This window comes from Pseudanabaena sp. UWO311, from assembly GCF_006937785.1.
Classification (GTDB): domain Bacteria; phylum Cyanobacteriota; class Cyanobacteriia; order Pseudanabaenales; family Pseudanabaenaceae; genus Pseudanabaena.
This window is the reverse complement of sequence record NZ_SJEE01000014.1, coordinates 57,672-114,735: the sequence shown is the minus strand read 5'-3', so window position 1 is coordinate 114,735 and position 57,064 is coordinate 57,672. Positions and strand designations below refer to the sequence as shown.

Sequence of the window (57,064 nt, the reverse complement as noted above, 5' to 3'; positions counted from 1 at the left end):
TGTTGTAGATATCGCGAGAGATGGTGAAGAAGGCTGGGAGAAATCTCAAGCTGACGATTACAACCTGATCTTGTTAGATGTAATGCTGCCAAAACTCGATGGCATTAACCTATGCCGCCGTTTGAGGGCTCATGGTAACAATATCCCGATTCTGATGGTGACTGCACTCGATATGAGTTCCGACAAGGTTCAGGGGTTAGATGCTGGGGCTGATGATTACCTCGTCAAGCCAATTGATCCCCCTGAATTAATGGCTCGTATTCGTGCTTTATCCCGCCGCGCTCAAATTGCTGAACCCACGGTTTTACGTTGGGGGGAACTGCAACTTGACCCAGGAATGCATGAGGTTTCCTATGCAGGACAATCTGTGCACTTGACTCCTAAGGAATACAACATTCTAGAGTTGTTACTCCATCATGGTCGTCAAGTTCTGAAGCGAATCACGATTGTGGAGCATGTTTGGTCTTTGACAGATCCACCTAGAGAGGACACGATCAATGCCACGATCAAGAGTCTGCGGAACAAGTTGAAGGGTGCTGCTGCTCCTCACAATTTGATCGAGACGATTCACGGTGTTGGCTATCGTTTAAGTCAACTTTCATAAAGAAAAAGGAGTGCAAAGCACTCCTTTTTCTTTATGGTATTAGCCCAAATTCTTGTAGAGCTGGCAAAAAATTATTGTTTTCGTGATTAGAGTTGCTTAGCTTAATTAGGGCAAAACGTTGCAATGGAGTGAGGCTTTGCCATTGGGTGATGGCGATCGCAAAATTTAATTCCTGTGCGTGCTGCACCACACTGATGGGGATCACTTCAATTTGCATCCATGCAGGTTCATTATCAATTGGCAAATCGCTAGGATAGGTATTGAAATATTCAAAAACCTGCGATCGCAAGTTTTCTCGATAGTCTTGAATCTCTTTGTTAGTCTCACAAGGCAAATCAATTAGTTTTTGACGTTGAATAGTGGAAAAACTATGCCAATGTTGCAGTTTGAGCTTTATCCCGCATGTGTCTAGTTTGTAACGTACTTGCATGGGGATACAACGCAAGGCAGCGACAAAATCGGCTTCAAACTCAAAAAATTGCAGCATATTTTTAAAATCCAAATATTAAAGGCGGCGCTTCGCGCCGCCTTTAATTTAAATCGTTTCAATTTTACTTTAAACCTTTTCAGTGTCCGTAATATTGACAGTTAGTTTCATCGTTCCCAAACGTACTGAAAACTCGCCAGAACTATTGGGAACCGTCAATACTTGCGCGATTTTGCCAAATTTGGGAATCCGCACCCGATCACCTACCTTAAGCTGTACCTCAATTTTTTCTTCAGGGACAATAGGTAGATGACGCTTGGTTAGTTCTCCGATTCTCTGCTCGGTACGTTGCACATCAGCAGCCACTTGTTCGCCTAGTTGTTCACCTTTTTGGAGTTTGCGGATTACACGACCAACTTCTTTTTGGGCTTGAGCGATCGCTGCATTGACTTCTTTTTCTTGACGCTCACGCAACTCTTTAGCTTGCGATCGCATTTTTTCCGCCCGATCTAAAATCTCATTATGCAAACGTTCAGTCTCAGCAAGTAAATTTGCAGCGGCTTCAGTTTTTTGAGTTTGTTCACGCCTTTGGGCTTCCAATTCGGCAATCACATCATTCATTTCCGTAGAACCGATGCCCACTCGCACTTGCGCTGCTTCGATAATTTCCTGCGACAAGCCTAAACGTCCTGCGATCGCTAGAGCATTGGAACGTCCAGGGATACCCCACAAAAGTCTATAGGTAGGAGCAAGGGAAGCATCGTCAAATTCCACGGAAGCATTCTCGAATTTGGGGTTTTGGTATTTAAGGGCTTTGAGTTCGCCAAAGTGAGTTGTAGCGATCGCAAGTCGCGTATGTTCACCCAGATATTCCAGTAAAGCCGTTGCGATCGCACTGCCTTCGGATGGATCAGTGCCAGCGCCAACTTCATCGAGCAAAACTAGAGACTGGGGCGAAAGTGAGTCTAAAATTCGACCAATACGGCGAATATGTCCCGAAAAAGTCGATAGATTTTGCTGCAATGACTGCTCATCGCCAATATCAGCAAGCACAAGATCAAACCAAGGCATTTCCACAGGCTCTTTGGCAGGAATAAACATTCCCGCTTTTGCCATTAAAGCCGCCAAGCCAAAAGTTTTCAATGTCGCAGTTTTACCGCCCGTATTGGGTCCTGTAATCACGACTACGGAAATCTGGGGCGAGATTAACACATCCACAGGTATGACTTCGCGACCTTCTTCGTTTTTTTGTTGCCATACCAGTAAAGGGTGACGCAATTGGCGCAAAACGATCGCTTCACTCTCCAGAAAATGCGGTGGATTCGCGCCTAGCCAATAGCCATAACGTGCCCTTGCCACAGCTAGATCAATCTTTGTAACAATAATCAGCAATCTTTGTAAATCTTCAGCGATCGCAGTGATCTTGGCACTAAGTTCAGTCAAAATAATCTCAATCTGGGCTTGCTCCATTTTTAACAGTTGGCGCAAGCGGTTATTAGATTGCACTACCGAGTTTGGTTCTACAAATAAAGTCATCCCCGTACTGGAAGTATCGTGAATCACTCCAGGGACGCGATCGCGCTGTGGTGACTTTACTGACAGTACATAGCGATCGCTACGTTGCGTAATGATCTGCTCCTGTAGAGAGCTAGCGTTGCGCTGCATGATGTTTTGCAGCTTGGTAATGATTTGGTCGCGCACCGAGGTCAGCTCATGGCGAATTTCCCCTAATCGTATTGAGGCTCGATCTAAAACATTTCCGCCTTCATCAACACAGCGATAGATCTCCTGCTCAACATCAGGATAAGTCCGCAACTCACTGGCTAGTATCTGCAAACTTGGGCAGTAATCAGCGTTATCTAGCTGACGGCGCAGGTTTCGTGCCCCAGCCAAAGTCGTTGCGATCGCCCATAGCTCTAAAGCTGACACAATCCCCTGTTTCTCAGCCCGAAATACCGCCTCTGTAATATTTTGAATCCCATCTAGAGATACGCCTGCATTTCGCTCTTCCAATGCATAGGCTTCTTTAGTTTGAGTGAGTAACTCTAATGTATCTTCATAGCGATCGGGTATTGGCAAATGTGCCGAGGCGATCGCACCCAGCTTTGTCGTTGTAAATGTTGATAAATGCTGACATAAACGATTCCATTCCAACAGATCTAACGTCTCAGCTTGCATGACACCTCAAAATAGCTTTTTATTCGTCAACATCCAGTGCTCAAACCAGAACCATAACAAATTTTTTAAAGGTGTTGCTTCGCAACACCTTTAAAAAATTTGTTATGGTTCTGGTTTAAATAACCCAGAGGAATTTTTAAAAGCGTTGCTCCGCTACGCTTTTAAAAATTCCTCTGGATTTTAATTAAGCGCAAAGCGCTGTACTTGTGTTGATAATACTTTTCTATTGTGCCAAAAAATCAAAAAACAAGGGGCTTAAGCCCCTTGTTTCGATAAAAAAATGAGGTGCGACTCACCTCATTTTTTTAATTGCAATTTTTAAATTACAAGCGAGAAGCTAATCTTTCAAAATCAGCTTGAGTACTTGATAGCATTCTGCTTCGGCTATCAGGATTGCGATCGCCACTTAAATTCGGGACGAGGTTACGGGCTTGCAACGCCATATGTAACTGTAAATGTGCGACGTAGTCGCTCAGATCGCCTTGAACATCAATTTGTTTGAGCGCTACAGATTTATTACTAGTCACCGCGTTACCTCTCATTTAATTATGTGAATGTAAACTAAATATGATTTTTTAAAGACTAATCTCTCGTCTGATTGAGATTAGATAAGTTATTTCTATAACTTTTGATATAGAACTTATCATACAGCCGTTCTTGGCAGATATGTCTAGATACGAAGCGTAATCTTTTGATGCAATACTTAACAATCATTGGAGCCTGATCTGAAATCCCCAGAGGTTGCGGCTGTGCTGTATTGTAGTATTGGTAAGTCTTATACAGTGGTTATTTAAGTTTGCTCTGGCTACTTTTTGATAAGATATTCCAATATTTTTGTTAAGATTTTCGCTATTTTCTTTATTTAATTTCATTTAATTCCTTTAATCATGCTTAAACGCGCCGTTTCTATCCTGCTTGTAGTATTTGCCTTATTTCTTACCAGTTGCGCTAATACGCCTACGAGTGGTCTCGTACCGTTTTCAGATAGTAAAGATGGCTATCGATTTTTATATCCAAATGGCTGGACAGAGACAAAAGGTAATTCGGCGATCGATATTTTGTTTCACGACATTATTGAACCTTCAGAAAATGTATCTGTTGCCATTAGCAAGCTAGAAACAGTAAAAACTCTTGAAGAAATTGGCGAACCCGAAGCGATCGGTTTGCGTGTACAGGAACGTGTTGTTGCGCCAGAAGGTTCTGGTCGTCAAGCAAAGTTACTTAGTGCGACTCAGAGAGAATCAGGCGATCGCAACTATTACATCTTTGAATACGCAGTTCAGCGTCTGCAAGGCGAACCTCGCCATGACCTAGTAACGGTATCTACCAATCGTGGAAACCTTTACACCCTAAGCATTTCTAGCTCTGAGAAACGTTGGAATAAAGTCAAAGATTTGTTTGCTCGAGTTGCAAAGTCTTTCAGTATTGGCGAATAACAAGTAAATATCTTTATAAGCCTGCAATATCAATATGCTTCAAATCCTCGTCATTGATGATGATCCTACGATCAGAATGACTCTTCAGAGATTTCTGAAGAGTCAAGGCTATGATGCGATTGTAGCTAACGATGGAGAAGAAGGATTGGCTAAGGCTAAAGAAATCCATCCATCTTTAATTATTTGCGACTGGATGATGCCCATCATTGATGGATTGGAGGTATGTCGCCAGATTAAGAGCAACCCAGATCTAGCCAATATCTACCTCATTTTACTAACTGCGCGTGACCAAGAGGGTGACTTAGTGCGCGGTCTAGAAATGGGAGCAGATGACTTTTTGGGTAAGCCACCACGGATTAATGAGTTACGAGCAAGAGTAAGAGCGGGATTAAGACTATATCAGGCAACTGAGGAAATTCAAAGGCAAAAACGATTAATTGAGCAAGAGTTAGCTCAGGCTTCGCAATATGTGCGATCGCTTTTACCCGAACCTCTTGAAGGAGAAGTTTCTATCCAATCTAGCTTTTTGCCATCAACGCAGCTTGGGGGAGATAGTTTTGACTATTTTTGGCTTGATGATGACAACTTAGCTCTTTACTTACTAGATGTTTCTGGGCATGGTGTTGGCTCAGCATTGTTATCTGTATCTGTTTTAAATCTGATGCGTACTCGCAGTTTAAAACATAGTAGAACATCTCAAGACACGACCAATTTTTATAAACCCAGCGAAGTATTAAGCGATCTCAACAATACTTTTCAGATGTCGGTGCACAATGAAATGTACTTCACGATCTGGTACGGCGTTTATAACAAGCAAACCCATAAGCTAGTTTATTCAAGTGGCGGACATCCTCCTGCTGTTCTCATTTCTAATGAAGATATCCCTAAGATTAAGTTACTCAAAACTGCTGGTCTGCCGATTGGGATGATGCCTGATATTAATTATCAAGAGCAAGTTTGTGATATTGATACTAGTAGCAGGCTATATCTGTTTAGTGATGGGGTTTACGAGATTACCCAAGAAAATGACAATATTTGGGGTTTTAACGCTCTGATTGATACATTCATTAGAACTTCTAGCGATCGCAATTCACGAATTGAGCATATATTAACTTGTGTCAAAGCCGCAGCAAATAACCGTCCCTTTGAAGATGATTTATCTCTGTTAGAAATCGAATTTCACATATAAAAAAATAGAGAGGGACGCTTTGCGTCCCTCTCTATTTTTAAAATTAATTCAAGGTTGCATTAAATTCGTCAACTGTTGGGTAGATTTTAAAAATCTTGGTCATACTAGTAAGTTCAAATAGCATTTGAACTTGATCGTTAGCCCCACAAATCACCATATCTCCACTACTATTACGGATTGCCTTGAGAGCTGAGACTAGTGCACCTAAACCAGAACTATCCATAAAAGTAATCTCTTGAAGATCAACTAATAAATATTTGGGAGGGTTTGGGACTGAGGCGATGTCATTAACTTGGCGACGAAAATCAGCCGCAGTTGTAACATCTAACCTTCCTGAAGGCTGGATAATTTTTACTTGATTACTCATGAATTTTTTCTTGGCTTAACGATTTAGTTTAATAATTACAGGAATGCTGATTAGTTATCAAGTTTTAAGTGAACGCTCTAACATAAGCATAAATCTTTATCGATTATTTTTGCTCTTATTTGGGCTTTAATGAAATCTTGTCACTATTAAGTAAGTAAGTGCAATTAAATATAAAATCTCAAAACCTTTTGCGCCCGCTGCGCGGGCACAAAAGGTTTTGAATCTAAATTTTAATTGTGTTGAGATACTTAAACAATTGTTTTAATTAATAAATTCTCTAAATATATGGCTGGTTTACCTGATTTACAAGCGATTGAGGATGCACTAGCACCGATTATCGATCCCGATCGCCAAAAAAGTATTATCGAGCTGGATATGGTGCGTGATATCGCCATCAAGTCCAATGGGGTGATCAGTTTCACATTATTACTAAATGATCCAAATAGTCCTAACCGCGATCCTTTAATCCAAGAATGTAAAACCGCTATTAAGGCGATCGCTTCCGTCAGTGATGTTTGGGTAAAGGTAATCGCCAATAGTCCTTCGATCGCTACTCCAGAGGCTCCCACAAGTTTATTAAAAGGTATTGAAGGCGTTAAATACGTCCTTGCAATTTCCAGTGGTAAGGGAGGTGTAGGCAAAACTTCGGTCGCAGTAAATGTCGCTGTTGCCCTTGCGGATATGGGTGCAAAGGTTGGCATTCTTGATGCAGATATCTATGGACCAAATGTACCTGTGATGTTGGGTATGGAGTTGGCGCAAGTAAAGGTGGTCAAGGCTGAAAATGGTGCTGATGTGGTCGAGCCAGCCTTTAACTATGGCGTAAAAATGATCTCTATGGCATTTTTAATTGCCAAAGATCAGCCTGTGGTGTGGCGTGGTCCAATGCTGAATGGTGTAATTCGTCAGTTTTTATACCAAGCAAACTGGGGCGAACTTGATTATTTGATTGTGGATATGCCTCCAGGCACAGGTGATGCTCAGTTGACGCTCACGCAGTCTGTGCCATTGGCAGGGGCTGTAATTGTGACTACACCACAAACAGTTTCGCTTTTGGATTCACGCAAGGGTTTGAAGATGTTCCAGAATATGGGTATCCCTGTTTTGGGCATTGTCGAAAATATGAGCTATTTCATTCCACCTGATATGCCTGATAAGCAATACGACATTTTTGGCTCTGGCGGCGGGAAGAAAACGTCTGACGAGCTTGGTGTGGATTTGCTTGGTTGTGTGCCTTTGGAAATTAGTCTGCGCGAAGGTGGCGATCGAGGTGTGCCAATCGTATTAGGTCATCCTGAGTCTGCTTCGGCTAAGGCTTTACGAGATATTGCTAAGGCGATCGCGGCTAAAGTCCAAGAATAAAATAATTTTTCTAGCGCAGTCTCGTCTACGATTTAAAAGTTTGCGAGACTGCTGTTCAACTTTGTTTTTTGATGGATGATTTGCGATCGCTTAAGCAATTTGGCGAAAATGCTGGATTAATGTTTTAATTCAATAAATATGAGGCATTACAAACTTTTTTGATCAAATGAATTTAATTTTCTTTGCCGCATGAAAACACATTTTTAGCAGTATTAGCCCTCCTTGAATATGACTAATATTGGATTTGCCATAGGTGCGGGGGAAATAGCGAACAGGAATATCCATAATCTTTAAGCCTAACTTAGCAGCCCCAAAGAGTAGATCAAAGTCTCCAAAAGGATCAAAATCTCCAAAAAAATCTCGATTTGCTGTCAACTTTTGGTAGTTTTGCCGCGAGATTGCTTTTGTACCGCATAGCGAGTCTTTTATTTGAATATTGAGTAAATAGGATAGTAAAAAAGCAAAGATGCGATTAGCAATGCGATTGAGCCAAGGCATAGAGGCTTTGCTAAGTGGATAAATCAGACGACAGCCATTGGCAAATTCGCAAGCTCCTGAAGCGATCGCCTCAAAGAAATAGACCAAATCTCTAGGTTGCACAGTTAAATCTGCGTCCAAAATCATCAACACATCACCTGTAGCAATCTCAAATCCCTGCCATACCGCATCCTTCTTGCCCTGCCCTGATTGACGGTACGCCTTAATATTAAAGCGATCGCTATATTTTTGCTGAACGCGCAAAATTTCCTCCCAAGTTCCATCTGTTGACCCTCCTTCGACAAAAATAATCTCTGTATTGTCTCCGAGCCAAGGCATATCGGCAATACACGATTCAATGTTTCCAGCTTCATTACGTGCAGGAATGATTACAGAGCAATGGAGAGTAGTGGGAATATGGAAGATCGGACGCGCAATAATATATTCATTCAAACAGAATTGATTCAATAGAGGTAATGGAGCCAGTACATGATTAAAAAACCAAGCTAATAATGGAACCTGTTTTGGGAATAATAAACGTTTACTATGATAGACAACCTCAAATTGGCAAAGATATAAGAGATTCTCAACATCACCATAGCTAAGCCAGTTGAGTTGCGGTAGAGGCATCCTTTGCCCAATTAAAGAAGCCAATTTGAGAATGATTTCCCAACTAGGGTTGTGAAAGGTTAAGATTAGGCGTGTTGATGGTTGGCATAATTGGTATAGGTTGTTTAAAGCTTGAGGGATATCTGTAATATAGCTAATAGTATTAGCAAGCAAAATATAGTCGAATATCTCTGACGAACAAAAAGATTCTACATCCGAGACTATAAAATCTAATTGGGGAAAGCGAATTTGAGCTTGCTCTACTGCATCTGGATTTTGCTCAATTCCCAATCCATAGCTTGGTTGCAAAGAATTAAGTAAATATCCAAGATTAGAGCCAACTTCTAAAACTTTAGTATCTTTCTGAATAAAAGTTTTATAAAATCTTTCAATATCTTGATAATAATAAATATTAAGATCGCGCCATTTCTGTAAATTATTTCGAGAAGAAGCATTCATGAATCAACAGTCTCCCACAATCTCAACGATTTCTGATATTGATACTTCCAAAATATTTATATTCAAAGATATTGGGCTCATCTTAGTTGCAGTAATAGCACAATGTTGGTGGACAAGTATTTTTGTTTCTACAAAAGTAGGACTATTAAATCTTTTGCCAACCTTAGTTTTTCTAGGATTGTGGTACTGGTTTACCAAATCATCACTTAGTATTCAATATTCTAGATGGTATTTCCTATTGGGTTTCTTAATAACCTTAAGATTGCCTGTTACGATCGCACCTCAGTTAGAGATTTTGAATTGGACTCTCTATCTTAGTATGGTTGGCTTAATAGGATATAGGATTTTTGAATATTTTCGACAGCGGAAGCAATTAATAGTTGTAGGTTTAGCAATTACAATTATTCTTTTTAATTCTTTTACACATTTATTCCTAGATTCTCCCTTCACATATTCTTTTCGACTTCTAAGCCAATTACCTTCTAACTACATAGCGGGGAAAGATAACAACCTTACTTGGGAATGTTCTTACGAAGATACTAGCTTGCCAGTGCATTGCGATATGCGTCATTTTATTCCATCTGAAAAGATATTTACCGAGACAAGTTATGATGCTAGCTTTTCTGTCTTCTTAAATCGTTTCTTTTATGGCTACTTCAATTCATTGGTGGGTATGTCGGGGCATCGTTGGTTTATGAGTATTAGCGTCAATATTTTTCTTTGGATAAGTGCATGTGTGGCGATATATCGGATTGGAGAAATTGCTAATCTAAATGAAAGAATGAGGAATATCGCGATGCTGTGCTGTGCATCAAGTTGGGGATTTGTGCATTTTGTTGCCCAGCCTTCACCACATATGACAGCTTTTGCTTTCGCCTCAATTATATTGTGGGCAACTCTCGAATTGACTCGCGATGAATTTCTTAATGATCCATTGCTAATACTTCTAATTATATCTGGTTCTTTAGTTTATGATATTTACCCACTAATTCTCATCAGTTCGATTTTATTGTTTATCTATAAACGTCCATTGCTTGGTGTTTTAATTCCGTTATTATCGATCGCATTAAACGTATGTTGGAAATATATTTCGCTTCAACAAATATTAGGCACATTAGGAAATATTCAAAGTCTTAGTAGTCCCTCTAGTAATCTTACCTATAGTTTTCAAAATTGGACTAAAGCAATTTTAAGTTTAGATTTTGGTCGAATTTGGCAGTTTTTATCCAATGGATTTATGTCTTATCTATATGGTGGCATGATCTTTGGTGCGATCGCATCCACAGGGTTATTAATTTATCTAGCAATCCAGAAAAAAAATGCCGCAAATCCTGACGAGAATCAACTGCTTTTTCCACTTTTATTTACAATTACGGCTTGCTTTTGTACTGTGATGTTAATTGCTATGTTTTTTGTGGCAGCTCAGTCAGAAATTTGGAGTCCGACCAAGTTTTTGCCCCGATTTGCTTTTTATATTTATCCTGCTAATACTCTGGCGATCGCATTTTTGGCTGACAAGTTTCTCAATCGTGGAAGCTATTTTGCACCAATTTTAACTTTTATAATCGCAAACTCAACTATTATCAAAATTGCTTCAATGTCTGCATTTTTTGAATATGGTTTAGTTGGACTGTATTGGCAGTAATGCCAATTCACGAAAGTGAGGCTACACTTCTGTTAATTAAAAACCGTTTTAAAAGCACAAAATGGCGTAGCCATTTTGTGCTTTGTTATAAGAAGAAAGGCAACACTTTGCGTTGCCTTTCTTCTTATAACAATTGGATTGGTCTAGTGGTTGCATATATGATCGCTCTGATCGCAAAGCCGATCGCTAGACTGCTAATAGTCACGCCACCAAATAATTGCCAAATCAATTTTTGAGGTAGATCGATATAGACGAATTGCCGACCAATGAGAGTAATTGCGGCAGCGATCGCACCAATAGCAGTGCTAGTTAACCAACTTGATGGAGTCTGTAAAATTAGTAATGACATCTGCACCATAAATCCAATAGTGATCACTGTGGCGATAATTTCAAGGATAGATAGCTTTTTTTCTGGTGCTGGATCGTAACGGACATCTTGAAAGCCGAGCAAATACAGTCCTAGGCAGACACCCGCAGTAATCAAACTGTAGTTAATATCAGAGGTTTGCCAATAGACTGTAATCACCGCCGCGATCGCCGCCAACAAACCTCCCACACTCAGAGGGATGGCAAATGTGCCCGCTACCGCAAGCACAAATAAAAGAACTAAGCCTAGATAGTCGCCAAAATGAAATAAGATGCTTAACTGAGAGCCTACCCATCCATAGGCGATCGCGATCGCGGTTAGAGAAATTAGCAATCGATACCCAAGCTCTAGTCTGCCGATTTTGAGTGCCATAAGATGCCACCAGTTTTTTAGTCGCTGCGAATGTAAAAATTGCGAAGTTAACGCGATATCAAGAAGTATAGCAATCGTTAGGCAGTCTTATCGCAATTCACAAAAGTGTGACCACACTTTTGTGAATTAAAAACCAAACCCAGCAAGTCTCTAATACCAAAGCACAAAATAGCTACGCCATGTTGTGCTTTGGTATTAGAGACTTGCTTGGAGGGAGAATACCCAAAATTGTTCTGACGGATAAAGCCTGTCGCAATGATTTTGGGGTTGGGAAAGCTAAAGCGTTAGATATTCTTGAAGCTGCGATCGCAAAGATTTATGACTTACATCTTCAACATCTAAGATTGTTTCAATCGTTAGACCTAGCGATCGCTGATTGGGAACAGATATCTTTTGTCCTGATGATTGCCAAAGTAACCAGCGGCTCCCAAGGGGCAAGTAGGCAATGCTATCGTTGCGATGAGATATCCATACCACAGGAATATCTGGCAAATCCTTGAGGATATCTGCGGCACTCTCGGAAATATTCACCGCCGCTAGGGTTTCTAATACGGCGCGATCGCTTTGGACAATACCTGTATCATTTGTCCAAAGTCTGACACTTAGCTTGGATTTTTGTGCGTAAAAATAGAGAGAAGCCGCTGCCACTACAGCTTCCTCAAAGGCTTCTGGCTCCCATCCTATGGAATTATCAAGGGCGATCACTACTTCTTGACCGCCAATGGTAACTTCCAATTCCCGTACACGTAATTCACCAAACTTAGCACTCGTCCGCCAATGAATTAATCTGGTCGGATCACCCCAGCGGTAAGGACGCAATGTTTTCGTTAAACCTTCCGTTGCATTGCTGTAGTTGTGCTCATCACTATATTGGCGCGGACTTGTATCACTTCCCAATTGATCAACTAAGGGACAACGATCAAGTGGAAGTACTGTTGGATACACGATCGCCTTCTGCCCTGCTGGACAAGCACGGCGACTGCGGAATAATCCTAAGGGACTAGAGGTGGCAATTTCGGTGGATCGGAATAAAAATACACCACGCTTTGTGGTTTTAGCTTCATATTTCCAGTGATATTCTTGAAGTGGTGCAATCAACTCAATCACCAAGTCTTGTTGCAAAATATTCGAGAGATTTTCTGGCAAAATATCTCGAATTTCCAGTAACCTTTTTTCAGTTCGCCCAGCATTTTGAATCGTCAAATCTACCCATAGATCGTCGCCTACACTAACTGGATCAATTTGCGATCGCGTCACTACCATTTCTGCTAGTAAGCGCTTTGGCATCACCGCCCCCACAATCAATAGAGCCAAACTCACGCCACTAATTACATATAGCCAACCTGCAAGGGTATTGGTGGCTGCCATAAAGAAGAATAGCGTTAAAGAGGTATACATTCCCCCAATAAATTCTGGTGTTGCAAATCGCGATTCCAACCATTTAAAAAAACGTTTAGTCTTAGAAATCTTTTTTGGTTTAGAGCTTCGTTGTTTGCGATCGCTTGAACTATTTGACATATAGTTTTTTTACATATTTTAATGTATTACAAACTTGATATAGCAGTTTTCAAATGAGTGTAAACTCATTTGAAAACCAAAAAACAATCCCAGTAGGGTTATAGTGGTTTTCATTTTGCTGTAGGCAAAATGAAAACCACTATAACTATGACTTAATCAGTGCCCAAGCTCCATTGAATAGGAGTACCATTAGTGCCAAACTGATTATTGCCAAGGCAGTCCCGATTAAGTTTGTCTTGAGTGATACTGGTCGATAGGCAGGTTGCAACCAAAATCTTAAACGTTTTGAGACAAAAGGCATTACATATAGGCTCAGGATTGTGGAAGTAATTAGATTATTCACAATCATTGAGCTGGCTAGTGACCAAGATTGCATAAGCCCTAAGATAGAAAATACGATCGTCTGTATCATCACGACTGGATAAAGTCCTAAAACTACTGCGAGGATTTGTTTCCATCGCGGGGGGCCAAGCCCTTTATATTCTGAGTTACCTGACAGCGCAGAGAACCATCCCTCTAGACCTGTAGTAAAAGACTTAAATCGATAGGCGGAAAATATTTCTTGACCAGATTCTAATAGTTGCTTGCGATCGCTTGACTCCATCCATTGATTGAGATGTTCTGGCGAATCGAAATGGAATATGTAATACCATTTTACAACTGGATCTTTACACCTAAGCGGCGGGCATAGATCGCAACGTAAGAAGCCGTCATATTGCTTTGAGGTTTCTACTAAGTTATGGTGCCATCGTTTAAATGCGAAGTCTCGACCTTTAGGGACTATGTGTTCTGTAACTAGACTGGAGTAAAAAAGTTGTTCTAAAGGTGGATTTGGCATATTTTCTAAGTTCAAATTCTCAATATCGAAGGGCTTAGAAACTATTTAAGAATTACATGACACATAAAATTTCGTTTAAAAGTCTACCAATAGCCCCCTAAATCCCCCAATTCTGGGTGACTTGAATCTGGTTCCCCCCAGAATTGGGGGGCTAGGGGGGGCTAAGATTACAATTCTTAAATGGTTTCTTAATACCAATCCACTGAAGTGAGCCAACACTTCAATGAATTAAAAACCTTACTGGGTTTGGGTTTCCATTCACGAAAGTGTTGTCATACTTTCGAGAATGGGTATAAGGTTTTGAGATTCAAGAAATGGCAACGCCATTTTTTGAATTGGTATTATGCAAAATTACGCAATGCAGGAGCAATTCATGAATTGCTCCTGCATTGCGATAAGGGTTTCAATATAGTTTTGCGTAAGTTCTAACTTTGACGATTGATTTCTTGCAATAGCCACTCATCAACGGGTTGACCATCTTTGCGGATGAGTTCTATTTCTACCATTACGGAGGAATTGGAACCAACTGGAGCCATTTTTTGATGGAAGCGAATTACATAATCTTTAGGATTATGATTACGTTCCTTTAGCCAGTCTTGGACTTTGAGTTCCGCAAAGAGTGATTGACCTTGCTCAAACATTCTTGCAACTTGCATTCTGATCGTAAAAGGATTGACTTGTGGCATAAACTTCTCCAACTATAATAAGCGGCACTAAAAGTTACTTGTTGCTATTTTTTTAAAACAAGATAATACAACTCACCTTCGCCTTTGATTAATCCAGCCCGTTGCTTAGCCCGATCGCCTGTTCCCATAAAGATATCTACTCGTCCCGCACCACGAATCGCACCGCCTGTATCTTGATCGAGCGCAAAACGCTGTACTTGACGTAATTCAAGCTTACCTATGGTGGGATTCTCAAACGGAATTTCAGTACGGATCAGTGCAATGCCGCCAGAGGGAAAGATTTTTTTGTCAGTGGCAATTGAACGCTCTGCGATAACTGGCGCACCAAGACTGCCAGTCGCAGGCTTGCCATTAGTTTCGCGAAAAAAGACAAAGCTAGGGTTGCGATTGAGATACTTAATTAAATCTTGAGGATTTTTTTTGAAATACTCAATCAGCGTCTGCAATGTCACGTCTTCAAGACGCATTTTGCCATCTCTAACTAGCTCTGCGCCAACTGACCGATAGGGTTGATCAGTTTTACCTGCATAACCAACAGTTAATAAATTGCCATCTGGCAACTCAAATCTTGCTGAGCCTTGGACATGCACTAAGAAAGCCTGAAAGCGATCGCTTAACCATGCAATTTCTAGCCCTGCCATTTGTTTGCTGCCTTCAAGCATGGCGCGAGTAGGATGGGGCGATTGCCATTGAGCAAAGTCTGGTGGCAAACTATAAAGCGGGTATTTAAATTCATCAGTACGAGTACGGCTGGCTTTGTACAATGCCTCGTAATAGCCTGTAAACTGAACGCTGCCTGTGCCATCACGCCCAACTGACTTATAAAGATCAAATTCACGATTTACGGCTTGCTGGAGATCTTTAGCAGTGCGAGACACTTGGACAAGCCGACGAAATCTCACCAAACTACGCTCCATCAGATCTTGACTAATTCCTGCGATCGGGTAACGCTTAGCAGCAGATGGGGTGCGGATGTATTGAATACTATGATCGATCGCTTGCAAGAGATTTTGGCGATCGCTCTCTAATAGATCATCGGTGAGATCAAGGGTGAGAGGGTTAACCGCACGCGGAGATATTGGGGCAATGGCTTGAGCAAGTTTAAGTTCCGCAGCTTCGGCTGGTCTTTGAAAATCGGTTTGCATATAGCAAGGTGGCACAGCACAAATTAACCCTACCCAAGTTGCAAATAAGATATCCCCAGCACGATATAAGGTCGATGTCCAAGATTTTTGTTCTGAACATTTCTTTTTATTACCTAATAGAGCGTATTTACTTTTACCAAACTTCTGGGAACCAATCACCCTTAAAAACTCCTCACTAAATAATCTAGTCAGAATATGAGATTACGGACTAAGCCCACAATCTGATATTTAATCACCATACTTGACGTTAATACTAGCTTTTTGTTCGTACAAACGATTCAGTGATTTCGGGTCAATGTTCAAGTGATAGCACATTTTTAACCACTGGTTGAGCATAGCATGACGGTATATGCCTCTTTGGCGAAAACGCCTTGCAGAGGTAATAACCTTGCCTTGAGCCAATACTGGCTTTGAGAATTGACATAGGCGATCGCTTAACACCGTATCTTCAAAAATATCGAGATCGGGGATATTCCCAATTTCAGATAATAATTGACGCTCAATAAACGGACAATGATCGAGATAAACAAGCCCTTTTTGCTTTACACGAATATTGTCTGAGTACCAAGACGTAAAATGCAATAACCAATGCGAAAAGTCAAAGCTATGGCAAAATGCGCCCCATTTACATCCTGATTCAAAAGCTTTCTCAATTAGCTGTAGGGCAATTTGCTCTGGTAAGAGCGTTGCAGGATGATGTAACAAAATTATGTCGCCTGTGCTGATGGCAATACCTTCATTTAGTCTCTGGGCGCGATTTTTGGCAAGCGATCGCACAACTTGAATTTCAGGCGATCGTGCCGCATACTCATCCAAAATTAGATCTGTCCCATCCTCACTAGTACTGACTACAGCAATAATTTCTTTTTCAAAATTTGGGGGAATTAATTGGGCTATTAGATTCGTGAGAATTCGGTCTAAATACCCATGCCGAATTTCATTGAGACAGGGCAGAATTATAGATAAGCGCATATAGTCATTCCCCAATGAATAATTAGTGATGTGCGGCAAAGCCGCATGTCACTAATTATTCATTGGAAAAGGCGATCTTACACAAACCATTTAGGAGTTCTACAGCGATCGCGATGTTATGATAAAAATATTAAAAGTATGTTTTCTATGAATAGTCAAATCTCAAATCAATCTGAGCAAACTGAAATATTTGATGATTATCAAAATCCTCAAAATGCTTCTGTACTTATAGTTGATGACACAATTTATAATATTCAACTTTTATCCTTGATGTTAATCAGACAAGGCTATAAGGTGCAAGAAGCTACTAGTGGATTAGAAGCCTTAGATAAAGTTAATCAACAATTGCCCGACATAATTTTGCTGGATATTCGGATGCCTGATATTAATGGCTATGAAGTTTGTACAAGATTAAAGGCAAATCCAGCAACTAAAGATGTGCCAATTATATTTATTAGTTCTATAGAAGAGCCATCTGAGAAAGTGGAAGCATTTTCTGTGGGCGGAGTAGATTATATTAGCAAGCCATTTCAATTGATTGAAGTATTAGCTAGAATCGAAACTCACTTGCGATTATGTTCATTACAAAAAAGACTTCAAAAGCAAAATGAACAATTACAACTATCGGCTGAAGTTTTATCGCGATCGCTTAAGCAAGAACGTGAACTTAGCCAAATGAAAACTGACTTTATATCAGTCGTATCCCATGAGTTTCGCACACCGCTAACAACTATCCAAAGTGCATCAGAATTGCTCGAATATTACGAATGGTCAAAGGAAGAGCAGGTTGAACAATTGCATCAAATTCAGTCGGAAGTTAAGCATATGACTGCTCTGATGGAAGATGTATTATTTCTGAGTCGAAGTAATACTAATAAAGTGAAACTAAATCTTACTAAATTTAATCTTTTAAGCTTTTGTAGTCAACTTTTACGTCAGATGCAAAGAACTTTTGCATCTGATTATGCACTAAATTCATCTCTGTATATATCTTCAACTAATACATCTATAGAAAGTTTTCATCTTCAAGATGATCTTCCCAACTTATTAGTGAAAATGGATGATAAATTACTACGCCAAATCTTGACTAATCTGCTGACAAATGCAATTAAGTATTCTCCACACAATAAAAAGGTTGAGTTTCAAATTACTGTGGAACAAGAACAGGTGAAGTTTGTGGTTAGTGATCATGGAATTGGTATTCCAAAAGAAGATTTAGAAAATCTATTCAGTGCATTCCATCGGGGTAAAAATGTAGGGATACTACCTGGGACAGGATTGGGCTTGTCAATTGTTAAGAACTGTATTGATATTCACAATGGTTCAATATCGGTAGAGAGCCAGTTAGATATTGGTACTAAATTTATAGTGATTTTGCCAATTTCTGATGGAGTATTTCCAGTTTAATGATTTTTAAATTCATAATCGGTATAATGTTGCATAAAGATACAAGCCAGCTAGTATGAAAAAAATCCTCCTCATCGAAGATAATCCGAACGTCTTGCTAAATACCACCAGAATGCTGCAAGCTGAAGGATATATGATCATCAGTGCTGACAATGGGCGTGTTGGATTAGAGATGGCCCAGCAACATATTCCCAGTTTGATCATATGTGATATTATGATGCCTGAAATAGACGGTTATGGAGTTATTGAGGCGCTGCGAAAAAATCCCTCAACAACGACAATTCCTTTTATATTTTTGAGTGCTAAGTCTGACAAAAATGACCTTCGACAAGGGATGGAATTGGGATCAGATGATTATTTAACCAAACCTTTTACCAGAGATGAACTATTAGGAGCAATCAATGCTCAGTTTAGAAAACAAGAAATCATTAATAGTTATTACAAACAAGAGTTAGCTAACTTACGAGGCAACATATCTAAGTCTCTACCTCACCAGTTGTTGTTTCCAGCGATCGAGGTTATGGGTTTGGCGGATATTTTAGTTAAAAATTATCATGCTATGCAAGCCCATGAAGTCCCAGATATTGGTAAGCGTATTCGCAAAGCAGGGCGGGATATGCATGAAATGGTGAAAAAATTTCTGCTGTATGCTGAGTTAGAGTCCACGGAGAATAATGCTGAATGGATTAATCAAACACGTAATAGTAAAGCAACTTTTGTTGATATTGAGATTTCAAGTTGTGCCAAAAAAATAGCTGAAAACTATAATCGCGTCTCTGACTTACAAGTTGATATTAATGATGGCGGCAGTATTCAAATCTCAGACTCTTATTTAAATGTAATCGTTAAGGAACTTGTGGATAATGCGTTCAAATTCTCTTCGGAAGGAACTACTGTAGATGTTGTCGGCAATTGTGATGATAAGGACTATTGCCTGATTATTACTGATCATGGTCAGGGAATTGAACCAGAGCAGATTGCTAATTTTGGGGCATATATGAAGTTTGAGAAAAAGCTTTATATTCAGCAGGGGACTGGGTTGGGGTTAGCGATCGCTAAGCGATTGCTTGAGCTACATGGTGGGAGGTTGGAAATTGAGAGCATTCCTTATGAGATAACTGTTGTCAGAGCTTTTTTGCCATTAAGTAGTCGCAAGTAAAAGAACCAACTTTTTGTGGTGCGGCTTTGCCGCGCCACAAAAAGTTGGTTATGGGTTGAGCGCAAAGCGCTATAAATTTGTGATTTCAATCACTCCCATAAAGTGCTGTGGTCACGCTGAAGTATCTGACCTGTCACACTAAGCCCAACTAGTCATCACAGACTTCTTAAGCTAATTAGTTAAACATAGGAGATGTGAAGAGCGTTCTATGTTAGCTAGTTATGATTATTTTATCTTTATCTGAAATTCAATCGACTCATTTCCCAACGCCTTGGGGACATGAGAAAGGGATTAGTTATCTAGGAAAGACATTTTTGCCAATCAATATTCATGCAAATCAACAAGAAGCGATCGCAGCCTGTCGGCAGGACTTAGATTTGGGAATGCTCTCAATCATTGTTGATGAGGGCGATTACCTTTCTCAGTGGTGGTATTTTTCAGAATCTTTTATATAGCTTTACTCAGCCAAATTAGGACTTAAAATCTATAAAATAAGTGACGGCGCGAAGCGTCGCCACTTATTTTATGGATTTTAAATTGATATTGCCGCGCAAGAAGGTCATAGCTTCACCTTTTAGTAAAACCCTAACTCCGTGATCGCTAACTATGAGTTCGCCAGTCCGCGATGACAACTGTTTTGCTCTGAGATCGGTTTTACCGAGCCGCTTTGCCCAATAGGGAGTCAAACTACAATGAGCAGAGCCAGTCACAGGATCTTCTTGTATTCCTGCTTTTGGCGCAAAAAAACGCGATACAAAATCATAGGGCTGTTCAGGATCGGCGATCGCAGTGATGATAAACCCAAAACCATCTAGACCAGCAATGCGTTCGTATTGTGGCTGAAAATTCTGGACTGCGGACTCAGACTCTAATAAAACTGATAAATAATCTTCGGCTTGCCCCAGAGTTTCATAAGGCTGATCTCTCAACATCTCTGCTAATAATTGTTGCGATCGCTCCGAGCAAGTTTGATAAAAAGTAGCAGGAAAATCCATAACGATTAGCTGTTCTTCAAAGCTAATGGTTAAATCACCACTTAGCGTAGAGAAAATGAGTGGTGATTTGGGATCGATTACTTCTAGTTCGCGCAAATAATGGGCGATCGCCAGGGTAGCATGACCGCAAAGAGGTACTTCCTGCTTCGGCGTAAACCATCGCAACTGGAAATAGTTCTGAGAGGAATTTTTATCTAACGGTTTAACAAAAGCAGTTTCTGAGAGATTCATCTCAGAGGCTATTTGCTGCATTTTAGCTTCTTCGGGAAATTGGTCAACTAATATCGTTGCCGCAGGATTACCGCGAAAAGTTTGATTGGTGAATGCATCAATAATTGCGATCTCAAATTGCATATAGTTTTAAAAAATCGAATTTTGTGGTGGCGCGGCAAAGCCGCGCCACTGTTTTAATGCTGGTTGGTGCGGCGAAGCCATGCCAACACATTACATATTAAGGAATTTCCATATCAGCATTTACAACTTGGTTGTTAGCTATTTTAAAAAAGTAATCTTTTAGTTCGGCAAACTTTGGCTCGATCGCTCCATAGGTTAAAATTACTAGCTTGTTATTACGGCGCTGTAATTTGCTATTAGCTTGAAATTTAATTTTCTTGTCACCCACTGCCACAGTAGATGACCATTCAATCACAATATTTCCTGTTGTCTCAGTTACGGGCCCTTTCATCTCAAAATCTGTTTGGTTGCCATACATTTCTTTAATAATTGCTGCAAAAACACCGCCTAGACGATTCTCAGGGATTTCGCTTGGAGGTACAAAAATATTTACGGAAATCGTCGCTCTTCCCGCCTGTTCATTCCAAGTCAACAGTAATTCGCCCGTTTGACTCTTATCGATTAATTTCCAACCCTTCGGTACATCCATTTCCAGAATTTTCGAACGGTGTTTGTAAGGTTCGAGTGCTTTTATTTCTAGTTCGGGTAAATTAATGGGCGAGATCGTGGGTTTAGGTCTAGGAGAAACAGTTGGTGATGGGCTTGTAGTTGCAGTTGCAGTAGTTGTAGGCGTAGGGGAAACTTTCGTAGTATCGTTTGCTGGCATAGAAAAATTATTGTTGCTATTACTAGTACCAGAATTACCACAGGCTGTAAAAAAGCCTGTCGCGATCGCTGTTAGTAATAAAATCGATAGCTTTCGAGAGTGGAACATAATGTTGCGTGATGTTGCGTTCTAATCAAACCCAGACAATTTAAAAGCCCTGCAAAGCAAGGCTTTTAAATTTACTCATTAATGACTATCCATTGTGTCGCTAATCTAGCCAAACTGCAATGCTTGACCACGCACTTCAGAATTGACTTTCCCATTTGCATATACTACTTGCCCCCCCACAATCGTAGTCACTGCCCAGCCTGTGAGTTCCCATCCAGCAAAGGAACTCCAGCCACATTTAGTCAACAAATCTTCATTTTTGACAGGCTTATAGTTATTCAAATCGACTAGTACTAGGTCAGCATCCCAACCGAACCGAATTTCACCCTTGTTAGCAATTTTGTAACCCTTTGCAACGTTTTTGCTCATCCATTCACTGACTTGATGGACTGTGCAACGTCCCTTTGCCGCTTGGGTTAACATCAATGGCAGTGAAGTTTCTACTCCCGGCATTCCAGATGGGACGTTGGCTGGTTCTAATAGAACGGTATCCTTTGAGGATTTTTCGGATTGAGGAGATTGTAGATCTTCGCTAGCTGCAAATCCTTTCTCTGCCAAAGTATGCGGTGCATGGTCAGTAGCAATAAAGTCAATCACACCATCAAGCAAAGCTTGCCAAAGGACTTCTTGATCGCGGGGCGATCGCAAGGGGGGATTCATTTGTGCTAGAGAACCAATATTCTCGTAAGCTCCAATATTCATCAGTAAATGTTGCGGTGTTACCTCAGCAGTTACCAACTCTGGTTTTTCTTGACGCAAAAATTCTGCTTCTTCGCCTGTGGACATATGTAAGATATGCAACCGTCGCTGATATTTTTTAGAAAGCTTTACGGCTAGTTTCGTCGCATTGAGCGCTGCTTGATTGTCTTGAATTAGTGAATGCTTAGCTGGATCTTTGCTATCGGCAAATTCGATGCGGCGTTGAGCAATTCTGGCTTGATCCTCAGCATGAACCGCAATTAAGCGATCGCCCTGTGAAAAAATCTTATCTAATAAATCCTCTTGATCGACCAACAAATCTCCATGCATCGATCCCATAAATATTTTGATGCCACAGGTGGGATTGGCGCTGAGCAAATCTGGCAAAACTTCACCAGTTGCACCAATAAAAAAGCCGTAGTTAACTACGCATTTACTACCTGCCCGACTAAGTTTGTCATCCAGCGCTGCTTGCGTAATTGTGAGTGGTCGCGTATTTGGCATTTCTAAAAAGCTAGTCACACCACCCTTCGCACAAGCATGGCTTGCGGTTCTCAAATCCTCTTTATGTTCTAGCCCCGGTTCCCGAAAATGCACCTGCGGATCAATCACGCCAGCCATCAAAGTCAGACCATTAGCCTCAATAATTTCTAAAGGTTGGTCATCAGCGCTTAGATCATTAGGATCAAGAGTTTCTGCGATCGCGGCAATTTTTCCGTCCCGCAGATAAACATCACCTAGCAATGTTTGGCGATCGGGCAAAATAATCGTGCCTTGTCGAATTAATATGCTCATAAAAAGATCTCTTTAAATGTAGGAAGCGTTAGTTCAGCGTAACGCATCAATTATTTTGCAATGATAGGTTACGCGATCGCTAACCCATCCTACGTTTAATTCCAACAACTTACTTGATTGGAACTGCAATTAAAAATTAAGATATTCCTTGATAATCTCAATCTGCTTTTCTTCTATCAGCTTTTGATTTGGATATTTAGGTAGTTTTGTATTTTTCATAGCTAATTCAAGCTCGGCTTCAAGATTGCTTACCGCTCCGATTAGGTGGTCATAGGGGACTTCTCCGTTGCGGATTTGGCGGATGAATTGGGCATCGCCAGTTATTTCCCGATTAGGAATAACACCATCACCATTCAAAATCTCAATACCAGATTTGAGTAAGCGATAGCAATGCCCAGAATGCTTGCTGTCATATCCCACCTTCTCCTCTATTTCGGCGCGTTTTGAATTACGATTTTTGCGCCATGACTGAAAAGCTTCGTATTCTTGCAGTGCTTGCCGATAGGTTTGAGTATTGTGCAGCAAGGTAATAAATTCATTGGTTGACCTCGTGTAGTACTGCACTGCGGGAAGCAATTCTTCAGCTAATGGATATTGCTTGAGTAACCCCTTGTAATCAACATGGGTTAGCAATTCGGTAGCCACTTCGCTATATTGGCTAGCATCCTTAATTAAAATATAGAGAAACTCAAGAAAAGCATTTAACTGTTCTTTGCGTAAGGGATTTTCCTCTAGTCCATAGTCTTTGGGATTTGGTGGCAACGAGAAAAAATCTGGGTCTTCTTTGTACCGCAGTAACCATTTTCTGTGGGTCTGCACCTTTTTAATTTGGGCGTGAGCATAGCCAGAATAGCTATAGAAAACTTTTTGGCTTAAAAAAGCATCACGGATTTCAATTAAAGATTCACCGAATCTAGTTAGAATCAGATAGTCACTTCTATCTATCCATAACAATTCAAGAATATTGGGATTGTTGAGTGTTGCCAAATGACAAAACTTTTTGATGTTGTAGATATTACTATCGGTATCGGTCAAAGCTGAATACAGACAATTTGGGTCAGAGAAACTATCTAATTGCTCAAAGTTCTGTGTGCCAATAAAATAAGGCAGCGTTGGAATGCAGATTCCTTTGTAGTCATAGTCGCTATTCTCATTGTGGACTCTATATAGTCTAGATCCCGTCAAAGCTAGCAAAATTGTTCTCGTTTCAACTTCTAGTCTTTTCATAATTTACTCGATAAAGAAGTACGATCAAACTTTATAAGAATTGTCTCTCTCATTGGCTCTTTGCAACGGCTTATTCTTAGCATTGCCTTCAATTACTTCCCAATCAGCATTTTCTAGCACAGCATCTAAAACATCCGATAGATTGCAACGCTGCTCATAAGCAATGCGTCTTAAAATATCGTGATGTTCTGGCAAAATATATACAGGCTTCCTCTGTGTTTGCGCCATCTTTAACTTAGTAATTAATTAATATCCCTAATATACCATAGCTAAGTATATAATTTGACAAGGAGCTAATTAGCTGCTTTAATATGAGTATGAAAAAGACATTTATAGATTTGTTCTCTGGCGCAGGCGGAATGTCTTGCGGATTGGAAATGTCAGGTTGGTCTTGCTTGTTAGGAATTGACCACGATCGCGCCGCTATTGAAACTTTTCAATATAATCATCCACAGTCTCATGCGATCTCTGGTGATATTCGGGAGATATCTAACCAGCAAATTCAAGCAATAATCGAACATCAAAAAGTTGACTTGATCTGTGGCGGGCCACCTTGCCAAGGCTTTTCGACAATTGGACAAAACGATCATCTAGATGAGCGAAACTTTCTATTTCTTGAATTTCTAAGAATTGTGGAAGCATTAAAACCTGATTACATCATTGTCGAAAATGTAACAGGATTGTTATCAAAAAGAAATGAAAATGTTTTAAAAGCAATAATTAAAAGTTTTACCGACTTGGGTTACACAATAGATGTCAAAGTTCTATCAGCACATCACTATGGAGTTCCAGAGAAGAGAAGACGGACAATATTTTTAGGTAATCGCTTTGGCGTAAAAAATATTTATCCAGATAAAATGTTCAAGGATTCAGCGCAGGATTATCAAGATTTGCCTTTACCTCGAACTGTTGGATGGGCTTTTGATAATTTACTAGAATTAAATGCTGAAATCCTTAATCATGATATTAAGCGATCGCAAATAGCCAATGATTTAGAAAGAGAAAGAATTAGCCATATTCCTGAAGGTAAAAGTATTAGATACGAAAAAGATCAGTTAGCATATTTACCTGAGAATCTACGGTTTGATGTCGATTGGCAAAATATTCATGAAGAGAGATTTAGAGAAGCCAAATTAAATCGACTTGATCGCTACGATTGTGCAAATACAATTAACACCAGTCGCACCACATACTATCATCCAGTTGAAAATCGCTATTTAACGCCTAGGGAAGCAGCCGCGATCCAATCTTTTCCATCTGATTATTTTTTCTGCGGCACTATAACTCAACAATGGCGGCAAATTGGCAATGCCGTCCCACCGCTTCTGGCAAAAGCTCTAGGTGAGGCAATACTTGTGTTGGATTCCATGAAAAATAATATGGAAATAACTAACTCAATTGAAGATATTCAATCGATTAGAGCAAAAGCATTTTCTTATAAAGAAAATGCCTTTAATAAATCTAAACAGCCTGATAAATCGAAATCTACTCAGCTTGTACTATTTTGAATTGCAGAACACGTCAAAACTAAATGATTGGAGGAAATTCACGCCCATCTTTTTGTTCAAGATCATAACAAGACTTTTTTGGCTTTTCCTTTTTATCTACTTTCAGAACTGCATAGAATCCATACTTATAGATTGGACTACTATGGATGGTTTTAGCTCTCAATCTCAACTTCATTCTACAATCAAATTGCGGTGTCCCTAATGAGAGAATATCTTGTTTGAGATGATAAAACCCGTACCCTCCAATCTGGATATAGTAGCAATCTTTACCACTATAAAAATTGTATAAACTATTAATATCGATTTCCACTTTATCTTCAAAAGCTTTTTGATCTTGCTTTTTCTGTTGCACAGTAATTTCATTTCTGGGGATGGAATATTGATTAGGAAGGAAGTTTTTAGCATTGACAATATCCAAAACTCCAACAGATGTATAAAAAGAAGTCACAGCATCATCAACACACCAACTCCAAATTCCATCATTCCAGCGCAACATTTTCTGTCCGTAATCTGCATCGAGATCGAGTTTAACCTCTAGATTGTATTCCTGAAGATTGTGTAGAAATTTTATATCTGTTGAATTTCCTGCCCCACCTCTAGCTGATCCAGTGGCAATTAACCCTTTTGATGTCAATAAGTCGAAAATATTTTGCTCATAATTATCCCCTTTGTTATATCCCACGGTTTTTCTCGCAATAAATTACAGCAAGATTACACGAGAGTATCGCTAAAATATTCTCAAATGAATAATTCTGATCTCTTATTTAAAGTTTATCCCATCCTAAACGACTCAAAAAACAAAAAGCATGAAGATGGCACCCTGCGCCGCCTCATGCTTTTGAAAAATCTATTCAATTTATTGAAATAATTTTTATAGATATGTGACCTCGATCGCAATTTTTTACCTTTAAGATCACATAGACATAGATTTGCGATCGCAACCTAAATAATGGGTGAGCGCGATACTAGTATCTATAGAGTTAAGGCAAAAACAATGCTTTTCAGTTCACTAAATCAAGTTCGCTTAATCGCCATCAACACCATTTTTGGAACCGAAAAAGCAATTACGGTTCTAGGCAAAACTTTTGTAGATCATAAAGTTTGCAACTCTCTTAACGAAGCGATCGCAGAATGTAGAAGTGATTTGGAATTGGGTATAGCTATATTAATTACATGTGATGCCGATAAGTTTAGTGTTTGGGTTTCAATTCCCGAAGAAGTAATTTTGCAACCTATCTAATTTGATTCTATTAGAAGCTTCTTGACCCAATGTGTCATACATCAATATGATCAAACAATTACTGTGAATCCTCTAATCTTGGCGAATCCCTTCGCAGTAAAAATTAATAGCCTAAATTCCATTTAGCTTGCTCTATCCGCATCAATACATGCTTAGCGCATTCTGATATCTCAATATAGAAGGTAATATTTACAACTTTCAGATATTGAAAGTAGTCGTAGATATAGCAATTAACAACTATCCGTCCTTCTTTCTATTTTCCCTGTGGGATTACTTTGTACTTACGAGAAACTTTAGTGGTAAGCAAAAGTACAATAAATTTTAAAATCATTTTATTTTTACCTTTGGGCTTCTTTATATTAAGTAATGTAACAGGATATTTTGAAATATCAATCCTGCTAAAGATAGGCATCTATAGCTTTTTCATTTTTTACAGCAATTTACCCTCCAATCCTAACCAACAAATGCTTTAAAAGTACTGTAAAGCAATACTTTTAAAGCATTTGTTGGGGTTTACTTGCTCACAAGCTGTTGTGAGTTTTGCGAAATAGCGATCGCTATTGTGGTCATTCTGGAGCGCCAAAAGGAATAGTCGTCACGTTGTTTCTTTTGTGAAATCCTGACGATACAGCCTTGTGGAACGACTGAAACCGACGGGTGCTCTTTAATATAAAAATATGTGCCAAAAATCAACCCAAGCAAAATAAAAATGCTGGAGAAAATCAAACGTATCCATTGAATAGTCTTCATAAGAAATGTTCCTTTTCCCTTTCTATTTTTCCGTTCTCATTACGAGGTGAAGGGGGGATGGGCAGATTGATCTTCACGGGGTAACAGTCTACTTACGAATTGATTTAGCAATAAGATTAAGCATTTCCCATACTACATTTAATTCCAATTCGCAAAAGTCTGACAACTCTTAGTAATACCAATTCTCAAAAGTTTGGCAATACTTATGTGAATAAAAAAAACAAACCCCGTAAGGGTTTTTAAAACACAGATTGGCATAGCCTTTTTGTGTTTTGGTATAAGTTCTGATCGATACTGATTGCGCTTACCGAGATTGGCAAGAGATGCTAGGCTTTATTCTGCCCAAATGCACAAAATACGCTTAGTGAGATTTGAATTTATCTTGTTGGCTACAGTGAAATCTTTGCGCCTCAGAGGTCTTTGCGTGTTTCGTTTTGCGACCACTTACCCTTTCTCGCCACATCAAAAAAGATGAACGTTTCATTGACTTACGAATGATTTTAATCACTTCCGATTCAGAAATGCCGAATTGGTCGTAAATCGTATCAAAGGTGGTGCGATCTTCCCATGCCATTTCGACAATGCGATCGATATCTACATCCGTGAGTGCTTTTACAGCCTGTTTATCCATAACAAGTTAGTCCTTCCGATCAATATTGCCAAAGTGGTCTAATGGCCAATATCGCAGGGTCGCTTTGCCGATGATGTTTTCTTTTGGCACAAAGCCCCAAATATGACCATCACAACTATTATTGCGATTATCACCTAGAGCAAAGTAGGAATTAGCAGGCACTATCGTTAGAGGCAAATCGTACTCAGGGGCTTTAACTAAATAAGGTTCTGATAGCGCCTTACCATTGATATATGTTACGCCTTCTTTGATCTCCACACGATCACCTGGCAGACCAATCACCCGCTTAATCAGCGAACTTTTTTGCTTTTCGGCAGATAGTCCACAACCTTTTATTACTGCTTCATTTGGCTCAAACACCACAATGTCAAAGCGTTGTGGTGTTTGGAATCGATAGCTCAGTTTATCAACGATAACGCGATCGTAGTTTTGCAAAGTTGGCTCCATTGAGCCCGAAGGCGGTAAATAGTAAGCCTGAGCAACAGCAACACGAACGCCAAATGCTAGAGCAATAGTTAATCCTACAGTTTGAGCAGTTTCTTGCCAAAAACTAGATCTTTTGGATTTTTTAGGTGGCTGCGATGAATTACGAGATGTTTGGGGCATAGCTGATTGGGCTTAATTGATAACGTGATGTAATAATCAACACACAAAATTGCATAGCCATTTTGTGTGTTGATTATTACTGGGTTTGGTTCTTAGTTTATAAAAGCGTCGTCACACTTTTGTGTATTGGTACTGCACCATATCTAAAAAAGACGATGCATTGCATCGCCCTTTTGAATGTTTTCTAGCGATCTTGATATTTTGCCCACCAAGCTAAGCCATAGCGCTGACTGACTAAATTTGCTTGGGGAGACTTAAATACAACTCTCAGTTTGTATTTGCCAGTGATCGGTATTTTTATAAAAATATGCTGTAAGTTGTCAATCTGACTGACGGATGACCAGATGTTTTGAGCAATATCGGTATCTTGCGATCGCATTAAATACAACTCAAGTTTATTAAAACCTTCATCACTAAACTCTTCGCCAATATCAAATAATCCATTTCCATTTTTGTCGTTGAGCTTGACTTGACGATCCCAAGTTAGGGTAGCCGAAATAAAACTATCAGCAACTAGGGGCTCACTAAAAACATACTCTTGATATTTATCAACTTCGACAATATTGGTATCCCAGCCGATCGCTGAGATATTAGCTGATCCATTATTAGGAGATTGTTGCCCTGCTTGATATTGCTGAAAAGCTCGATTGGCATTGAGTTGACCTGCACCAAGACTTCGACTGAGGGGGATCTCACGGCTAGAATAGGCTTCGGTGTCGATCCATGTTTTACCAAAAGCATCCAGAATGGTCTTCGACATGCCGAGAATTTTGCCATTGCCAATATCTTTGAGCTTATCGGCAGAGTTAATTAGCACAGCTTTAATTAATTCATGACGACGTGCATCAATACTCCAGTAGCCACTTGCAATTTGACGATTAGCATATTCATGTAAGAGCGCGATCGTCCCAACAACATGGGGAGTAGCAAAACTGGAACCATTAGCATTTTTAAATTTACCCTGCAATGTCGGCAGTTTAAGGTTATTTCCTGGTGCAAGTATTGCCATTGAGCGTCTACCATCGATGGGGCTTTCGACTCCTGATGTCCATTTGCCATCTTTATTGAGATCGGTAAAGACTTCACCTTGATCATATTTGCCATTACTATTGCGATCGAGATATGGCTCGTCTATTAGATTGCCGCGATCAAGTTGACGGTATATTCCATCAACCTCTCGGGTAAATCCGACTGTAAAACCGTTATATAGATCCGTGGGGATGGGAATACCACCTTTGCCTTGGTTTCCAGCAACGATCGGTAAAGTGTTATAGGTTGCAGCGATCCAATCAACGCATAGAGTTAATAAAGCATCGCCATCGAGTTTGGCGTTAGGGCGAGGGTCTTCACTGAGGAGTTCCCCAAAGCTGAAATTAATAGCGCGAACAGTGCCGTTGTATTGACGGGCAACGTGCTGAGCCGCGATGCAGGCTTCAGGTTGTCCATCTTGGCGGCGTTGCGAATAAGCTGAAGATAGCAGCTTGGCACCTGGTGCGACCCCGCGACGGATTTTATGTTGACTGATGATCACAGCGGCAACTTGTGCGGAATGATCATCGACATTGCGATTTGGGATAGCTTTACCGTCACGAAAAAAGACTTCGTAGGGTTGAACAATGATGCGATCGAGTTGCAAAAGTTTATTGGAGACTTTATCTACAGCAAAACGGCTAGGACGACTTAGCTCAACTTGCCCAATAAATACGTCTTTGCCAGTGAGGTTATAGGGTGTTTTTTGTAAAATGCGGGCATCTATGCCTTGGCGATCAACTGATTTGTCTAATGCCCAAGTTGCAGGGCTAGTAGACAGACTTAACAGAATCCCACCGACAAACCAACCTGACCTACGCATTTTTATTTCCATTTACTGCCTAAAGGACTTTACACCGCATATTTACTAGCATAATCAAAAACTTCTCAGCTTTACAGCGACTATAGTCGTAGACCTACAGCGCTTTACGCTCACACCTAAACCAATAAAACTTTTGAAAGCCTTCAAAAGTTTTATTGTGGTTCGCTATAAAAGTATTTTGGCGGTTGAATCTAGAGACTCAATACGTAAAGATCTGTGCATAATTAATTTATAGGCGCGTCCACTTTACTTAAACTACGCTAGTTAACTCAAAATTTATGACAAAACCTTGGGCGATCGCGATAGCTGCAATTTCTTACTTTAGTATTAGTACCGCAGTCTATGGCGATGCCAAAATGTCACGGCGTGCCAATGATTTAGAGATTGATCGCCAAGTGATCGAAAGTAGCCCTGTACTGCAAAGATGGCTGGAGAAACCACCAGATCTTTTAGAAGATATATACAATACGCCTAGTTTTAATAAAAAGATCAGGATTGGTATTACCTCGCGCAATAATTCTTTGGGGTTTGAAGCTGGGGTTGAGGATTTGTTTGTGGGACAGTCACCTTTGACGATAAGTGGCAGCTATCAGACAGAATTTAGTGGTCGAGAAAGTGAGTTGCAGGCAAATATTCGTTACTATGTTTTACCGTTGGGCTCATATTGGAATGTTTCGCCAATAGTCGGATATCGTCAATTCAATCAGCTAGATCGTCCACAAATCTCAGGTCTAGATGTGGGACTGCTGGGGATTTTGGTTTTGTCCCCCAATAATTCGGATTTACGGCTGAGTCACACTTTTACTTCTCCCAGTAACAATCTGGAAATGAGTACAACTGCGCTCTCGACTAGCTATGCAATTACCAAGAATCTCCGATTGGGTACAAAAATAGAATGGAGGAGATCGCCTTTAATCTATGACAGTCGTGTAGGCTTTTTGTTTGAGCTAGCGCTCTAACGATCATTTTTGGCGGCGCTTCGCGCCACCAAAAACAATTATCGGAGCTTTGCGACAGGATAATCGGTTAACAATTGGTGTTGAGTGAGTAGATCTATCGCAGTAACTAGTAATTCCCGCTTATCGCTAATGCTAAATAAAACTTTGAGCCGATCGCAATCTGGCTGACCTAAAGGATCGAGTAAAGCGATCGCCTGTGGCATTCCTAAGCCATTAGCATCATCTTGTAATGGTTGAAAAATGTCTTTAGCTTTTTGCCCGAATTGCATGACTATGCGATCGCCATCGAAACTTATCTCTGCTGCACCGATGGGACGGCTTTCCAGCTCGCCAATAGTGAGTGCAATTTCAGGTTGATTTGGTTGAGTTGCTCTGAGTAATAACTCTACGGGACGGCGAGTGGGATAGACCTGCCCACGTCGAAATAGTTGCTGATATTTCCATTGCTTTGCACTGCGATCCCAATAGCGAATCGCATAGGAATGAAATAGATAATCTTGAAGAGCTAAACCTTGACTGAGCATCAAAGCGCCATGAGCGATCGCTTCAAATGGTCTATGACTATATACTTTTCCCATTTTGAAATAGTTTTCAACAAATGAAACCACCGAGGGGATCAGCGTACAACCACCAACTAAAAGAATATGTTTAATATCCCCTTTGAGAATTCCTTTATTAAAAGAACGATTGATTAATTCATCGATCGCTAATTGGAGAACCCGATAAAATCCTTTTGCCTCTAATAAATTTTCTAATTGTTGACGAGTATAGGTAATCTCGATCGCTGATTGCGTAGTCAGATCAAAAAAGATTTCAGAAGCTATTTCTGTTTCTGAAAGTGTAATTTTAATCCGTTCCATCAAGAACTTCAGAATGCTTAAATTATTATCTGCATTTGTATCAGTAATTTCTTCACGACTTTCTAAATAATCTTGGACCAACCATTGATCGATATCTTCACCGCCGATTGTATAACCTGTCTTCGTGATTACCTCGGCTTTATGCTCTGACCATTCATTACGATTGACACCGATTTGATCTCCCCATTTGGCAATGTTTTCACTCTTCGGTAATCGCACTAGTGATAAATCTAATGTGCCACCACCAAAATCGATTACTAATACTAGTGCACTAGGAGCGATCGCCTCATATCCAAGAGCTGCCGCAGTCGGTTCATCAAGAATCCGAATCCTAGGCATTTGTACTGTTGGCAGATTGGGTGCAAATATCTCAGTACTAGATTCCTCTAGCCATCGCAAATATTTCTCATAGGATTGGACAGGAGCGGTCAAGATTATTTCCGATGCAAAAATTTGTTGCGATCGCAGTTCCTTTGACAGTTCTCGCAAAAACTGATTGCCTAACCATTCAGGCGTGACTCTAACACCATCAAGTTGAGGGACATAACTTGCATTTGCTACTAATCGCCGTTTGATTTGATTAAACAATCTGGGCTGAGGGCGATCTTTACCTTGATCGATAACCCGCTGTCCGATTTCGACTATTTCTGCTTGGGCATTTTGCACATATACCAACGATGGCACAAGACCATTCAATGGTGCAGGACGATTAAGATTTGCAAAGATCAAGGTCTCAGGCTGATTTGTAGCAATATTCCATCGCGCAATCAGAGTGTTACTACTACCAAAATCAATGGCGATCGCATTCATCATATTTTGTCCATCACAAGCAATATTGACCATAGTCTAAGTAGCTAATCATAATCAAATCCCAAAATCAGAATCCTGTTGCGTCCGCGCAGCGGAAGCGACAGGATTCTGGTTTTTAAGATTACTTATGGCTAGCTACTTAATCATTACAGCATTAACTTTTGTGCGTTGCTATACCAATCATGTGCAATCAATTCGGTATCTTTTTTAGCCATTTGATAAATATATCTTGAGTATGATTGGAGAAATCTGACAATAATTAATCCTTAAAATAATCATGAGCGGAAACGAGTCGCGCATTCAAGCCATTTATCAGATCACCAATCGCGAGCCAATGCCCAAGAAATCACCAAAGCGCTTGGAAGAAATGTGGGCGACCGATGTGTTTACTCTGAGCAAGATGCAAGAATGTCTTCCTAAGACAGTCTTCAAATCGATCAAGAAAACGATTCTCACTGGTGAAACTCTTGATAGCTCAGTAGCTGACGCGATCGCCTTAGCGATGAAAGATTGGGCAATTTCCAAAGGTGCATTGTACTACGCCCACGTCTTTTATCCTTTGACCAACATTACTGCTGAAAAGCATGATGGCTTTATCTCAGTTCAGAGCGATGGTTCGGCGATCACCGAATTTGCAGGTAAAGTCCTTGTACAAGGTGAACCCGATGGTTCTTCATTCCCCAACGGCGGTATCCGTTCTACCTTTGAGGCACGTGGCTATACAGCATGGGATGTAACTAGCCCTGCTTATATCATGGAAACCGACAATGGTTCCACCCTCTGTATTCCTACAGTTTTCGTTTCTTGGACTGGTGAAGCTCTAGACAAGAAGACTCCATTGTTGCGATCAAATGCAGCCATGAATAAAGCTGCCACCAGAGTTTTAAAACTAATGGGAGAGAAAGACATTGCTCCCCTCAACTCTAGCTGTGGTGCTGAACAAGAATATTTCTTGATCGACGCTAATTTTGCTAATGCTCGTCCCGACATTTTGCTGACTGGTCGCACCCTATTTGGTAAGCCATCCGCCAAGGGTCAACAGTTTGACGACCATTACTTCGGTGCAATTCCTGAGCGTGTGCAAGTCTTCATGCAAGATGTTGAAGAGCGCTTGTATCGCCTTGGTATTCCTGCTAAAACTCGCCATAACGAAGTTGCCCCTGGTCAATTTGAAATTGCGCCATTTTTTGAAGCTGCTAACGTAGCGACTGATCACCAACAAATGATCATGACTCTTCTTCGTTTCACAGCAAAGAAACATGGATTTATGTGCTTACTCCATGAAAAACCATTTGCAGGCATTAATGGTTCTGGCAAGCATGTTAACTGGTCAGTTGGCAACTCTACTCAAGGTAACTTGCTTGACCCAGGTGATACACCTCACGCCAATGCCCAATTCTTGGTCTTCTGTGGTGCAGTCATTCGTGGGGTTCACAAATATGGACCTCTGCTCCGCTCCGTAGTAGCAACTGCTGGCAATGATCACCGCTTAGGTGCAAACGAAGCTCCTCCTGCGATTATCTCGATGTATCTTGGTTCACAACTTGAGGATGTATTTGCGCAAATTCTTCAAGGTGACCTGAAGAGTTCATCTGCCAAAGGTTCGATGAATATTGGTGTTGACACCTTGCCAATCTTGCCAAAAGATCCAGGCGATCGCAACCGTACTTCTCCTTTTGCTTTCACTGGCAACCGTTTTGAGTTCCGCGCTGTGGGTTCTAATCAATCCGTAGCTGGACCCCTCGTCGCCATGAATACGATCCTTGCTGAGTCTCTCGACTGGATGGCTGAAAAGCTTGAAGGCGCAATGGCTAAGGGTGCTAATTTGAATGCTGCAATTACTTTAGTTCTTAAAGAAGTAATGGAACTTCATGGAGCAGTAATTTTCAATGGTAACGGCTATTCTGAAGAATGGCATAAGCTCGCAGCTGAACGCGGCTTAGCCAATCTTCGATCTACCCCTGATGCATTGCCTGTTCTCAAGGAATCTTACATCGAAGAATTATTTAGCAGAGAGGGCGTTTTAACTCCTGTTGAGTTGTCTAGCCGCTTTGAGACTTACGCTGAGCAGTACATTCTCTCGATTGAAGTCGAAGCTAAGCTTGTGGTCAGCATGGTGAAAACCTTGATTTATCCTGCTGCAACCCGCTATCTTGCTGATCTTAGCAATACTTCTCTGAGTCTGAAGGAGATTGGAGTTGATTTCGACAAGGAAACCATTGAGAAAGTTGCTTCTTTAACTAAGCTTGCGATCGATGGAGTTAGCAAGCTCAGTGATGCTTTGTCAAAACATGATTTTGCTACTGTTGAAGATCATATGCAGTATCTCTCGCATACTGTACGACCTTTGATGGACGGAATCCGTGGCTATGTTGATGCCTTGGAAGGCGAAGTAGCCGATGATCTATGGCCATTGCCTACCTACCAAGAAATGCTTTTCATTAAGTAATTTCAATTCCTTCAACCAATAAAAAAGCGGCGCATTGCGCCGCTTTTTTATTGGTCGTTATTCACTATACAGCTATAAAACTGTAATCTCATTGGCGAGAAAAAAGCACTCTAACCATATTGCTTAGAGTGCTTTGACATTTTTTAAGGAGAAAATTTAATAGCTGTAAGCGGCGTTGGTGGCGATAAAGATGGCGATCGCACAACCCAAAAACTTAAAAGAAAAAATCAAGATTTGAAAAATATCCATTTTTACAGGGGAGAAGAATTAAAGGGTTGAGACTGCATTTGCCAAAACTAAAACGGCGATCGAACCAGCGTAGAACTTGAAGATAAATCCGCCGAAGTGAAATACTGACATTGCTTTGCTCCTTTTTTCCTTAACCTTTAATGTAATTAGTATCGAGCTTTTTTAAGAGTCTGGTGGTGATGTCAGCATTGAGTTAGTTTGAATTTGATCACAGTAATTTAGTGATCGCGATCACTAAATTACTCAAAACGGCATTGATTTTTTGTAGCTTAGGACAGATAAAACTATTCCAAATAAATAGCTAGATTGTGTAGCTTTAAAAAAATTTGAAAGCGTTGTTTTGCAACACTTTCAAATTTTTTCTTGGTTTGGTTTTGAGTGCAAAGCGCTGTAAAACCTAAAAGAGAGTTGCGGCGCTTCGCGCCGCAACTCTCTTTTAGGTTTGGTCGGACATAAACGTATCTAAAGCGTTTTGCGCTCAAACCCTCAAGCGTGACTACACTTTAAAGAATTGGTATTAGGATAGTGAGATAACAAAAATCAGTAAATATGCAAATATCTTTAGAAAATCTATTAGAAGAACTATCTGGCATCGAAGCGATCGCAAATCCGACCCAAGTCGCAAAGCTCTCAGAGGATTATTTTCATTTTAGTCCAGTGCTTGTTCCATTACTGACGGGCAAAGTAGGAGATTTAGTAGTCCGACCCAAAAATGAAAGCGAGGTATTGAGAATTGCGAAAGCTTCTGTAAAACATCAAATCCCTCTTACATTGCGTGGTAGTGGAACAGGGAACTATGGACAATCCACACCACTCAAAGGCGGAATAATTTTAGAAACTTCACGCCTACAAGAAATCAAATGGATTAAAGCTGGATTAGCTCGTGTAGAGACAGGCGTGAAACTAGCTGCACTCGACAAACAAGCTCAAGAAATTGGATGGGAATCACGCATGGTTCCATCTACATATAGAATCTCTACAGTCGGTGGATTTATTGCTGGTGGAAGTGGTGGAATTGGCTCTGTTTTGTATGGACAATTGCGCGATCGCGGTAACTTGAGAGTTGTGCGGGTAGTCACCCTTGAAGATGAACCACGCGTCATTGAATTACGAGGAGATGATGTTCAAAAGGTCAATCATGCTTATGGAACTAATGGCATTATTACCGAATTGGAAGTTCCCCTTGCGCCTGCCTATGCATGGATGGAATGCATTGTTAGCTTCACCGATTTCATGACTGCCGCCAGATTTGGTCAAGCTCTTGGCAATAGCGACGGTATCATTAAAAAGATGATTAGCGTTCATGCTGCGCCGATTCCAAGCTATTTTGCGGCTTTGCAAAGCTATATTCCGACAGGTTCTCATTGTGCTTTAGTCCTAGTCGCCGAGAGCGATCGCGAGCCATTTCTAAGCCTAGTCCAAGAATTTCAGGGCGAGATTTGCTATGAGAAAAGTGCTCAAGAAGCTAGCAAAGGTATCAGTCTAGTTGAGTTCACATGGAATCACACAACCCTACATGCTCGTGCTGCCGATTCATCACTCACTTATCTCCAGAGCCTATTTTTGAATGATCCAAAACTTGAGCTTGTGCAGCAGATGCATGAGTATTTTGGCGATGAAGTCATCATGCATCTTGAGTTCATTAAAGTAAATGGAGTCGTCATTCCTGCGGCGATTCAGATTGTCCGTTTTACCAATAGCGATCGCCTGAATGCGATTATTGAATATCACGAATCGCAGGGCGTATTTATCGCCAATCCTCACACCTATATTCTCGAAGATGGAGGTATGAAGACTATTGATTATGAACAACTAAACTTCAAACGCATGGTCGATCCATATGGACTCATGAACCCTGAAAAAATGAAAGCATGGCAAATGTAGTAAACCCAAAAGAATGAGATGGTGCAAAGCACCATCTCATTCTTTTGGGTTTACTACACAGACAAGATTGGCGATCGCAGGCTAAACTATACATAACTTTACAATGCGATCGCTTTGGCTGCCATGACTGCAAATACTTTACTGAGAGAAAATCTTTATCCTAACGACTCCCAAGAGCAAAGTTTACCTCCGGGCGGACTAGATCCTGAACGTTTTGACTGGCAAGAGGTCTGGTATCCAGTCTTTTATATCGAAGACTTAGACAAAGCTAAACCCTCAAAATTCACCTTGTTAGAACGCGATCTGGTGATTTGGTGGGATCGTCAGACTAATGCATGGAAAGCCTTTGACGATCGCTGTCCCCATCGCCTTGTGCCTCTATCGGAAGGTAGAATTGCTGAGGATGGCTTATTAGAATGCCCCTATCACGGTTGGGCATTTAAAAGTGATGGAAGTTGCGATCGCATTCCTCAGCAACCTGAAGGAGGAATCGCTCATACCTCTAAACGTGCTTGTGTAGCATCTTTACCCACTGCCGAACGCCAAGGCATGTTATTTGTTTACGCAGGCAGCCCAGAAAATGCATCTCAAGTCAAAATTCCGATAGTCGATCCACTCGAAACTGACACAGGGAAATGGACACTCTTTGGCACATTTCGCGATTTACCCTACGATGCGCTCACTCTGATGGAAAATGTCCTTGACGCTAGTCACTTGCCATTTACCCATCATAAATCCGTTGGTAATCGTGCTAATGCTGCGCCAATGGTTTTAGAAGTTCTAGAAACTAATAAGCAAGGCTTTCAAGGCAAATGGGAAGAGGGCCCTCGACGCGGAAAATTAGGTCCACAAGATACAACTTTCATTGCTCCTTCGTTGATGTGGCATGATCTTACTTCTAAACAATTTGGGCGCACAATGACTGTGGTTTATGCCACTCCAACTCGCAAAGGGGAATGCCGTATGTTTGCAAGATTCCCTTTTCAATTTAATTCCGCAATTCCTAGGTTTTTTATTGGGATTACACCTCGCTGGTATTCCCATATTGGACAGAATGGAATTCTCGAAGACGATCAAATATTTTTGCATTATCAAGAGCGATATCTTGAGCAAGCACTTGCCAAACCAGAGGTTGATGGAAATTATGCTAAAGCATTCTATCTGGCAACTCCAGCAGATACCTATGTCTCTGAACTGCGGAAATGGGTAACCCGTTATGAAGCCGATCTCTTCGCTGAGCAGAGATTGAAAGCTCCTTTATCCAAAACAGTTCTTCTAGATCGTTATCATTCCCATACTTCTAAATGTGCGAGTTGCAGTCAAGCTCTACGAAATGTTCGTAAGATTAAAACGATCAGTAAGATAGTCGCCGCGATCGCATGGACAATCAGCCCCTTAATTGGCTTCTTTTTTGCTCCTGCAAATTTGCTAGTGATTTTGCTAAGTTCTATTCCTATGGCGGTCGCGATCGCTCTATGGTTGATATGTAACAATCTAGAGCAGAAGTTTATCTACGGTCAAGAAATTCCATTACGCAATTTATAGTGATAGATCGTATGAAACCCAAAAGAGAGATAGAGCGAAGCTCTACCTCTCTTTTGGGTTTCATACGATCTGGGGAACATGCTGTGTCCCCTCGATCTTATATACTGGCGATTGCTTATCTGAAGATAGATGTATCGCAAATTACTAACCCTATCTTCTAGAACTAACAGGTAAAAAACAATGATTAAACTCTATGGTGGTGCAAGAAGTCGCGCCTCAATCGTCAAATGGTATCTAGAAGAATTGCAAGCTCCTCATGAGTTTCAATTGCTTGACATGCAAGTTGGACAACATTTACAGCCCGAATTCTTAGCAATTAATCCCTTTGGCAAAGTACCTGCGATCGCAGATGGTGACTTTCTATTATGGGAGTCTGGCGCAATTTTGCTATATATTGCCGATAAATATGCAGAGGTAAAAACTTTAGAAGAAAGAGCGATCGCCTCTCAATGGGTCTTGTTTGCAAATGCTACGCTTGGACCTGGATTGTTTGGCGAAGAGAATCGCGAAAAAGAAACACCAAGATTGCTCGGGGGCATCAACAAAATTCTTGGAAATCAATCTTATATCACAGGCGACAGCTTCACAGTCTCAGATGTGGCAGTTGCTGCAATTCTCGGTTATGCGATTTTGTTTATCAAAATATCCTACGAGGACTATCCTGCGATTGATGCTTACATGAAACGGATTAGCGATCGCCCTGCATACAAAAAAGCAATTTTAGGTATTGAATAAAAAAAGGGGGAGCGTAATGCGCTCCCCCTTTTTTTATGGAAATTTAGCTAGCAGAGCCAAGCCCTACGTATGAACCATAAAAGAATAGACCGACAACAACCAGTACGCCAGTACCAGCAACCGTGGCAACTACCCAAAGCGGAATACGTCCATTTTGAAGCATGAATTAAACCTCCTGATAAAAATGATTTTTATGAAATGAATTGCAAAACTAGTTGAAGAAATAACTGGAAAAAAGTAGCACAGTCACGAAAATCAGCAGTAGTCCCAAGAAGAGAGAAGTACGGTTCAACTCTACAGGTTGGCTGTTAGGGTTTTTAGGAGCCATAGGTAGGGGGAAGGTAAAAGGTAAAAGATAAAGGTAAAAAGTTTTGTTTTAAAAAAGCAAAACTGAAATGGGTTTCAATTAGCGGCTGATGAATTGCATCGCTGCGATCGCACCAATGAAGAACACGGTAGGAACGCCTAGACCGTGAACTGCTAGCCAACGGAAAGTGAATACGGGATATTGAACGGGTTGATTAGGATTATTGCTAGCCATAGTTATTAATTAGTGAATGCGTTGATTTTGGTCGTTAATTTGGAGTCGTTAAATTAGAGCTTAAGTTTATAGCTACAAAATTAACGAAATGCTTTGAGTCAAGCGCTATTTACCCATTTGGATATCTTTGGCGGGATTGTAGCGATCAGTTACAAGAGGTGCGGTCTGACGATCTTGACTGTAATACTCGTTGGGGCGTGGTGTGCCAAATACGTCATAAGCTAAGCCTGTGCTTACAAATAGCCAACCTGCCAAAAACAACGCAGGGATGGTAAGGCTGTGGATTAGCCAATAACGAACGCTAGTAATAATGTCGGAAAATGGGCGTTCTCCAGTAGTACCTGCCATAACAGTCCTCTAAATGTGTGATGTTTAAAATCTTTATCTTAAATAATAATTTACTATTGTACATACTTGCCACCGCAAACATAAAACCACAGAGTAAGTAAACATGCTTTGCACTGCCGCATCACTCTAAAAGCAACTGTTTCATGAAAATTCGCAAAATTAATAATAGTGAACGCCTAGAAATTCTTAAGGGGGATTTGTATGCTTATTCACGCTGGACTAATCAAGATTTGCCCCGATCGCATTTGACAGCGATCAATCCTGAGGAGGTATTGGCGGCGGAAATTGATGGCAAGATTGTCGCGGCGTTGCAGTGTTTTAGTTTTCAGCAGTCGGTGCGTGGCAATCTGAAAACGATGGGTGGCATCGGTGGCGTGTGGACATATCCTGAATATCGCAATCAGGGCTGTGTAAAAGCTCTGATGAAAAGTGCATTTTTAGAAATGCGGATGCAGGGAATTTGCGTGAGTATGCTTACGCCATTCAAGGAGAGTTTTTATGGAGCCTTGGGCTATGCGATCGCCAATGCCACTCATGAAATTAATATTCCAGTCTCGTCTTTAGAAAATTATTTAAGATTACCAAATTCAGCTAATTTGACCTGCGATCGCATTCCCGCAACCGAAGTAAAAGATATTTTGTCTAATTTCCTTTACGAAAACCTGCGATCGCAGACTCTTCAGCCCCATAGTCATGGGCTCGTCATTACTAATTTTACTTATGACCAGTGGTGGCATTTGCATCGCCAAAAGCTCTGCGTAGTGATCAAACGCGAGCGTCAACCTGTTGCCATCGCCATCTATGCGATCGATAGCAGTGGCAATTTGCCGATGCGCGATCGCCAGATTGAAATTTCATCAATATTTTGGACGGATATCGAATCTCGCGATCGCCTATTGCAATTCTTCGCCAGCCATCGCGATCAAATTCATAGTTTAAAAATGCCCGTCCCCTTAGGTGAAAATGTCCATACATGGCTCAGTAATGCAGGACGCTTAGATTCATCGATGACTGAGCCTTGGATGGTCAGAGCGATCGATATTGTTGGTGCTTTGCATGGTTTACCGATCGCCTGTGAGCCTTTTACTTTTGCCCTTAGCGATCCTTACTGTCATTGGAATGATGGTGTATTTAGAATTTGTAGTGATCTTAATGGCGATTGTAGTCAGCTTACGGTCAAACGCTATGGTAACTGCGATATTGGAAATCTAGCGATCGACTTTCGCGCCACAATCGCAGGTATGTCGGCTTTGGTTTATGGCACTCAGAGGGTTTCTGAATTGTTACAAAAGCAATGGATTACGGAAATCAATTCAGAAACTTGTGAACGATTAGAAAAATGCTTTACACCATGTCTGATTTATAATCCTTTTAAGTTCTGAACTAAGTTAAGACAAGCTAGGCGTATGCTAGCTTGCTTTAAGAAACCCTAAAAGCATGAAAGAAAAACTCACTCGCAGTCAAGAACGAGTGCTCCATCTCCTCCAACACAATGATCGCGCTGTATCAGCGCAAGATATTCACTCGGAGTTGCGTAATAGTGAAAACAGTGTAGGTCTAGCCACAGTATATCGATCGCTAGATACTCTCAAGCTACAAGGTTTAATCAAAGCGCTGACTTTACCCAATGGCGAAACCGTCTATAGTGTCACTCCTGCTGATAGACATCATCTCAATTGTCTCAATTGCGGTATGTCATTACCCATCGACTCTTGTCCTATCCATGACTTGGGTAATCAACTAGCGAAAAAACATACTTTTCAAATTTACTATCACACTCTTGAATTTTTTGGACTCTGTAGCGAATGTCAACAGGGAACAGACTAGATGTTATGTCTCACAAAAACATTCAAAGTGGAAATACTTGGCGAAAAGTCCTATTAGGGCTGGGACATTTTCGCTCAGTGTTAGCCATCACTTTGTTTTCCATTCTGTCGTCGGCAGTGATCACTTTCGGAATAATGACACTGTTGTGGTGGGAAGGACTGGATTTACTGCTCAAATCATTACAGGTTGCTGTCATTGTCCCCGCTGTTGTTGCACCATTAGCAAGCAGCTTCGTTGTGCAACTGTTGTTTGAGCTTGAGGATCTACAAAACCAACTTTTAGAAATGGTTAACTACGATCCCTTAACAAAGGTACATAGTCGTCGCTATATTATTGATTGTCTTGAAATTGAATCAACGATAGCCTTGCGCTCAAATGAGCCAATGTCGTTGTTGATGATTGATGCTGATAATTTTAAGTCGATTAATGACCGCTATGGACATGCAACTGGCGATATCGTTCTCCTAGAGATTGCTCAAAAATGTAAATCTACTCTGCGCCCCTATGATGTAATAGCCCGTTTCGGTGGTGAGGAATTTGTGGTGATGTTGCCGAACGCAAACTTGCTAGAAGCCTATGATGTAGCTGAGCGTATTCGTGAGAATGTGGCTGGGCAGACTATTGAATCAACTGATGGAACACTGATTAGTGTCACGATTAGTATAGGTCTTAGCCTTTTTACACCGCCTGATCTAAGGTGCATGAACTTACTATCCCACGCGGATCGAGGATTGTATAAGGCTAAGCATAATGGTCGTAATCAATGTGCGATCGCATTAGACTCAGAACAATAGCATCTCCATCCAAATCGTAAAACCAATAAATATCATGACCAAAGTACTTATCCCCCTTTTTGAAGGCTTTGAAGAAATCGAAGCGGTTACGATTATCGATGTATTACGTCGTGGAGGGATTGAGGTAGTTACGGCTGGCTTGGTAACGACAACGGTGATGGGCGCTCATGCGATCGTCATTATTGCCGATACACTTCTCGATCAAGTTGAAGCGAATCAATTTGATGCGATCATTCTTGCTGGTGGTTCAGGCACGTTTCGCTTGAGAGAAGATCCACGCATTGCCAAAATGTTAATCGCCCATGCCACAGGAAATAAACTTGTCGCCGCCATTTGTGCTGCGCCCACTGTTCTTTCTGATGCAGGATTACTCAAGGATAAACGCGCCACATCCTATCCATCGGTTAAAGATCAAATGCAAGTCGCGGAATATTTGACAATTCCTGTGGTCGTTGATGGCAATGTGGTGACCAGTCGTGGCGCGGGGACAGCTATGGCATTTGCGCTGAAGTTAGCGGAAATTTTGCAAGGTGAGGCGATCGCAAATAAACTTGCTACAGATATGATCGTTTAGATTCAAAGCTTTTCCTGAAAAATAGCTTTAAAATATCCATTAACTTTAATTAATTGCGAGAAAGTCATGCCTCTTCCTGCTGGGACAAAAACTCATCCTGCGCTGCAATTATTACAATGGGTGCGAGATCCCCTAGGGGTAATGGAGCGCAATGCTGCTGAATTTGGCGGAATGTTTACGATGCGGTGGGCTGGGCTAAAAACAATTGTGATGGTCAGCGATCCAGAGGCTTTGCAAGTGACTTTAACCAGTCCAAGTCTAGTTGCACCAGGAGAATCCAATGAGATTGCCCGTCCTTTAGTTGGCGATCGCTCTGTGATTTTGATGAGTGGCGAACAGCATCAACGTCGGCGCAAATTATTAATGCCTCCTTTTCATGGCGATCGCCTTGTCAGCTATGGTCAAATCATTACTAAAATTACCGACCAAGTATTTGCCCAAATTGGCTCACAACAAGTTTTTTATGTTCGAGAAACGATGCAAGAAATTACGTTACGGGTGATTTTGCAAGTTGTATTTGGATTGCATGAAGGCGATCGCTTAGAACTGTTGAAAAAACGCCTTGTTACAAGGTTAGAGGTGAGCGCAACCAAGTTGGGAGCACTATTTATTTTCTTACCTTTTTTGCGTAAAGATTTGGGGGATTGGAGTCCTTGGGGGCGTGTCATGCGGAAACAGAGACTATGCGACGAGTTAATCTATGCCGAAATTAGTGAAAGGCGATCGCATCCTGATCCTGAGCGTATTGATATTCTCAATCTATTGCTTGCTACCCAAGATGAAGAAGGTAATTATTTAGAAGATGTAGATTTACGCGATGAGTTAATGACCTTACTATTTGCTGGACATGAAACCACCGCCACAGCTCTAACTTGGGCTTTGTATTGGGTGCATAAGTTGCCAGATGTATATGCGAAATTAATGACCGAACTGCAAAGCTTAGGTGATCGCCCCGATCCGATGGCAATATTTAAGCTGCCTTACCTGACCGCATTTTGTAATGAGACTTTGCGGCTTTATCCTGTGGGTATGACTACATTCTCACGCAAGGTAAAAACTCCCGTAAAAATTTCGGGGCAAATGTTAGATGCTGGTACGGAAGTACTCGCTTCGATTTATCTCACTCACCAGAGAGAAGATCTCTATCCTGAGCCCAAGAAGTTTCACCCTGAAAGGTTTTTGGAGCGTCAGTTTTCTCCCTATGAGTTTATCCCCTTTGGTGGTGGTAGTCGTCGTTGTTTGGGAATGGCATTAGCTCAATTTGAAATGAAGATTATTTTGGCGACGATTTTAACTAATACTAAGTTAAGTTTCAGCAATCCAGACCTAAATCTTCTTCCTGTAAGACGTGGGGCTTTACTAGCTCCAGAAGCCAGTTTTTCGATGATCAAAACATAGGAGAGAGTGGACGAGAAGCCAAAGATCTAAAGACATCATCTAATTCATGAATATGGCGATTGCTATAAATGCGATCAAACCATTAGAGTCATGCATATTTAATCTCTATACATCCTAATGCCGCAAAAATTTCAAGGGTTAAGATTTTTATTTCCTAAACTTCCTGAATACCAATTACCAAAATTGACATCCCTAAGACTAGTTAGATTTAGGTCTGTACTTGTTGGCAGTACGGTAATTTTGGGCTTGCTCTATGGAATCAGGCAACTAGGGGGATTGCAACAATTAGAGTTATTAGTCTTTGACCAGATGATGCGATCGCGTCCAGACAAAGTAACCGATCCCAGATTGTTAGTGGTAACGATCACCGAAAGCGATATCAAACAGTACAAATGGCCATTAACTGATCGCCTTGTCGCGCAGACCCTATCAGAGCTAAATCAGCATCAACCCGCCGCGATCGCAGTAGATCTCAACCTTCAGCGCAATATTTCCATTGAGCCAGAGCGCAGTGAACTAATTGCCCAATTGCGTCGCCCCAATGTGATTGCCGCAGTTAGTAGTGGCAACAATCAGAATGATCGCATCGATCCGCCCATTGAGCTACCGAAAGAACAGGTTGGCTTAGTCGATCTGCCTGCCGATCCTGATGGGTTTATGCGGCGGGTGCTGCTGTTTACCAATCGCGCTTCTCTATCGATTCAATTGCTCAATGCTTATTTGCGAGCAGACTGTCCTAGCGATCGCCCCCAACGTCAAGATTTAGTTTGTCAAAATCTCCAGCCATCTTTTAATTCCCAAAAAGAATATCAATTAGGAGAAGTGAAATTTCCGCTTCTCAAGTCAGATTCTGGAGCTTACCAAACGATTAATAGTGGCGGCTATCAGATTCTGATTAACTATCGCGGTTCTTCCCAATCATTGCAGCGAGTGACGCTCTCTCAAGTTTTGCAAAAGGAAGTGAATCCTGATTTGATTAAAGGGAAAATTGTGCTGATTGGCGTAAGTGCGCCTAGTCTCAAGGATGTCTTTTTAACTCCCTATAGTTCGACAGATAAGGGAACTGTGAGAATGGCAGGAGTGGAAGTGCAAGCTCACATTACCAGTCAATTGCTTGGTGCGGTGCTAGATGGCGATCGCCTGTTTTGGTTTTGGGCGGAGTGGCAAGAGCTTTTATGGATGTTGATTTGGGCGATCGCAGGGATTAGCTTAACTTGGATCATTCGCAACCCGATTATTCTCATCCTCACTGAACTTCTATTGATAGTAGTCTTATTTGGATTTAGCTATGGTCTATTTTTGCAACAGGGTTGGATTCCTGTGGTGACTCCTGCATTGGCGTTTGGGCTAGCGAGCATTACCACGTTGATTGATCGCCAATATCAGCTTCAACAACAGCAACAGATGATGATGCGGCTATTGGGTCAACAGACCTCACCAGAGATTGCCAATGCGCTTTGGGAAGGACGCGATCGCCTGTTGCAGTCTGGTCGATTACCTTGGCAAAATGTGACCGCAACAGTTCTATTTACGGACATTAAGAGTTTCAGTACGATTGTGGAAGGAGAATCTCCAGAACGGGTGATGGGCTGGCTCAATGAATATCTGACGGTGATGGCGGATGTGGTGCAGTCGCATCAGGGCGTGGTGAATAAATTTATTGGCGATAGTGTGATGGCGGTGTTTGGTGTGCCGATCGCTCTTCAGCAACAGTCGGAGATTGCCACGGATGCGCGGCGCTCGGTGGCTTGTGCCTTGGCAATGCGATCGGCGCTAAGGTCATTAAATCAGAGTTTTGAGCGACAGGGATTGCCAAAGGTGGAGATGCGGGTGGGGATTTTTACGGGGACGGTGATGGTGGGTAGTTTGGGTGGTAAGAGTCGGTTGGAATATGGGGTAATTGGCGATACGGTGAATATTGCCTCACGGTTGGAGTCCTGTGAGAAGGAACGTCAAGATGAAGACTGTCGCATTTTAATCGCACAGGAAACGCTGGATTATTTAGAGAATCTCTATGATGTGGAAAGTTGGGGAGCGATATTTTTAAAGGGCAGAGCGCAGTCGGTGGAGGTGTATCGCGTAATTGGACATCGGGAGGGGTTGTGATGCGAAAATTATATTTCATCGTAAGATCATGTAAATTACATCGCTTGTTTGTGCTGGATTACACTCCATAAATTCATGAAAATTCTTAGTCAGACTAGGTTTCTTAGGACAATGATATTGATGGCTTGTGCGATCGCGGCAATGCCAAGCCAATTACTAACAGCACAAACTATCCCCACTTACGATCCACCACCACCAACCGATCCGACGATACGCGGTAATAATTGCTCGACGTTTGCGCCTGATTTATTGTCGCCTGTGTCGAAGAAGGCGATCACCACGGCTGCCTATCCTACTTTTTTGTTTTTTGTACCAACCACAACAGCGCGTCAGGTGCAGTTTTCTATTCGCGATCGCGATCTCAAGTCGATTTATCGTCAGACTTTTAGTTTGTCAGGTCAGACAGGGATTTTGCGAGTGGTATTACCATCTGCCCCAAACATCAAAGAGCTTGCGATGGGGCAAAGCTACAAGTGGGAATTTAGTATCATTTGCAGTCCTGAAGATCGTGGTAAAGATGATTTTGTGGTGGGTGAGTTGCAAAGAGTGACGTTTGTTGATGCTAAGTCTCCGTCTCAGTTGACTTTATGGGAGCGGTATAGAGCGTTTGAGTATGATGCTTTGATGGTCTTAGATTTGTTACGCCGAAGTAACCCCAAGGATCGCCTAATTCAGTCTGAGTGGGAATTGTGGTTGGTGCGTCACAAGTTCGGCGATTTGAAAGGATTGCCAGCAATCAAATGAAGTCATGATCGACAATATCTGTAAGTTCTTAGCTGAAACCTTCCCCACCGATTTTGCCAGTTGGCTTTTAGGGGAAGCGATCGCTCTGACGACACTCAAACCCTCTGAACTCTCAGTTGAGCCGATTCGCGCTGACTCGGTTATTTTTCTCCAGTCATCAAAAATCATTCTCCACATTGAGTTTCAGACCGAGGCAAATAAAAATATTCCTTTCCGTATGGCAGATTATCGACTGCGGCTGTATCGGCAATTTGCAGACACAGAGATACATCAAGTCGTCATTTACCTCACCCCCAGTCAATCGCCCTTCGTATATGAAAACACTTTCAATGCTGGGGAGCTAAATCATAAATTTAATGTGATTAGACTCTGGGAACAGCCCACGGAGATATTTCAAAAGTATCGTGGACTATTACCCTTTGCAACGCTGTCACAAACCGACAACCCTGAAGAAACGTTAAGACAAGTTGCTAAGCAAATCGAAAATATTACCGATAAGCAGGTGCAAAGTAACGTAGCTGCATCGACCGCTATAATATCAGGCATAGCCCTGAGCCAAGAAATCATCCAAAGATTACTAAGGAGCGAAATCATGAAAGAGTCAGTTATCTATCAAGCAATTTTGCGGGAAGGTATTGCTGAAGGTGAAGCTAAAGGCATTGCTAAAGGCGAAGCTAAAGGCATTGCTGAAACTACTAAGCAGCTTGCCTTAAATATGTTGCGCTCTAATATTGCTATAGACTTGGTTGTGCAAATTACTGGATTAAGCCTCAAACAAGTCCAAAAATTGCAAAAAACTAGTACTAAACCGCCAAAAACTGCAAAGTCTCCAAAGCGATCGCTGCGTTAACGTCATGAATTATTTGCGCTGTCTTTATAAACACAAATTCGTAGGGGTTTAGCATTTGCGCCAATATTTTTATACTCTCCACCAGAGTCTTGAAACGCAAATGCTAAACCCTTTGTGCTTTTACCAATAAATTGTCCCTGCGTTGTGAGGTTAGGGAAAAGCATTCCCAAATTAAAATTATCTGAAAATTTATAGATTTCTGTGGGAATACTTTTCCCCTACAGGGATCATCTATGTATTTAGAGGAGTTAATATGACGCAAATTATTTTAGATAATGGTCAAGATGGCTTTTGGGATATGACTTTAAGGTTTAGACAGAGAATACAGCAAGAAAATATTGTGTTCACTGATGAAGATTTTGCGGGATTGCGCGATCGCTCTGTGGGGCGGGAGGTTGAGTTTTAAGCGATCGCTCTACCAAACAATAGCAACCACCTTTGCCGCACAAATATTCTGATCACAGGTCAAAATAGCCACTTGGTTCCCTTGACTCTCTACTACTAAAGCTGTTGAAACAATTTGCCGATCATGCATTTCGTTGATAGAGATTAGCTTGATACTTCTCTCAATCACATCAAAATCTAGTGGATAGATAGAGACACGTTCATCATCCTTGACCACCTTTAATAATGCCTCGACAGAAGGAATCGAAGTTTTACCACGACTAACTATCCATACTGATTCGGCTAGAGCGATCGCAGGTAAAATTAATTCACTACCCGCATCAGAAAGAATCTCTTTGGCGATCGCACCTAAACGAGAATTTCCTTCTAAAAACCAAATTAGGGCATGGGTATCAATGATGTATTTCATAATCCTAGAATCATGACCAATCAAGACCATCATCAGGATCGCCGTTAAATTCAGCATCTTTAAAATCAGAATCAGTAGATTGCTGAGAACCTAAAAACATCCCAAAGGACATAATTTGACTGGACAGGGTAACTAACTGCGGTTTAAAAAAAGTCACAAAAACCTGACTCTCAGAAATATTTTGAGGGACTTCAGCTAATTCGATTTTGCCGTTTTTGTATATTCCTTGAATTGTCTGTAGCATAGTGTTTTCTATGGGCAAATTGCGCGATCGCTAATGAACTATTGCGTACAGACATTCTAGCTAAAATTTGATAGCGAAGCAAAAAATCGGGGATCTGTATACTTGGAAATGTGAGAATGTTTTTATTAGAAACTCCCGAATGCAAAGGAGAGGCTGAAATGATGCGTAAAGTTGGTGTGGCGGTGAGTCGGATTGGATTGATTTTGATGTTGGGAATGTTTGGTGTTCCTTTGGTTGCCCCGAGTTTTAGTCAATCAAATTCTGATGCTTCAGAGCGATCGGCAGCTTTGAAGGAGGCAGAAGAACTCTATCAACAGGTGGTTCAGTTCCGCAAACAGGGAAAATATCAAGCTGCCATTCCGCCAGCGCAACGCATCCTCACGATCCTAGAAAAAGCATTAGGAGCCGAACATCCCGATATTGCCAATAGTCTCAATGATCTCGCAGGGTTATATGTCGAACAAGGGAACTACCCAGCCGCAGAACCACTTTATAAACGTTCCCTCGCGATTCTAGAAAAAGCATTAGGATCTGAGCATCCTGATGTCGCCACTAGTCTAAATAATCTCGCAGGGTTATATGTCGAGCAAGGGAAATACCCAGCCGCCGAACTACTTTATAAAAGAGCCCTTGCAATTAAAGAAAAGACTCTAGGATCTGAGCATCCTAATGTTGCTACTGGTCTCAATAATCTCGCAGGGTTATATTTCGCACAGGGGAACTATCCAGCCGCCGAACCACTTTATAAAAGAGCCCTTGCGATTGTAGAAAAAGCATTAGGAGCCGAGCATCCCTATGTCGCCAATAGCCTCAATGATCTCGCAGCGTTGTATGATTCACAGGGGAACTATCCAGCCGCAGAACCACTTTATAAACGCTCCCTCGCGATTCGAGAAAAAGCATTAGGAGCCGAGCATCCCTATGTCGCCCAAAGCCTCAATAATCTTGCAGAGTTGTATAGAAAACAGGGGAACTACCCAGCCGCAGAACCACTTTATAAACGTTCCCTCGCGATTCGAGAAAAAGCATTAGGAGCCGAGCATCCCGATGTCGCCAATAGCCTCAATAGTCTTGCAGAGTTGTATCGATCACAGGGGAACTACCCAGCCGCAGAACCACTTTATAAACGCTCTCTCGCGATCTCTGAAAAAGCATTAGGAGCAGATCATCCCGATGTCGGCACGAGCCTCAATAATCTTGCAGGGTTGTATCAGTCACAGGGGAATATCGATCCCGCCATTACATTCCGACAAAAAAGCATTGAAGTTGAAGAATATAACTTAAAACTCAATCTAGGATCGGGCACAGAAACCCAAAAACAGGCTTATATACAAACTGTTTCGGGCACAACTAATTACACCGTCTCCCTCCACGTCCAAGCCGCACCCACGACCCCCGCCGCCACTCGTCTAGCCCTAACCGCCATCTTGCAACGCAAAGGTCGTCTCCTCGATATCCTATCAACCAACCTGCAAACCCTGCGCCAATACATCACCCCCGACATCCAACCGCAATTTGACCAATGGCTCACCCTCAAAAGCCAACTCGCCAACCTTGCCCTCAAAAATACCCCCATCGACAAATATCGCCCAATCCAACAACAAGCCGAAGAACTAGAATCCAACCTCAACCGTCGAAGTGCCGAACTGCAAGCAATTAACGAAACCGTCACGATCGCAGCCGTCCAAAAACAAATCCCCACCGAGGCAGTCCTGATTGAGTTCTTTCGCTACAGTCCATTCAACCCCAAAGCCGCACTGGATAAAGACAAATGGGGCAAGCCTCGCTATGTTGCCTATATCCTTCAGAATCAAGGCGAACCCAAATGGGTAGACCTCGGCGAAGCCGCAACCCTAGAGCCATCAATTCAAACATTTCGCCAAGCCATCAGCCGCCCACCCACAAACCCCGATCGCGAAGTCGATCCGCAATTAACAGTAGCCCAAGTCAAACAAACTGCCCGTGAACTTGACCAAAAGCTGATGCAACCGATCCGCCCCTTGCTAGGCAACGCCCGCCATTTACTAATTTCACCCGATAGCGATCTCAACCTCATCCCCTTCGCCGCCCTTGTTGACCAGCAAAATCGCTTCCTCATCGAAACCTACGACATCACCTATCTCTCGTCAGGACGAGACTTACTCCGCCCAAACCGCAAGGGCATCAATCTCCAAAATCCTGTTCTCTTTTCCGACCCTGACTATGGCAAACCCTCAGACAAATTAATCGCCAGCATTGGTCGCAATCCTTGCCCAACCCAAATAGCTGCTAGAGGTGAAGAAATAACTTCCCTCGCCAACCAAATATTCTGTCAACTCCCCAACGTCGCCGCCGAAACTAGCGCCATTCAGAATCTATTGCCGCAGGCGCAATTATTGAGCCAAGCCCAAGCCACCAAATCCGCCGCCAAAAAACTTCGCAACCCTAGCATTCTCCACTTTGCCACCCACGGCTTCTTCCTACCCGATCCACCTAACACCAATCCCGACACCCCGATCCGTCAAAATCCCCTCTCGCAGTCAGCGCTAGTGCTTGCCAACTTCAACCAGCGCCAATCCTGCGGCGATGATCCCAACTGCAACGGCTTACTCACCGCTCAAGATGTCACTACTATCGACCTCAGAGGAACTAAACTCGTATTTCTCTCCGCCTGTGAAACAGGGCTAGGCAAAGTCACCAATGGCGAAGGCGTGTATGGCTTGCGTCGCGCCTTTACTCTCGCTGGAGCAGAGAGCCAAGTGATGAGCCTCTGGAAAGTCAATGACCAAGTTTCGAGGGAGTTAGTCGAGAGCTACTACAAAAACCTCAAGGCAAATCAAGGGCGCAGCCAGTCCCTCAAAACAATTCAGCTAGATTTGCTTAAAAAATACGGATATCCTTACTACTGGGCAGCCTTTATACCCTCTGGCAATTGGTCAGCAATGCCTGAAATCTTTACTAGCCCCTAAAAAGAAAGGGACGCATCGCGTCCCTTTCTTTTTAGGTAAAGGCTAACAGACCAAAGTAGAGAAATACACCTAATATCGGCACAAAAAGTAATAGACCATAGAGAGATGATTTATTCAGGCTCGTTGGTATTGAAAAGAAGACAATTAAGCCAATCACAAAGTTAACAAGCGGAATAAAGAATAAAATTAGCCACCAACCAGGTTTACCCGCAGCACGAACCATGACCCAGATTTGAGCGATCGGAATCCATGCCAGCCAACTATTAGGGATTTCCAGCTTATCTGCAATTTTCATCAAACAGTAACTGGTGAAAACATAAACCACTAAGCCAAAGATGCTGGCAAAAAGTATGATTTTGTTAAAGAGTGCTTTCTCTTCTTCACTCAGAGAGTCGTAAGTTCTAAGACTAGGTGAATCCACATTGCTATCCTGAGCAATGAGCCGATCGCTATTGTTTTTGGTAATTAGAGAAGACGAAGCGATCGCATTAGACAATGAACTAGAAGCAGAGAAACTAGGCTCAACAATAAAATGCTGTAAGCCAATCACAGCGAACATAGTAATCAAAAACAGAGCAAATCTACGCCAAATTATCCCTAGATGAGTAAAGCGTATATATTTAGAAAAATTCACTTTTTATACTCCTAAAACCAGAGCAAGATCGGTATTACTTTCTGGCAATAGTGTAAGCCTATAGGAATACCTATCTAGTTAATTCAATGGCTTCAGATTTCTTAATTCTTGAGCTTAATTATCATTATGGTAGTTTCCCAATGTAATCGCGAATTACGGGCGTAAAGATTTTAACTACCTGTTGATACACTTCTCTTTTAAATCTTACAATCGAATCGAGAGTCTTATCGATCGCCATAAATTGCACCACTCGAAACTCGCGATCGTGGATATCTAACTTACAGTCAGACGCAGGATGATCCCAATAAAAAGCAAACCAACGTTGTCTTTGTCCACAATAGTTTGCCCATTTTCCCGATAGTTTTAAGGTTGACGGGAAATCGTAATACAACCATTCAGGATGTACATAAGCCAAGACAGCATTATTTATGCCTACTTCTTCATATAGTTCACGCAAAGCTGCTGCTTGAGGATCTTCACCCTCATCGATTCCACCCTGCGGAAATTGCCATGAATCAGGCACACCAACACGTTCACCGACTAGCACTTCACCTTTACGGTTAAAAACAATAATCCCCACATTTGGGCGATAAGATTTTTCTGGTGTCATAGATTTTCACATAAACAAAGCAAAAGCATAGCACCGTCACTAATTTTCATCAAAAAGAGAAAATCCTCGCTCTCAGTGCGAGGATTTTCTCTTATACCAAAACACAAAATGGCCTAGACATTCTGTGTTTTTAAAACCCTTACTGGGTTTGTTTTTTAATTCACAAAAGTATGGCAACACTTCTGTGAATTGGTATTACATCACTTTGTGCTTAAACCCATAGATAATTCAGCAAGTGATGCTTTGCATCACTTGCTGAATTATCTGCGAGGCGTAGTCCTAGACTAAGACTCGTTCCAACTGAGGCACAGGCTCTGTCATTTCTTGGCTTAGTCTCCGCTTAGGAGTTTGCAAGCCAACCATTTCCGCATTGCTTGCTCCTGGGGGAACCATCGGATAACAGTTCTCATTGCGCTTAACACAGAAATCAGCAAACACTGGGCCATCATAAGCCAGAATTTCTGCAACCGCAGATTGCAAATTGCTTGGCTCAATTACCTTTATGCCCTTGATGCCAAAGGCTTCAGCAAGCTTCACAAAATCAGGCATACCCACTTCCATATTAGAAGAGGAGTATCGCTCATCATAGAAACTTTCTTGCCACTGACGCACCATGCCTTGCCAACCATTATTAATAATGATCACTTTGACCTTGATGCCATACTGCGCCAATGTGCCAAGCTCCTGAATATTCATCTGAATACTAGCATCGCCGCTAATACAGATCACTTGATCATCTGGAAGAGCAACTTTTGCTCCCATCGCCGCAGGCATTCCATAGCCCATCGTGCCAAGACCAGCACTTGAAATCCACTTGCGAGGACCAGTTTTAATTAACTGGGCTGCCCACATTTGGTGCTGACCTACATCAGTAGTGAAATAAGCATTGGGCGCTTGCTTACCAAATTCATAGATGACTTGTTGCGGTGATAGCACATTGTCATAGGTAGGAACTTCGAGAGGATAATCTTCTTTCCATTCATCAAGCTGAACAAACCAATCTTTGGTTTGAATATTTTCTTCGTAACTGGTGGCTTCAAGAATCGCCTGCAATACTTCCTTCACATCGCCAACGATTGGCACGTCAGGTTTGCGGTTTTTACCAACTTCAGCTGGATCGATGTCTATATGAATAACTTTAGCTTCAGGCGCAAATGTATCTAGACGACCTGTAACGCGATCGTCAAATCTTGCCCCAACAGCAATCAATAGATCGCAACCCTGTACGGCAAAGTTAGCGTAGGCAGTACCATGCATTCCCAACATGCCAACGGAAAGGTAATTATTTTCGTCATAAGCACCTTTACCCATCAGGGTAGTGGTCACAGGCAACTGAAAGCGTTTGGCTAATTCAGCAAGCTCAACATGGGCATCGGCAAGTACCGTACCGCCGCCTGCGTAAAGTAATGGTCTTTTGGCTTCACGAATCAACGCGATCGCAGCTGCAATTTGATGCAAATATCCTTTGACCTTGGTCTGATAACCAGGCAAATTAATCTTCACATCAGGATTATATTCAAATGATTGCTGCGCAATGTCCTTAGGAATATCGATTAATACGGGGCCGGGGCGACCAGTCCCTGCAATGTGAAAAGCCTCAGTAACGATCCGCGCAATATCTTCAGCTCTACGAATCACATAGGAATGCTTAACAATTGGAAGAGTAATGCCCCAGATATCCGTTTCTTGAAATGCATCAGTACCGATCGCATAGGAAGGAACTTGCCCTGTGATCACCACCATTGGAATCGAGTCCATTTGCGCTGTAGCAATACCCGTCACCAGATTGGTTGCTCCAGGACCTGAAGTCGCAACGCATACACCCACATTTCCAGTGGCACGAGCATATCCATCAGCAGCATGGACGGCTCCTTGCTCATGACGCACGAGGTAATGTTTAATTTCCCCTCTTGCCTCAGACTTATAAATTTCATCGTACACTGGCAGGATTGCTCCACCAGGGTAGCCAAAAATATGCTTAACACCCTGTCGTCTCACACTATCGATGAGAGCAAATGCACCCGTTGTTCGCAAAGTAGCCTCCTCTAGACTCATACTGATCTTGTTCGCGATCTAAGCAAAACTTGTTTTTGAAGCATTTCCAGATACTTTTCGCTCACTACTACGAACAAGTAGTTTGTAGCAAGTACCTTAAGTTGATAATTTGTAGCAATTGTATCGATAATAACATAGACAAGCTGCCCCAAAGCTGCTAAGAACAATGTCTTGATTATCCAAAATTTGCTAGAAAAAGCATAGTCCACCTCAAATTTTGTCTATGTTACTTAGCCAGAAACAAACCCAAACCCAAAAAATGAGTTGCGGCGCGAAGCTCCGCAACTCATTTTTTGGGTTTGGGTCAGAAATGTGCGAAATATTAACAAACATGTAATGTTTGCCCCACTAAACAGATCTTTAAGCTACAAAATACAGACAAGTCACATTTGAAAATA

Annotated in this window: 56 protein-coding genes (1 of these 56 running past the window's edge); 25 read left to right on the top strand and 31 right to left on the bottom strand. The window is 41.5% G+C overall.

Features of this window, described 5'->3' with window-relative positions; all coding sequences use genetic code 11:
* On the top strand, nt 1–604 hold the 3' portion of the coding sequence (locus tag PseudUWO311_RS12670) for a response regulator transcription factor (RefSeq protein ID WP_142655597.1). It extends 74 nt beyond the left edge of the window; 604 of the gene's 678 nt are visible here — the last part of the coding sequence; the start codon falls outside the window, past its left edge; the stop codon is at nt 602–604.
* A gap of 31 nt (nt 605–635) precedes the next feature.
* On the opposite strand, the gene PseudUWO311_RS12665 is transcribed toward PseudUWO311_RS12670, so the two are convergent.
* The 3 genes from PseudUWO311_RS12665 to PseudUWO311_RS12655 form a co-directional block, all read right to left on the bottom strand.
* The gene (locus tag PseudUWO311_RS12665; protein WP_142655596.1) at nt 636–1,091 is read right to left on the bottom strand and encodes a nitrate reductase associated protein; all 456 of its coding nucleotides are present in this window, start codon (nt 1,089–1,091) and stop codon (nt 636–638) included.
* 69 nt (nt 1,092–1,160) lie between these two features.
* Nucleotides 1,161–3,209, bottom strand: coding sequence for an endonuclease MutS2 (locus tag PseudUWO311_RS12660; RefSeq protein WP_142655595.1), 2,049 nt, complete (start codon nt 3,207–3,209; stop codon nt 1,161–1,163).
* A gap of 323 nt (nt 3,210–3,532) precedes the next feature.
* Nucleotides 3,533–3,751, bottom strand: a complete 219-nt coding sequence (locus PseudUWO311_RS12655) for a hypothetical protein (RefSeq protein WP_190303480.1) — start codon at nt 3,749–3,751, stop codon at nt 3,533–3,535.
* A gap of 345 nt (nt 3,752–4,096) precedes the next feature.
* Between PseudUWO311_RS12655 and psbP the strand changes: the two genes are divergently transcribed.
* Both psbP and PseudUWO311_RS12645 read left to right on the top strand, forming a co-directional pair.
* On the top strand, nt 4,097–4,645 hold the full coding sequence (gene psbP / locus PseudUWO311_RS12650; protein WP_142655593.1) for a photosystem II reaction center PsbP: 549 nt from the start codon (nt 4,097–4,099) through the stop codon (nt 4,643–4,645).
* A 34-nt stretch (nt 4,646–4,679) separates the two neighbouring features.
* Nucleotides 4,680–5,834 carry a PP2C family protein-serine/threonine phosphatase gene (locus tag PseudUWO311_RS12645; RefSeq protein WP_142655592.1) on the top strand — a complete coding sequence of 385 codons (1,155 nt, stop codon included), beginning with the start codon at nt 4,680–4,682 and terminating at the stop codon, nt 5,832–5,834.
* A 43-nt stretch (nt 5,835–5,877) separates the two neighbouring features.
* On the opposite strand, the gene PseudUWO311_RS12640 is transcribed toward PseudUWO311_RS12645, so the two are convergent.
* Entirely contained in the window at nt 5,878–6,201 is a 324-nt protein-coding gene (locus PseudUWO311_RS12640) for an STAS domain-containing protein (RefSeq protein ID WP_142655591.1), read from the bottom strand.
* Between the two features lie 285 nt (nt 6,202–6,486).
* On the opposite strand from PseudUWO311_RS12640, the gene PseudUWO311_RS12635 reads away from it, so the two are divergent.
* Nucleotides 6,487–7,563 carry an Mrp/NBP35 family ATP-binding protein gene (locus tag PseudUWO311_RS12635; RefSeq protein WP_142655590.1) on the top strand — a complete coding sequence of 359 codons (1,077 nt, stop codon included), beginning with the start codon at nt 6,487–6,489 and terminating at the stop codon, nt 7,561–7,563.
* 162 nt (nt 7,564–7,725) lie between these two features.
* Here PseudUWO311_RS12635 and PseudUWO311_RS12630 read toward each other — a convergent pair whose 3' ends face one another.
* Nucleotides 7,726–9,108: a glycosyltransferase gene (locus PseudUWO311_RS12630; RefSeq protein ID WP_142655589.1), complete on the bottom strand. Its 1,383-nt coding sequence runs from the start codon at nt 9,106–9,108 to the stop codon at nt 7,726–7,728.
* Between PseudUWO311_RS12630 and PseudUWO311_RS12625 the strand changes: the two genes are divergently transcribed.
* Nucleotides 9,107–10,753, top strand: coding sequence for a hypothetical protein (locus tag PseudUWO311_RS12625; protein WP_142655588.1), 1,647 nt, complete (start codon nt 9,107–9,109; stop codon nt 10,751–10,753). The two genes, PseudUWO311_RS12630 and PseudUWO311_RS12625, sit on opposite strands and share 2 nt — an antisense overlap.
* Before the next feature lie 124 nt (nt 10,754–10,877).
* Here the strand turns inward: PseudUWO311_RS12625 and PseudUWO311_RS12620 are convergent, their stop codons facing one another.
* The 6 genes from PseudUWO311_RS12620 to PseudUWO311_RS12595 form a co-directional block, all read right to left on the bottom strand.
* Nucleotides 10,878–11,492 carry a hypothetical protein gene (locus PseudUWO311_RS12620; RefSeq protein ID WP_142655587.1) on the bottom strand — a complete coding sequence of 205 codons (615 nt, stop codon included), beginning with the start codon at nt 11,490–11,492 and terminating at the stop codon, nt 10,878–10,880.
* Between the two features lie 276 nt (nt 11,493–11,768).
* Entirely contained in the window at nt 11,769–13,010 is a 1,242-nt protein-coding gene (locus tag PseudUWO311_RS12615; RefSeq protein WP_142655586.1) for a DUF58 domain-containing protein, read from the bottom strand.
* A 145-nt stretch (nt 13,011–13,155) separates the two neighbouring features.
* On the bottom strand, nt 13,156–13,848 hold the full coding sequence (locus tag PseudUWO311_RS12610; RefSeq protein WP_142655585.1) for a hypothetical protein: 693 nt from the start codon (nt 13,846–13,848) through the stop codon (nt 13,156–13,158).
* Nucleotides 13,849–14,273: 425 nt separating this feature from the next.
* The gene (locus PseudUWO311_RS12605; protein ID WP_142655584.1) at nt 14,274–14,534 is read right to left on the bottom strand and encodes a hypothetical protein; all 261 of its coding nucleotides are present in this window, start codon (nt 14,532–14,534) and stop codon (nt 14,274–14,276) included.
* Nucleotides 14,535–14,578: 44 nt separating this feature from the next.
* Nucleotides 14,579–15,838, bottom strand: coding sequence for a murein transglycosylase A (locus PseudUWO311_RS12600; RefSeq protein WP_142655583.1), 1,260 nt, complete (start codon nt 15,836–15,838; stop codon nt 14,579–14,581).
* A gap of 69 nt (nt 15,839–15,907) precedes the next feature.
* Nucleotides 15,908–16,651 carry a glycosyltransferase gene (locus PseudUWO311_RS12595; RefSeq protein WP_142655582.1) on the bottom strand — a complete coding sequence of 248 codons (744 nt, stop codon included), beginning with the start codon at nt 16,649–16,651 and terminating at the stop codon, nt 15,908–15,910.
* A 45-nt stretch (nt 16,652–16,696) separates the two neighbouring features.
* Here PseudUWO311_RS12595 and PseudUWO311_RS12590 point away from each other — a divergent pair, with 45 nt between their 5' ends.
* From PseudUWO311_RS12590 to PseudUWO311_RS12580, 3 genes are all read left to right on the top strand, one after another.
* Nucleotides 16,697–18,058, top strand: a complete 1,362-nt coding sequence (locus PseudUWO311_RS12590) for a hybrid sensor histidine kinase/response regulator (protein ID WP_142655581.1) — start codon at nt 16,697–16,699, stop codon at nt 18,056–18,058.
* 55 nt (nt 18,059–18,113) lie between these two features.
* Nucleotides 18,114–19,217: a response regulator gene (locus tag PseudUWO311_RS12585; protein WP_142655580.1), complete on the top strand. Its 1,104-nt coding sequence runs from the start codon at nt 18,114–18,116 to the stop codon at nt 19,215–19,217.
* 221 nt (nt 19,218–19,438) lie between these two features.
* The gene (locus PseudUWO311_RS12580; protein WP_142655579.1) at nt 19,439–19,672 is read left to right on the top strand and encodes a hypothetical protein; all 234 of its coding nucleotides are present in this window, start codon (nt 19,439–19,441) and stop codon (nt 19,670–19,672) included.
* A 63-nt stretch (nt 19,673–19,735) separates the two neighbouring features.
* Here the strand turns inward: PseudUWO311_RS12580 and PseudUWO311_RS12575 are convergent, their stop codons facing one another.
* From PseudUWO311_RS12575 to PseudUWO311_RS12555, 5 genes are all read right to left on the bottom strand, one after another.
* Entirely contained in the window at nt 19,736–20,566 is an 831-nt protein-coding gene (locus PseudUWO311_RS12575; protein WP_142655578.1) for a PhzF family phenazine biosynthesis protein, read from the bottom strand.
* A 97-nt stretch (nt 20,567–20,663) separates the two neighbouring features.
* A complete protein-coding gene (locus PseudUWO311_RS12570) occupies nt 20,664–21,380 on the bottom strand; it encodes a hypothetical protein (protein ID WP_142655577.1) in 717 nt (238 codons plus the stop codon).
* 105 nt (nt 21,381–21,485) lie between these two features.
* Nucleotides 21,486–22,874 carry a dihydroorotase gene (locus PseudUWO311_RS12565; protein ID WP_142655576.1) on the bottom strand — a complete coding sequence of 463 codons (1,389 nt, stop codon included), beginning with the start codon at nt 22,872–22,874 and terminating at the stop codon, nt 21,486–21,488.
* Nucleotides 22,875–23,003: 129 nt separating this feature from the next.
* A complete protein-coding gene (locus tag PseudUWO311_RS12560; protein WP_142655575.1) occupies nt 23,004–24,101 on the bottom strand; it encodes a DNA polymerase beta superfamily protein in 1,098 nt (365 codons plus the stop codon).
* Between the two features lie 24 nt (nt 24,102–24,125).
* Nucleotides 24,126–24,329 carry a hypothetical protein gene (locus PseudUWO311_RS12555; RefSeq protein WP_142655574.1) on the bottom strand — a complete coding sequence of 68 codons (204 nt, stop codon included), beginning with the start codon at nt 24,327–24,329 and terminating at the stop codon, nt 24,126–24,128.
* Nucleotides 24,330–24,418: 89 nt separating this feature from the next.
* Here PseudUWO311_RS12555 and PseudUWO311_RS12550 point away from each other — a divergent pair, with 89 nt between their 5' ends.
* Nucleotides 24,419–25,609, top strand: coding sequence for a DNA cytosine methyltransferase (locus PseudUWO311_RS12550; protein ID WP_142655573.1), 1,191 nt, complete (start codon nt 24,419–24,421; stop codon nt 25,607–25,609).
* Between the two features lie 19 nt (nt 25,610–25,628).
* Here PseudUWO311_RS12550 and PseudUWO311_RS12545 read toward each other — a convergent pair whose 3' ends face one another.
* Nucleotides 25,629–26,291 carry a hypothetical protein gene (locus PseudUWO311_RS12545; protein ID WP_142655572.1) on the bottom strand — a complete coding sequence of 221 codons (663 nt, stop codon included), beginning with the start codon at nt 26,289–26,291 and terminating at the stop codon, nt 25,629–25,631.
* A gap of 312 nt (nt 26,292–26,603) precedes the next feature.
* Between PseudUWO311_RS12545 and PseudUWO311_RS12540 the strand changes: the two genes are divergently transcribed.
* Nucleotides 26,604–26,849: a hypothetical protein gene (locus PseudUWO311_RS12540; RefSeq protein ID WP_142655571.1), complete on the top strand. Its 246-nt coding sequence runs from the start codon at nt 26,604–26,606 to the stop codon at nt 26,847–26,849.
* 513 nt (nt 26,850–27,362) lie between these two features.
* Here PseudUWO311_RS12540 and PseudUWO311_RS12535 read toward each other — a convergent pair.
* The 4 genes from PseudUWO311_RS12535 to PseudUWO311_RS12520 form a co-directional block, all read right to left on the bottom strand.
* Nucleotides 27,363–27,599, bottom strand: a complete 237-nt coding sequence (locus PseudUWO311_RS12535; RefSeq protein ID WP_142655570.1) for a hypothetical protein — start codon at nt 27,597–27,599, stop codon at nt 27,363–27,365.
* A 361-nt stretch (nt 27,600–27,960) separates the two neighbouring features.
* On the bottom strand, nt 27,961–28,230 hold the full coding sequence (locus tag PseudUWO311_RS12530) for a TIGR03643 family protein (protein ID WP_142655569.1): 270 nt from the start codon (nt 28,228–28,230) through the stop codon (nt 27,961–27,963).
* 6 nt (nt 28,231–28,236) lie between these two features.
* Nucleotides 28,237–28,836 carry a signal peptidase I gene (gene lepB, locus PseudUWO311_RS12525; protein WP_142655568.1) on the bottom strand — a complete coding sequence of 200 codons (600 nt, stop codon included), beginning with the start codon at nt 28,834–28,836 and terminating at the stop codon, nt 28,237–28,239.
* A gap of 184 nt (nt 28,837–29,020) precedes the next feature.
* On the bottom strand, nt 29,021–30,700 hold the full coding sequence (locus tag PseudUWO311_RS12520) for a S8 family serine peptidase (RefSeq protein ID WP_223807558.1): 1,680 nt from the start codon (nt 30,698–30,700) through the stop codon (nt 29,021–29,023).
* Between the two features lie 266 nt (nt 30,701–30,966).
* Between PseudUWO311_RS12520 and PseudUWO311_RS12515 the strand changes: the two genes are divergently transcribed.
* Nucleotides 30,967–31,647: a hypothetical protein gene (locus PseudUWO311_RS12515; RefSeq protein WP_142655567.1), complete on the top strand. Its 681-nt coding sequence runs from the start codon at nt 30,967–30,969 to the stop codon at nt 31,645–31,647.
* 38 nt (nt 31,648–31,685) lie between these two features.
* Here PseudUWO311_RS12515 and PseudUWO311_RS12510 read toward each other — a convergent pair whose 3' ends face one another.
* Nucleotides 31,686–33,350 (bottom strand): Hsp70 family protein, encoded by a 1,665-nt coding sequence (locus PseudUWO311_RS12510; RefSeq protein ID WP_223807557.1) that lies wholly within the window; start codon nt 33,348–33,350, stop codon nt 31,686–31,688.
* 244 nt (nt 33,351–33,594) lie between these two features.
* Between PseudUWO311_RS12510 and PseudUWO311_RS12505 the strand changes: the two genes are divergently transcribed.
* The 4 genes from PseudUWO311_RS12505 to PseudUWO311_RS12485 all read left to right on the top strand — a co-directional run bounded on the left by PseudUWO311_RS12505 (nt 33,595) and on the right by PseudUWO311_RS12485 (nt 40,179).
* Nucleotides 33,595–35,766: a glutamine synthetase III gene (locus tag PseudUWO311_RS12505; protein ID WP_142655566.1), complete on the top strand. Its 2,172-nt coding sequence runs from the start codon at nt 33,595–33,597 to the stop codon at nt 35,764–35,766.
* 798 nt (nt 35,767–36,564) lie between these two features.
* Nucleotides 36,565–37,899, top strand: coding sequence for an FAD-binding oxidoreductase (locus PseudUWO311_RS12495; protein ID WP_142655564.1), 1,335 nt, complete (start codon nt 36,565–36,567; stop codon nt 37,897–37,899).
* Between the two features lie 123 nt (nt 37,900–38,022).
* Complete coding sequence (locus tag PseudUWO311_RS12490; RefSeq protein ID WP_142655563.1) at nt 38,023–39,444, top strand: Rieske 2Fe-2S domain-containing protein; 1,422 nt, start codon at nt 38,023–38,025, stop codon at nt 39,442–39,444.
* A 180-nt stretch (nt 39,445–39,624) separates the two neighbouring features.
* Nucleotides 39,625–40,179: a glutathione S-transferase family protein gene (locus tag PseudUWO311_RS12485; RefSeq protein ID WP_142655562.1), complete on the top strand. Its 555-nt coding sequence runs from the start codon at nt 39,625–39,627 to the stop codon at nt 40,177–40,179.
* 43 nt (nt 40,180–40,222) lie between these two features.
* Here PseudUWO311_RS12485 and PseudUWO311_RS12480 read toward each other — a convergent pair whose 3' ends face one another.
* From PseudUWO311_RS12480 to psbE, 4 genes are all read right to left on the bottom strand, one after another.
* Nucleotides 40,223–40,342 carry a photosystem II reaction center protein J gene (locus tag PseudUWO311_RS12480; protein ID WP_142655561.1) on the bottom strand — a complete coding sequence of 40 codons (120 nt, stop codon included), beginning with the start codon at nt 40,340–40,342 and terminating at the stop codon, nt 40,223–40,225.
* A gap of 48 nt (nt 40,343–40,390) precedes the next feature.
* Nucleotides 40,391–40,507, bottom strand: coding sequence for a photosystem II reaction center protein L (locus PseudUWO311_RS12475; RefSeq protein ID WP_071590099.1), 117 nt, complete (start codon nt 40,505–40,507; stop codon nt 40,391–40,393).
* A gap of 78 nt (nt 40,508–40,585) precedes the next feature.
* Nucleotides 40,586–40,720 carry a cytochrome b559 subunit beta gene (gene psbF, locus PseudUWO311_RS12470; RefSeq protein ID WP_126387910.1) on the bottom strand — a complete coding sequence of 45 codons (135 nt, stop codon included), beginning with the start codon at nt 40,718–40,720 and terminating at the stop codon, nt 40,586–40,588.
* Nucleotides 40,721–40,825: 105 nt separating this feature from the next.
* Nucleotides 40,826–41,068, bottom strand: coding sequence for a cytochrome b559 subunit alpha (gene psbE / locus PseudUWO311_RS12465; protein ID WP_142655560.1), 243 nt, complete (start codon nt 41,066–41,068; stop codon nt 40,826–40,828).
* A gap of 143 nt (nt 41,069–41,211) precedes the next feature.
* Between psbE and eis the strand changes: the two genes are divergently transcribed.
* From eis to PseudUWO311_RS24015, 9 genes are all read left to right on the top strand, one after another.
* A complete protein-coding gene (eis, locus tag PseudUWO311_RS12460; protein WP_142655559.1) occupies nt 41,212–42,450 on the top strand; it encodes an enhanced intracellular survival protein Eis in 1,239 nt (412 codons plus the stop codon).
* Nucleotides 42,451–42,505: 55 nt separating this feature from the next.
* Nucleotides 42,506–42,895 (top strand): Fur family transcriptional regulator, encoded by a 390-nt coding sequence (locus tag PseudUWO311_RS12455; protein ID WP_142655558.1) that lies wholly within the window; start codon nt 42,506–42,508, stop codon nt 42,893–42,895.
* Nucleotides 42,896–42,900: 5 nt separating this feature from the next.
* A complete protein-coding gene (locus tag PseudUWO311_RS12450) occupies nt 42,901–43,689 on the top strand; it encodes a GGDEF domain-containing protein (RefSeq protein ID WP_190303479.1) in 789 nt (262 codons plus the stop codon).
* 34 nt (nt 43,690–43,723) lie between these two features.
* Nucleotides 43,724–44,263 (top strand): DJ-1 family glyoxalase III, encoded by a 540-nt coding sequence (locus tag PseudUWO311_RS12445; RefSeq protein WP_142655556.1) that lies wholly within the window; start codon nt 43,724–43,726, stop codon nt 44,261–44,263.
* A 66-nt stretch (nt 44,264–44,329) separates the two neighbouring features.
* A complete protein-coding gene (locus tag PseudUWO311_RS12440) occupies nt 44,330–45,661 on the top strand; it encodes a cytochrome P450 (RefSeq protein ID WP_142655555.1) in 1,332 nt (443 codons plus the stop codon).
* Between the two features lie 117 nt (nt 45,662–45,778).
* On the top strand, nt 45,779–47,767 hold the full coding sequence (locus tag PseudUWO311_RS12435; protein ID WP_142655554.1) for a CHASE2 domain-containing protein: 1,989 nt from the start codon (nt 45,779–45,781) through the stop codon (nt 47,765–47,767).
* A gap of 75 nt (nt 47,768–47,842) precedes the next feature.
* Nucleotides 47,843–48,511: a DUF928 domain-containing protein gene (locus PseudUWO311_RS12430; RefSeq protein WP_142655553.1), complete on the top strand. Its 669-nt coding sequence runs from the start codon at nt 47,843–47,845 to the stop codon at nt 48,509–48,511.
* 4 nt (nt 48,512–48,515) lie between these two features.
* Entirely contained in the window at nt 48,516–49,361 is an 846-nt protein-coding gene (locus PseudUWO311_RS12425) for an Rpn family recombination-promoting nuclease/putative transposase (RefSeq protein WP_142655552.1), read from the top strand.
* Nucleotides 49,362–49,614: 253 nt separating this feature from the next.
* Nucleotides 49,615–49,767 carry a hypothetical protein gene (locus PseudUWO311_RS24015; protein WP_190303478.1) on the top strand — a complete coding sequence of 51 codons (153 nt, stop codon included), beginning with the start codon at nt 49,615–49,617 and terminating at the stop codon, nt 49,765–49,767.
* Nucleotides 49,768–49,776: 9 nt separating this feature from the next.
* Here the strand turns inward: PseudUWO311_RS24015 and PseudUWO311_RS12420 are convergent, their stop codons facing one another.
* Both PseudUWO311_RS12420 and PseudUWO311_RS12415 read right to left on the bottom strand, forming a co-directional pair.
* A complete protein-coding gene (locus PseudUWO311_RS12420; RefSeq protein ID WP_223807556.1) occupies nt 49,777–50,232 on the bottom strand; it encodes a type II toxin-antitoxin system VapC family toxin in 456 nt (151 codons plus the stop codon).
* Nucleotides 50,186–50,419: a hypothetical protein gene (locus PseudUWO311_RS12415; protein ID WP_142655551.1), complete on the bottom strand. Its 234-nt coding sequence runs from the start codon at nt 50,417–50,419 to the stop codon at nt 50,186–50,188. The genes PseudUWO311_RS12420 and PseudUWO311_RS12415 overlap by 47 nt, the downstream gene beginning before the upstream one ends.
* A gap of 116 nt (nt 50,420–50,535) precedes the next feature.
* On the opposite strand from PseudUWO311_RS12415, the gene PseudUWO311_RS12410 reads away from it, so the two are divergent.
* A complete protein-coding gene (locus PseudUWO311_RS12410; protein ID WP_223807555.1) occupies nt 50,536–53,367 on the top strand; it encodes a tetratricopeptide repeat protein in 2,832 nt (943 codons plus the stop codon).
* Nucleotides 53,368–53,398: 31 nt separating this feature from the next.
* On the opposite strand, the gene PseudUWO311_RS12405 is transcribed toward PseudUWO311_RS12410, so the two are convergent.
* From PseudUWO311_RS12405 to ilvB, 3 genes are all read right to left on the bottom strand, one after another.
* Complete coding sequence (locus PseudUWO311_RS12405; protein WP_142655550.1) at nt 53,399–53,926, bottom strand: DUF5684 domain-containing protein; 528 nt, start codon at nt 53,924–53,926, stop codon at nt 53,399–53,401.
* 199 nt (nt 53,927–54,125) lie between these two features.
* The gene (locus PseudUWO311_RS12400) at nt 54,126–54,611 is read right to left on the bottom strand and encodes an RNA pyrophosphohydrolase (protein ID WP_142655549.1); all 486 of its coding nucleotides are present in this window, start codon (nt 54,609–54,611) and stop codon (nt 54,126–54,128) included.
* A gap of 279 nt (nt 54,612–54,890) precedes the next feature.
* Nucleotides 54,891–56,666, bottom strand: a complete 1,776-nt coding sequence (gene ilvB, locus PseudUWO311_RS12395; RefSeq protein ID WP_142655548.1) for a biosynthetic-type acetolactate synthase large subunit — start codon at nt 56,664–56,666, stop codon at nt 54,891–54,893.
* Nucleotides 56,667–57,064 lie beyond the last annotated feature (398 nt).

Excerpts from the sequence above, each read along its gene's own strand:
- PseudUWO311_RS12665 (WP_142655596.1), bottom strand. The coding sequence starts at position 1,091 with ATGCTGCAATTTTTTGAGTTTGAAGCCGATTTTGTCGCTGCCTTGCGT.
- PseudUWO311_RS12660 (WP_142655595.1), bottom strand. The coding sequence starts at position 3,209 with ATGCAAGCTGAGACGTTAGATCTGTTGGAATGGAATCGTTTATGTCAG.
- PseudUWO311_RS12655 (WP_190303480.1), bottom strand. The coding sequence starts at position 3,751 with ATGAGAGGTAACGCGGTGACTAGTAATAAATCTGTAGCGCTCAAACAA.
- psbP (WP_142655593.1), top strand. The coding sequence starts at position 4,097 with ATGCTTAAACGCGCCGTTTCTATCCTGCTTGTAGTATTTGCCTTATTT.
- PseudUWO311_RS12645 (WP_142655592.1), top strand. The coding sequence starts at position 4,680 with ATGCTTCAAATCCTCGTCATTGATGATGATCCTACGATCAGAATGACT.
- PseudUWO311_RS12640 (WP_142655591.1), bottom strand. The coding sequence starts at position 6,201 with ATGAGTAATCAAGTAAAAATTATCCAGCCTTCAGGAAGGTTAGATGTT.
- PseudUWO311_RS12635 (WP_142655590.1), top strand. The coding sequence starts at position 6,487 with ATGGCTGGTTTACCTGATTTACAAGCGATTGAGGATGCACTAGCACCG.
- PseudUWO311_RS12625 (WP_142655588.1), top strand. The coding sequence starts at position 9,107 with ATGAATCAACAGTCTCCCACAATCTCAACGATTTCTGATATTGATACT.
- PseudUWO311_RS12630 (WP_142655589.1), bottom strand. The coding sequence starts at position 9,108 with ATGAATGCTTCTTCTCGAAATAATTTACAGAAATGGCGCGATCTTAAT.
- PseudUWO311_RS12620 (WP_142655587.1), bottom strand. The coding sequence starts at position 11,492 with ATGGCACTCAAAATCGGCAGACTAGAGCTTGGGTATCGATTGCTAATT.
- PseudUWO311_RS12615 (WP_142655586.1), bottom strand. The coding sequence starts at position 13,010 with ATGTCAAATAGTTCAAGCGATCGCAAACAACGAAGCTCTAAACCAAAA.
- PseudUWO311_RS12610 (WP_142655585.1), bottom strand. The coding sequence starts at position 13,848 with ATGCCAAATCCACCTTTAGAACAACTTTTTTACTCCAGTCTAGTTACA.
- PseudUWO311_RS12605 (WP_142655584.1), bottom strand. The coding sequence starts at position 14,534 with ATGCCACAAGTCAATCCTTTTACGATCAGAATGCAAGTTGCAAGAATG.
- PseudUWO311_RS12595 (WP_142655582.1), bottom strand. The coding sequence starts at position 16,651 with ATGCGCTTATCTATAATTCTGCCCTGTCTCAATGAAATTCGGCATGGG.
- PseudUWO311_RS12590 (WP_142655581.1), top strand. The coding sequence starts at position 16,697 with ATGTCACTAATTATTCATTGGAAAAGGCGATCTTACACAAACCATTTA.
- PseudUWO311_RS12585 (WP_142655580.1), top strand. The coding sequence starts at position 18,114 with ATGAAAAAAATCCTCCTCATCGAAGATAATCCGAACGTCTTGCTAAAT.
- PseudUWO311_RS12580 (WP_142655579.1), top strand. The coding sequence starts at position 19,439 with ATGATTATTTTATCTTTATCTGAAATTCAATCGACTCATTTCCCAACG.
- PseudUWO311_RS12575 (WP_142655578.1), bottom strand. The coding sequence starts at position 20,566 with ATGCAATTTGAGATCGCAATTATTGATGCATTCACCAATCAAACTTTT.
- PseudUWO311_RS12570 (WP_142655577.1), bottom strand. The coding sequence starts at position 21,380 with ATGTTCCACTCTCGAAAGCTATCGATTTTATTACTAACAGCGATCGCG.
- PseudUWO311_RS12565 (WP_142655576.1), bottom strand. The coding sequence starts at position 22,874 with ATGAGCATATTAATTCGACAAGGCACGATTATTTTGCCCGATCGCCAA.
- PseudUWO311_RS12560 (WP_142655575.1), bottom strand. The coding sequence starts at position 24,101 with ATGAAAAGACTAGAAGTTGAAACGAGAACAATTTTGCTAGCTTTGACG.
- PseudUWO311_RS12555 (WP_142655574.1), bottom strand. The coding sequence starts at position 24,329 with ATGGCGCAAACACAGAGGAAGCCTGTATATATTTTGCCAGAACATCAC.
- PseudUWO311_RS12550 (WP_142655573.1), top strand. The coding sequence starts at position 24,419 with ATGAAAAAGACATTTATAGATTTGTTCTCTGGCGCAGGCGGAATGTCT.
- PseudUWO311_RS12540 (WP_142655571.1), top strand. The coding sequence starts at position 26,604 with ATGCTTTTCAGTTCACTAAATCAAGTTCGCTTAATCGCCATCAACACC.
- PseudUWO311_RS12535 (WP_142655570.1), bottom strand. The coding sequence starts at position 27,599 with ATGAAGACTATTCAATGGATACGTTTGATTTTCTCCAGCATTTTTATT.
- PseudUWO311_RS12530 (WP_142655569.1), bottom strand. The coding sequence starts at position 28,230 with ATGGATAAACAGGCTGTAAAAGCACTCACGGATGTAGATATCGATCGC.
- lepB (WP_142655568.1), bottom strand. The coding sequence starts at position 28,836 with ATGCCCCAAACATCTCGTAATTCATCGCAGCCACCTAAAAAATCCAAA.
- PseudUWO311_RS12520 (WP_223807558.1), bottom strand. The coding sequence starts at position 30,700 with ATGGAAATAAAAATGCGTAGGTCAGGTTGGTTTGTCGGTGGGATTCTG.
- PseudUWO311_RS12515 (WP_142655567.1), top strand. The coding sequence starts at position 30,967 with ATGACAAAACCTTGGGCGATCGCGATAGCTGCAATTTCTTACTTTAGT.
- PseudUWO311_RS12510 (WP_223807557.1), bottom strand. The coding sequence starts at position 33,350 with ATGGTCAATATTGCTTGTGATGGACAAAATATGATGAATGCGATCGCC.
- PseudUWO311_RS12505 (WP_142655566.1), top strand. The coding sequence starts at position 33,595 with ATGAGCGGAAACGAGTCGCGCATTCAAGCCATTTATCAGATCACCAAT.
- PseudUWO311_RS12495 (WP_142655564.1), top strand. The coding sequence starts at position 36,565 with ATGCAAATATCTTTAGAAAATCTATTAGAAGAACTATCTGGCATCGAA.
- PseudUWO311_RS12490 (WP_142655563.1), top strand. The coding sequence starts at position 38,023 with ATGACTGCAAATACTTTACTGAGAGAAAATCTTTATCCTAACGACTCC.
- PseudUWO311_RS12485 (WP_142655562.1), top strand. The coding sequence starts at position 39,625 with ATGATTAAACTCTATGGTGGTGCAAGAAGTCGCGCCTCAATCGTCAAA.
- PseudUWO311_RS12480 (WP_142655561.1), bottom strand. The coding sequence starts at position 40,342 with ATGCTTCAAAATGGACGTATTCCGCTTTGGGTAGTTGCCACGGTTGCT.
- PseudUWO311_RS12475 (WP_071590099.1), bottom strand. The coding sequence starts at position 40,507 with ATGGCTCCTAAAAACCCTAACAGCCAACCTGTAGAGTTGAACCGTACT.
- psbF (WP_126387910.1), bottom strand. The coding sequence starts at position 40,720 with ATGGCTAGCAATAATCCTAATCAACCCGTTCAATATCCCGTATTCACT.
- psbE (WP_142655560.1), bottom strand. The coding sequence starts at position 41,068 with ATGGCAGGTACTACTGGAGAACGCCCATTTTCCGACATTATTACTAGC.
- eis (WP_142655559.1), top strand. The coding sequence starts at position 41,212 with ATGAAAATTCGCAAAATTAATAATAGTGAACGCCTAGAAATTCTTAAG.
- PseudUWO311_RS12455 (WP_142655558.1), top strand. The coding sequence starts at position 42,506 with ATGAAAGAAAAACTCACTCGCAGTCAAGAACGAGTGCTCCATCTCCTC.
- PseudUWO311_RS12450 (WP_190303479.1), top strand. The coding sequence starts at position 42,901 with ATGTCTCACAAAAACATTCAAAGTGGAAATACTTGGCGAAAAGTCCTA.
- PseudUWO311_RS12445 (WP_142655556.1), top strand. The coding sequence starts at position 43,724 with ATGACCAAAGTACTTATCCCCCTTTTTGAAGGCTTTGAAGAAATCGAA.
- PseudUWO311_RS12440 (WP_142655555.1), top strand. The coding sequence starts at position 44,330 with ATGCCTCTTCCTGCTGGGACAAAAACTCATCCTGCGCTGCAATTATTA.
- PseudUWO311_RS12435 (WP_142655554.1), top strand. The coding sequence starts at position 45,779 with ATGCCGCAAAAATTTCAAGGGTTAAGATTTTTATTTCCTAAACTTCCT.
- PseudUWO311_RS12430 (WP_142655553.1), top strand. The coding sequence starts at position 47,843 with ATGAAAATTCTTAGTCAGACTAGGTTTCTTAGGACAATGATATTGATG.
- PseudUWO311_RS12425 (WP_142655552.1), top strand. The coding sequence starts at position 48,516 with ATGATCGACAATATCTGTAAGTTCTTAGCTGAAACCTTCCCCACCGAT.
- PseudUWO311_RS24015 (WP_190303478.1), top strand. The coding sequence starts at position 49,615 with ATGACGCAAATTATTTTAGATAATGGTCAAGATGGCTTTTGGGATATG.
- PseudUWO311_RS12420 (WP_223807556.1), bottom strand. The coding sequence starts at position 50,232 with ATGCTGAATTTAACGGCGATCCTGATGATGGTCTTGATTGGTCATGAT.
- PseudUWO311_RS12415 (WP_142655551.1), bottom strand. The coding sequence starts at position 50,419 with ATGCTACAGACAATTCAAGGAATATACAAAAACGGCAAAATCGAATTA.
- PseudUWO311_RS12410 (WP_223807555.1), top strand. The coding sequence starts at position 50,536 with ATGTTTTTATTAGAAACTCCCGAATGCAAAGGAGAGGCTGAAATGATG.
- PseudUWO311_RS12405 (WP_142655550.1), bottom strand. The coding sequence starts at position 53,926 with ATGTTCGCTGTGATTGGCTTACAGCATTTTATTGTTGAGCCTAGTTTC.
- PseudUWO311_RS12400 (WP_142655549.1), bottom strand. The coding sequence starts at position 54,611 with ATGACACCAGAAAAATCTTATCGCCCAAATGTGGGGATTATTGTTTTT.
- ilvB (WP_142655548.1), bottom strand. The coding sequence starts at position 56,666 with ATGAGTCTAGAGGAGGCTACTTTGCGAACAACGGGTGCATTTGCTCTC.